This is a genomic window from Cohnella hongkongensis, assembly GCF_042654645.1.
Taxonomy (GTDB): Bacteria; Bacillota; Bacilli; order Paenibacillales; family Paenibacillaceae; genus Cohnella; species Cohnella hongkongensis.
The window spans coordinates 57,672-112,501 of sequence record NZ_JBHSEP010000022.1 but is presented as its reverse complement, the minus strand read 5'-3'; the positions used below and the strand labels follow the sequence as shown (position 1 = coordinate 112,501).

Genomic DNA, 54,830 nt, shown 5'->3' with positions numbered 1-54,830 from the left:
GTCCTCCTTGATTCGATGGTGCGGTTGGCAGACCGGCTACCATCTTATCATAAAGGTCAAGGGATTTTTACTCATAGCTATAAGCTTTCCTGAACCCCCAGTCGAACTGGGGGTTTTCTTAGACAAAAACGACCGTTCCGGCTCATCGCCGCAACGGTCGTCTCTAGCTGTCCGGATTACGCCTCGGAACGGCGCAGAGCCGCTTTCACGAATTCCCGGAACAACGGCTGCGGACGGTTCGGACGGGAGGTAAACTCCGGATGGAACTGAACGGCCAGAAACCACGGGTGATCCGGAAGCTCGACCATCTCGACGAGACGTCCGTCGGGAGAAGTTCCGGATATGCGCAGGCCCGCCGATTCGATGCGCTCGCGGTATTCGTTGTTGAACTCGTACCGGTGACGGTGCCGTTCGTAGACCAGCTCGTCTCCGTAGCACCTCGCCGCCAGGCTTCCCGGCGTCAGCTTGCAGGGATAGAGACCGAGGCGCATCGTGCCGCCGAGATCTTCGATATCCTTCTGCTCCGGCAGCAGATCGATGACCGGATACGGCGTCGCCGGGTGGATTTCGGAGCTGTTGGCGCCGTCCAGGCCGGCCTTGTGGCGAGCGTATTCGACGACCGCCACCTGCATGCCCAGGCATATGCCGAAGAACGGCGTTCCGCTCTCCCGGGCGTACCGGATTGCGGTAATTTTCCCTTCGATGCCCCGATCTCCGAAGCCGCCGGGCACCAGAATGCCGTGTACGCCGCCAAGCAGCTTCCCGACATTGTCCGGCTCGACCTCCTCGGCGTTGACCCAGCGGATGTTCACCTCCGAGTCGGCGTCGATGCCCGCATGACCGAGCGATTCCACAATGCTCAAGTAAGCGTCGTGAAGCGCAACGTATTTGCCCACGATCGCAATCTCGGTCGTCTTCTTCAGCGATTTCACCCGGTTGACGAGCGCTTCCCATTCCGTCATGTCCGGAGCGCCGGCCTCCAGGTTCAGATGCTTGACGACGTAATCGTCCAGCCCCTGCTCCCGCAAATTCAGCGGCACCTCGTACAGCGTCGAAGCGTCGCGGCATTCGACGACCGCGTTGACGTCGATGTCGCAGAGGGAGGCGATCTTGCGCTTCAGTTCGTCCGCCAGCGGGTACTCCGTGCGGCAGACGATGACGTTCGGCTGGATGCCGATGCTGCGCAGCTCCTTCACGCTGTGCTGCGTCGGCTTCGTCTTCACCTCGCCGGCGGCTTTTATATAAGGAATTAGCGTAACATGAATATACATCACGTTATCGCGTCCGATATCGCTCTTGATTTGGCGGATCGCTTCGAGGAACGGCAGGCTCTCGATATCCCCGACCGTGCCGCCGATCTCCGTGATGACGACGTCGGAGCCCGCTTCCCTGCCCGCGCGGAAGACGCGGTCCTTAATCTCGTTCGTAATGTGCGGAATGACCTGTACCGTACCGCCGAGATATTCGCCGCGGCGTTCCTTGCTGATGACCGTAGAATAAATTTTGCCCGTCGTCACGTTGCTGTTCTTCGACAGATTAATATCGATAAACCGTTCGTAGTGGCCGAGATCCAGGTCGGTCTCCGCCCCGTCGTCGGTCACGAACACTTCCCCGTGCTGATAAGGACTCATCGTTCCCGGATCGACGTTAATATAGGGATCGAACTTCTGAATGGTCACCTTAAGCCCGCGATTCTTAAGCAACCTGCCCAGCGATGCGGCGGTAATGCCCTTGCCGAGCGAAGAAACGACGCCCCCCGTTACGAAAATATATTTGGTCACCCTGTACGAAACCTCCCGCTGCCTGCTGATGCGGCATTTCTCGATTATCATTGCCTGAAACAGTTTTCTCCTTGCAAACCGGGGAAAAAATAAAAAAGTGTCACCCAATAAATGGGGGCACTTTTCACTCATCCAACTCTATGGAAAACCGCGCTTCTAAAGCCCAAGCCTAAGTTTAACTTCTGAAATGGGCGGTGTCAAGTAGAACGGCCTCCCCGTCTTCAGACGGGGAAGCCGCCCGCGCCGGGCGCTTCGGCTGGTCGCTGCGGTCCATTATAGATCGTCGTCGTTATCGAGTTCGTCGTCCGCGAGCTCATCGTCCTCGAACTCGTCATCCTCGTCCTCCGGATCGAGCTCCTCGTCGATCTCGGCCTCTTCATCGTCCTCGATCACGACTTCGTCGTCGGCGTCGGCCGCTTCCTCGCCTTCTTCGAACACGCCCTCCTGATCCTCGTCGAACAGATCGTAGCTTTCCTCGTCTGCCGCTACGACGTCCTCGTCTTCGCCGAACAGATCGTCTTCGTCCTCATCGTCGTCGTCGTTGATGATGCGAGGACGCTTCGTTCCTCCCATCTGCTCGTCGGAGCGCTCGACCGGATACCAGCGCTTCAGTCCCCAGACATTGCCGCCTACGCAAGCGAATCTTCCGTCGATATTGATCTCGGTATACAACTGGGCAATGACTTCCGTAATTTGCTCCTGGGACAATCCGCGCATCTTGGCGATTTCCATCATCAGATCGCGATAGTACAACGGGGTGTTCGCTGTCTTCAACAGCTCGTAAGCCAGATCGACCATCGGCATCTCGCGGATTTTCTCGGAGTCGATTTTCAGCACGTAATCGGCGCTCACGCGACTTCCATCCTCTCTGTATGTGAACCGGCATAAACCTTCACGTTAATTTGTCAACCTTTAGTAAACCGTATTTCTTATAAAATTGCAAGTCGCAAACCAAAACACCCGGGGCGCTTCTCCGGACAAGCCAGTCTTGTGAAGGCAAGCGAAAAAGCGAAGGCGTGTCCCAAGCGGACGGCGCCTTCGCTTTTCGACTGTATCCTTCCCGGCCGCTCCGCGGGCGGAGGAACCGGCATGACCAAGAGTCTCACCGGGAAACTCTCTATTCATCCTATGTCGCAGGCGCGAAAATGACACGGGACAGCGCCTATTTCCTGCGAAAAAGGCCACATTCCCAAGCTTTTGCCGCCGGACGTTCATACAGTAGAGGACACGACAGAGAAGCGCGTCTTTGCGTCTTCTTGTCCAGCACTTTCGTCCGGGAGGGAAGCCGCATTGGATGCAAGCGAAGCCGCGGGCCTGCCCCGCGAATCCCCCGACCTGCCGAATAGGCCCGCCCCAAGGCGGATTGTCCGCTTCCTGGATTCCCGCGATTACGAACGATTCCTTCTGGAGCGTCAGCCCGGCAGCTCCCGCTTCGGAGAGTCGGCTCCAAGCCTGCGCCATCTCCCGCTGATTCAGGCGGTCTCCTTCCCTGAGGAGGAGACGGAGAGCCTGCTTTCCCGCGCAAGGGGAGAAATCGTCTGCGAGGAGGACGAACCCGTGGCGGTCCATGCGCTGCCCAAGGGCGCAATCGTATCCGACAAGGGGATTCCCTGGGGAGTTCGCCACATTCAAGCCCCTCAAGCGTGGGGAAGAACGACCGGCTATCGGGTTAACATCGGAGTGATCGATACCGGAGTAGACTACGGCCACCCGGATTTGCGGCATTCGCTCGAGAGAGGCATCAATCTGCTGAATCGAATGGCGCTGCCCCAGGACGACAACGGCCACGGCACGCATATTGCCGGAACGATCGCCGCCGCCAACGAGCTGCAGGGCATGATCGGGGTCGCTCCCAGATCGAGAATCTATCCGGTTAAAGCCTTCGACCACAACGGAACCGCCTATGTCTCCGACATCATCCTCGGCATTGAGTGGTGCGTCCGCAACCGGATGAACGTCGTCAACATGAGCTTCGGCATGCGCAGAAAAAGCCGCTCCCTGCTCAGCGCCGTCACTCAAGCCTACCATTCGGGCGTGCTGATCGTCGCTTCTTCCGGCAACGAAGGCCGGATCGGAGACATCGATTACCCGGCCGGCTTCGGGCAGACGATCGCCGTCGGGGCGACCAACCGTGCAGGCCGCATCGCCAAATTCACGAATCGCAGCCCGCTGATCGACATTTACGCTCCGGGCGATCGGATCATGTCCACCTGGCTGAGAGGCAAGCATCGCGAGATGAGCGGGACGTCGATGGCGACGTCCCATGTGACGGGAGCGATCGCCCTGCTGCTGGCGCTCCGGCCGAACCTCACTGCGCCGCAGATCAAAGCGATTGTGAAGGCCTCCGCCGTCCCCCTCAGAAACGGCAAAGCTCCCCGGACGGCCGGGGAGCTGAACGTGACCCGCATTCTAAGCTCGGCGGATCGGTTATAATCGCTACATCTTGTCCGGGGCCGATACGCCGACGAGAGCCAGCGCGTTCGCGATCGCAATTCGAATCGCGTCGAGCAGCTGCAGGCGGGCCTGACTCTGCTGCGCATCGTCGGTAATGACGCGTTCCGCCTTGTAGTAGCTGTGGAACTGGGAAGCCAGCTCGTAGACGTAGCGGATGATCGCATGAGGCGCGTAGATCCGCGCCGCTTCCGCGATCGTCTCCGACAGCTCCCCGACCTTCCGCAGCAGATCGAGCTCCTGCTCGGCGGCCAGCCGGGTCAAGTCGGCCTCCTGCCACGGCCGAAGCGCAATTCCCTGCTCCTGGGCCTGGCGGAAGATGCTGCAGATTCTCGCATGCGCATATTGGACGTAGAATACGGGATTCTCGTTGGATTTCGACACGGCGAGATCCATGTCGAAATCCAAGTGGGAGTCCATGCTTCTCATCGTAAAGAAGTAGCGAATGGCGTCGACGCCGACCTCGTCCATCAGATCTTCCATCGTGATCGCCTTGCCGGTCCGCTTCGACATTTTTACCTTCTCGCCGTTCTGGAACAGGCTGACCATCTGGGCGATCAGCACGGTAAGCTTGTCGGGATCGTTGCCCATCGCCGCCATCGCCGCCTTCATTCGCGGAATATAGCCGTGATGGTCCGCTCCCCAGATGTTGATCAGTTGATCGTAGCCCCGTTTGTACTTATCCATATGGTACGCCGCGTCCGGCGTCAAATACGTGTAGCTTCCGTCGTTCTTCACCAGCACGCGGTCCTTGTCGTCGCCGAACGTCGTGGAGGCCAGCCATACCGCCCCGTCCTGTTCGTATACGTGCCCCTTCGCCCGCAGCGCCTCCAGCACCTCGACCACTTTGCCCGATTCGTAGAGGGAGGTTTCGCTGTACCATTCGTCGAACCGCACGCCGAACCTCGCCAGATCGCGCTTGATTTTAGCCAGCTCCTTGTCCAGACCGTAACGGCGGAAAAAGGCGAACCTTTCCTCGTCGGGCAACGCTAGCAGCCGATCCCCTTCTTCGTCCGCCAACTCCTTGGCGAAGCCGACGATATCCTCTCCGTAATAGCCGTCCTCCGGCATATCCGCATTCTGACCGAGCGCCTGACGGTAGCGGGCCTCCAAGGACTTGGCCAGATTGTTCACCTGGTTGCCGGCATCGTTAATGTAGTACTCCCGCGTCACCTCGAAGCCTGCAGCCGCCAGCACGTTGCAGAGCGCGTCGCCCACCGCGGCTCCCCGCGCGTGCCCAAGGTGGAGGCTTCCCGTCGGGTTGGCGCTGACGAATTCCACTTGAATTTTCCGGCCCCGGCCCGCGTCGACATGACCGTATTTCTCGCCCTGAACGCGCGCTTCGCCGATTACCGGATACAGGAAGCTCTTCTCCAGTCGAAAATTGATGAAGCCCGGCCCGGCAATCTCCGCAGACTGAATATGCGCGCGACCCGCTTCCAGGTTGCCGATGATCGCCTCGGCGATCTGACGCGGATTCTTCTTGGCGATCTTCGTCAGCTGCATCGCCAGATTCGTGGCCAGATCCCCGTGCGCCTTGTCCTTCGGCACCTCCAGCACGATAGCCGGAAGCTCGTCCTTGGCCGCGACCAGCCCTGCCGCCAATGCGGCGTCGGCCAGCGCTTCTTTAACCGATAATTGCAATTGTTCCAATACGCCCATCTGGCTTATTCCTCCCGAATGTCCAGCCGGATGCGGAAGCTTCCGACCTTCTGATCTTGCATGAGCAGGTCGTACGACCACTCTACTCGTCCGCCGGTCTCCGACAGCCTGCTGTCCAGCGCCGAAGTGAGCGCTTGGACCGCATGAAGGCCGTAAGGCGTCTCCATCTTGCCCGATTCAAGCTCGCCCCGTCGAAACCTCTGCTCCAGGAAAATCGAGCCCCGGCGCCTGAGCTGCAGCTCGTCCTCGCGGATAAACAGCGTATTGCTCGCCACCGTTCCGTTCTCGTCGGGCGCTTCCGCATACGTCAGCGCCCAGCCCGTCTTCAGACGGAACAGCTCTCCGGGCGCCTTGAACCGCTGCACGCCGCCGTCCTCCTGCCAGCTCCGGAACTCGACCTGCACCTTCCGCTTGTCCGGCATTGCCGCTCTCTCCTACATTCTCATACTCTTGTTACTACTATATACAGAACCCTTCCCCAATTCAAATGGAACGTCCGGCGACCGCGCGCCCCAGCGCCTCGGCCAGCTTGCCGGGAGGATAGGGCTTCACCAGATATGACGCGACTCCGAGACGCCGCGCCCGCTCCTGCTCCTCGAAGGCGCTTGAGACGACGATCGGCACGCTCCGCAGAACCTCGTCCCGCTTCATCCGTTCCGCGACGTTCCATCCGTCCGTCCCCCTCTCCAGCACGAGATCCAGCACGACGGCGGCGGGAACGAACGCTTCCAGCGCCCTCATCGCCGCCTCCTCGTTCGAGAAGCGACTCACCCCGTATCCGGAGGCCTCCAGTTCGTCCGCCAACAGATCGGCCAAGTCCGGGTCGTCCTCGACCAGGTACACCTCCATCGCGCGACCGTCCCGCTCGGCGCCGGCGGCCGCTTCGTCTCTCCACTCCAGCGTCCCGGCGTACAGAGGCAGCAGCAAGGAGAACGTGCTGCCTTGTCCGTAGACGGAGGCGGCGAACGCTTTGCCCTTGTGCACGTCCATAATCTCCTTGACGATGGCCAGCCCCAGTCCGGTGCCCCCAATCTCGCGGCGATCCGAATTGTCGACCCGGTAGAACCTGGAGAACAAGCCGGGCAGAGCTTCCTGAGGAATGCCCAGCCCTTCGTCGGTCACATCGATTCGAAGCTGCCGGTCCTCCTCGCTACAGACGACCGTTACGGTTCCTCCGTCGGGAGAGTATTTGACGGCATTGCCGATCAGGTTCATGAACACCTGTCTCAGTCTGTCCGCATCCGCATAGACTTCCGTCTCGTCCGTCTTCCGAATCCACTCGAACCGATGAAGGCTCGACGCCACCTGCTGAATTTCCAGCACCTCCTGTAGGAGCGGCGCGACGTCGACTTTCCGGAAATCGTACGACTGCCCGCCCGATTCCATCCTTTGCAAGTCCAGAAAATCGTTGATCAGAGCCGTCAGCCGCGACGCTTCCCGGTGAATCGTCCGGATGTATTTCTTCTGCCTATCCGGGGTCAGCTCCTTGTGAAGAAGCAGCTCTGCGAAGCCGAGCACGCTGGCCAGCGGCGTTCTCAGCTCGTGGCTGACGGTGCTGACGAACTCCGACTTCACGCGGTCGATCTCGTACTGCTTCGTCACGTCGCGATGGACGAACAGCGTTCCTATTCGATCGCATCCGCGATACAGCGGCTCGCAATACATCTGAACGTGCCGCTGCACGGGCCCTTCCCACTCGTAATCGATGCTCTTCGCCTCGGTCCCCTGGCCTTCCACGATGTCGGCGATGAATTTCTCGAACGGAGCGGGATCCTTCAAGAAGGGCTGGATGTAAGCGCCGTATTCCTCAATCGTCGGATTCCAGCTGCGACCGACTTCGTCGCCCATCATCTCGATCCAGCGCGAATTCACGAGCACCGTCGTCCCTTCCTTGTCGATCAACTGCACCCCTTCGTGGAGCGCGTCCAACGTATTCTGCACCATACGGCGCTGCCGTTCGGCTCTCTCATACAGCTCCAGCTTGTCGAGGGAGATCGAGATCTGCTTGGCGAAGGCGGACGCTTCCGCCTCCTCCTTGCCGGTCAGAGGCAGCCCGATCCGGGTCAGCGCGATGCAGGCCGTCACCTCGTTATCCGAATTCAGTACGGGCACGTAGAAGTCGTACGCCTTCAGGCCGTAGGATTCCTCGTGATACCCGAGCTCGGCGGCCGACACCGGCCGCTCGAGCGAATACGGCGCCCTGCTTTCCCTGACGCGCGCCAGCGGTCCCTCGTCCGCATTCGCCGCGAACCTGCGGATCGCCTCCTCGGACAGGCCGAATGCGGCGTGATCCCGGTCGGCGTTCAGCTGCAGAATCATTCCTTTATCCGCTTTCAGGATGTGAACCAGATTGCGAATGATGCTCTTCAGCAGCTCGGGCCGGTCCAGCGTATTCGCCAGCGACTGCACGAACTCGTTGTGCCGTTTCAGCCTCAGCTCGTTCTCTTCGGTGCGGGCGAGCGCCTTCGTCAGCTCCTCCTGCTGGGCCTGGAGCTCCTCCTGCTGGGCCAGAAGCTCCTCGTTCTGGGCCAGCAGCTCCTCCGCCTTGGTCTGAATCTCGGACATCATCGCCTCCAGCGCCCGGGCGAGGCCCCCGATCTCGTCCTGCCGGTTCGTATACCGGATCACCTGCGGACGGCCGGTGGCGAACTGCTTGGCGTTCGCGGCCAGCCTGCTGATCGGCAGGCCGAAATCTCTCGCCGCCAGGAAAATGACCACGGCAGATAGAGCGACGATGCCCGTTATGTAGACGATAAATTGGACGCTGCTCTGCGTCACGGACCTCGCCAGAAGCGAACTGGTGTCATCCAATCCTTGCTGATAACCCGCATGAAGCTCCTTCGCTTCGCCCACCAGACGCTCCAGCGTCCGCCCTTCCTCCGAGGAGAGCGCCTCCCGCAGAGACGTTCTGTCGCCCATGCTCGCCAGCAGCGCCGCCTCGGGCAGCCAGTCTTCGAAATAATGCTCCAGATACCGTTCCAGCCTCTCGGCGAAGTCCGCTTCCGCCGCATCCAGCTTCAGCTTGACGTATTCAGCAACGACAGCCTGAAGCTCCTCTCCTTCGCGGACGGCGGATTCGTACTCCTTGTCGTCTAACGCGGCCAAGTAAGCGTAAGTGTAGCTGGTCATATCGCCCAGGTTCAGCACGGTCTCCTGCATTAATTGCTGCTTATGCTTGTCGCGGTCGTAAGCCTCGCGGTACTTCGTCTCCATCTGGCGATCGCTCCAATAGATCAGTCCGCCGCCGATAAATACGAGCAGGAGCAGAATGAGCATCAGACTTGCGAATCGGGTTGTGATGCTCCTCTTGTAGTAATGGCCCATCAGCCTACGCATCGAGCATATCCCCGATCTTCCTCGCCAATGCGAGCGGGCTGAACGGCTTGGACATGAAGTCGTCGGCCCCGGCCAGCAGCATGCGATCCCGCTCCGCCTGCTGGCTCTTGGCCGTCAGCATCAGAATCTTTACCCGTCTGCCTTCCGGCTGCCGCCGTACTTTCTCGATCACCTCGTAGCCGGTCAATCTCGGCATCATATTGTCCAGAACGACCAGATCGTACGAACCGGCGGCGATTTTCTCAAACGCCTCTTCACCGTCGCACGCCAGATCGACTTCATAGCCTTCATCCTCAAGCGTATCGGCCAGCAGCATGCGCAAAGCCGATTCGTCTTCCGCCACCAACAATCTGTACAAGGGTTCCACCACGCTTCCTAGTTGAATTCCATTCGCTGCATGAGCCTTACGATTCGAGTCTGCAGATCCTCCAGACGGAACGGCTTCGTGACATAGTCGTCCGCTCCGAGCTTCAGGGCGTTGACGATGTCGTGATTCCCGGACCGTCCGGTCAGCATGATCGCGGAATACCGGTCGGTTTCCGGCAGGGAGCGCAGATGCCGCAGCACCTCCAGTCCGTCCATCCCCGGAAGCATGCCGTCCAGAATGACGATATAGGAGGCTTTCTCCCGATGCCAGGCGTCCGCCAGAAAATCTTCCCCGGATCGGTAGGCGCGAATTTCCCCGCCCCGGCCCGTACCGATCACCTCGCGCAAATGCTCCATCAGCAGCGCCCGGACGATCGGGTCGTCATCCACGATTGCAATGCGCGCTTTTCTGGAGGTCGGCTTGGCCTCCGTCTCCCGGTTGACGGCTTCGATCCGGTTGCGGCCAAGCTCCTTGGCCAGATAGAGCGCCTGATCCGCCAGCTCCAGCCACACGCGGCAGCGGGCCGGATCCGGCTCGACGATCTCGATGACGCCCGCCGAGAACGTGACGCGCAGCTCCCCCTCGCCATCGACGAAATCGACCCTGGCAAACTCCTCCCCAAGCCGCGCAAGCAGCGAGCGCGCTTCCTCTTCGCGCGTTCGCGGAAGCAGCAGCACGAACTCCTCCCCGCCGTACCGAAGGAAAATATCCGTGGCGCGAATGCGAGTCTTCATGAACGCCGCGAATTCCGCCAGCACGCGGTCGCCGACCAGATGTCCGTAGCGGTCGTTGACCGCCTTGAAATGATCCAGATCGAGGATCGCCAGCGAGAAATTCTCGTGAATTCTTTGCGCGTCCAAACAGAGTGTCCGATACGCGTCCTCCATATATTTGCGGTTGTAGGCTCCCGTCAATTCGTCTATGAACAGGAGGTCGTCCAACTGCTTTTTCCGGGCCAACTGCCTTTGGATCCGAACGAGCAGCTCCTCGATGTCCAGAGGCTTGTTCAGAAAATCGTCGGCGCCCATCCGGAACGCCCGCAGGCGCGTTTCCCGGGCCGTATCCACGCTGATGATCGTCGTCGGAATGTACCGCTTGCGAATTTGCTCCTTAATGGCATCCATCACTTCGAAGCCGTCCTGCTCGGGAATGAGCAGGTCGAGGATCAAGCAGTCCGGCGCCCGATCGTGAAAATAATGGATCGCCAGCGCAGGATTCACAGTCGCGATGACGTAATAGCCGCTGTTCTCCAGCTCCTCCTTCAAGAAGTGAAGCAATGCCGCGTCGTCGTCGAGAATAAGGACAAGGGGCTGGTCCCCGGTCTCGCCTTGTTTGTCGAAAAAGGACGTAGGATAAACCGCCTCCTGCTGCTGAATCTCGTAACAGGCGGCGATCAGTTCGATCATGAACGTCCTCAGCTTCTCCGGTTCCCAGAACTCTTCCGGAGAAGCGTGCTGAATCCGCTCCATCAGCTCTCCCGAAACCCCGTATAGCCGGGTCAGCCCAATCGTCCCGGACGTTCCCTTCACGGAATGCAAAAATCGCTCCGCTTCCACGCGGGGAATAGCGGAGTCCGACTCGAACCATATTTCCAGTTGCCTGCGAATGTTGCTCAGCAACGCGTCCTGGTATTTCTGCACGGGGTATCCTCCTGATGAGAAAACGAGTAACTATCCTATTATATCGGATAATTCGGGAGGATGGATAAAGTCCTTCGAAAAAGTCGAGACGCAGAACGTCGCCAATGAAGACGATCGGCCCGAGCTCCTGTTGCCGGGAGCCCGGGCCGATCGGTTATTGATTTCGCTGAAATTCGCCAAGCAAGGCCAAATCGATTTTCACGACCGCTTTTTTAATGCTCTCGGGAGCGCCGACGCATACGCACGGTCGATGCAGGTCCGAGGGGAAGAAGATCGCGAAGCTGCCCGGACTCATGACCAGTCCGATCTCGTCCTCCGGGTCCTCGTACAAGGCGTAATCCTTCGTCTCCAATTCGTCCTCAACGACCGCGCTTCGATCCGTCCGCCGCGCGCAGCCGATCCATTCCCGCCCCTCGATCAGAAGCTGGATGTCGGCATAGCGCCGATGGGCTTCCGGCTTTCTTTCGGCTTTGGGAGCCGTCTGCGGCTCTTGAATGAGGAGGAACATGCGCTCGCCGTCCCACTCGTACTTGCCGGGATCGAGCGCTTGCAAATCCGTCTGCCTCAGGCGGTCCAACGCTGCCCTCAATACCGGATGAAACGCGCTCCATTCCGTGGCTTCCCGGCTCCCGATGTCTCCCCAGATCATTCCGACCTCCCCTTTCGTATTGGATGCTTGAGCCGGCTTTCCTACCAGGAGGTCAACCCTCCGTCGATCACCAGATTGTGCCCGACCGTATAGTCGGACGCCCCCGAGGCGAGATACGCGACGGACCCTTTCAAATCGATTCGATCGCGTCCCATCCGTCCAAGCGGCACAAGCTTCGTATAGTTCTCGACGAAGGCTTCCGGCTGAGCCCGGTAGAAGCCGCCCGGCGAGATCGCATTGACATAGATGCCGAACGGAGCCAGCGACACGCCGATTCCCCTGGTCAGGTTAATGACGCCGGCTTTGCTGGCCAAGTAGTCGGGAACGGTCGGGGACAGTCCCGAGCCCGGATAGATGCGCAAATCCCGTCCGACGATGCCGTCGATCGAAGCCATATTAATGATTTTACCAGAACGCGCCTTCTTCATATAGGGCGCAACCGTCCGGCAGCCGAGAAACACGCTGGTCAGATTGGCGTCCATCGTGTACTTCCAATCCTCCAGCAGCCGCGTTTCCAGAAACTCGAAGGACGGATCGTCCTCCACCGATTCCGGCACGACCGACACTTTGCGGCCGCCCGCATTGTTGATCAGAATGTCGATTTTGCCGTACCGCTCGACCACGTCCGCGACCGCTCTTCTCCAGTTCGCTTCATCGGTCGCTTCGAGCGCCATCCCGATCGCCTCGGCCCCCGTATCCGCAGCGAGGCGGGCGGCCGTCTCCTCCGCTTCCGCTAGTCTCCGCCGCGTCAGAACTACGGTCGCCCCAAGCTCCGCCAGCGCCTCGGCCGCGTCGTAGCCCAGATTGCTGCCGCCGGTCACCAGGGCAACCTTCCCGGTTAGATCAAACAACGTTTTTACGTTCACTCTATTGCTCACCGCGCCTCGCCTCCTTATCCGCTTGCCTAGCGCACGTTCAAGAACGGGAACCGTTTTGCCGTCTCGTAGATGTCCGCGCGCTGAGCGTCGTTGAGCTGTTGAATCGGCTTGCGAGGCAGCCCCGTCTCCAAGCCCTGCAGGCGCAGAATCTCGCGCTCGAACGCAATGAAGTCGTATTTCAGCAGCTCCTGAATGACCTGGTTGACTTCATACTGGATGGCGCGCGCCTCGTCGATCCGTCCGGAGCGGAACAACCGGTGAAGCTCCGCGAACTTGGCCGGCATGATGTTGTAGGTCGAGCCGATCGCTCCGAACGCCCCCATCGACAGACCGGCCAGGCAGCTCTCGTCCGGACCGTTAAAGACGAGGAAATCGTCTCCGCACACGTCCATAATCTGCTGCATCTCGTAAGTGTTCATCGACGTGAACTTCAAACCGATGATATGATCCACGCCGGCCAGCTCCCGATAGAAGTCGGCCGACTGCTTGGAGCCCGTCATGTCGGGAAAATGATAGCAGATAAGCGGAATGTCTGCCGCCTTGGCGATGTCGATATAGTGGCGCTTAATCTGCTCCGAGCCGTGCTTGTAGTAGAACGGCGTGACGGCCGACACCGCCGTCGCTCCGGCTCTGTAGGCATGCTTCGTCAATTGCACGGCAGTCGCCGTATCCATCGTCCCGACATGGGCAATTACAGGCACCTCCCGCTTCACCTCGTCCATGACGATCTCGAGGAAGATCTGCCGTTCCTCGGCGCTCTGCAGGAAGCCTTCTCCCGTGCTGCCGCTTAAGTAGAAGCCGCTCACGCCCTGCTTCATCAGATGGCGAACGAGCTTCCGGGTTCTGGAGTCGCTGATCGCGCCGTCCTCTTCGTAGGGCGTGATCAGAGCGGGAATGATGCCTTGCATTTGCGCGTACTTCGTGCGGTTCGAACTCATCGTGCATGTCTCCTGTCTTCAGTGGAATATGTGGTTTGCGGCAGTGCGCGAGATGCGTTACCCTTTAATGCCGCCGGCCGTCAAGCCTTCGATCAGCAGCCTTTGAATTAGCGAGAAGATGAGGATGATCGGCAGAATGACGATGACGCCGCTGGCCAGAATACCGCCCCAGTTGGCGGCTCCCATGCTTTCCATCACTTCCGCGATGCCTACCTGTACCGTTTTCGCCGCCAGGGAGTTCGTCAGAATGAGCGCGTACTGGTAATCGTTCCAGCCTAGAATAAAGGAGTACAGGCTGACCGACACGAGCCCCGGAAGCGCCATCGGCACCATAATTTTGAACAGCGTCTTCAGCTTGCCGGCCCCGTCCATATAAGCCGCTTCTTCCAGCTCCTTGGGCACGCTCTTGAAAAACCCGCTCATGATCCAGACGGCGACCGGAATCGTCATCGTGTTGTAGATCAGCACCAGCACCGTCTTCGTGTTGAGAATCGAGAAGGCGGAAGCGAGCTTGTACCACGGAATCATGATCAGCGGCCCTTGGATCATCTGGGCCAGGACGAACAGCACGATCACCAGGCTGATCCCGGGAACCTTAAACCGTCCCAGCCCGTAACCGCTAAGGCAGGCGATCAGCCCGGTGCAAAGCGCCGTCAGCGTACATACGACGATGGAGTTGGACAGCAGCTTGCCGATATTCATCCCCTGCTCTCCCGTCGCCCAGGCGTAATGCTCGAACGTAAAGTTCGAGATCCACCATGTCGGCGTCGAAGCGAACATCTCTTCGGTGCTCTTGAACGTCGTGTCCACCAGCCACAGGAACGGGAATAGGGTGAACAGCATCAGAAGCGCCAGACTGGCGTATTTCAATATGCGAAATGAAAGCGTCTCTCTCATGACCTCACCCCTTCTAGTCCTTATCCCGTCCGAACAGCTTCGCGTAGACGCCTACGAGCACCAGCACGAACACCATCGACAGAGCCGCGATCGCCGAGCCTCTGCCCAGATCGTAATAGACGAACGCGTTCGTATATACGTAGGTCGGCAGAATGCTGGTCTCGAAGCCCGGACCCCCGTTCGTCAATGCCCAGATCATCTCGAACTTCGTCCACGAGGAGACGATCGAAACCATGCCGGTGACGTACATAATCGGCTTCAGAAGAGGCAGAACGATGCGGAAGAACCGCTGGCCTGCCGTGGCGCCGTCCATCTCCGCCGCTTCCAGCATCTCCTTGGATATGCCCGTCAGACCGGACAGCAGCATCAAGGCGATGTACGGGAAGCCCTTCCAGATGGAGGTCAGCAGCAGCGCCGGCCATACCCAGAACTCGTCTCCCAGCCAGACGATGTTCTCCCGGATGAGGTGCCACTCCGTCAAATAATGATTGGCGATTCCGTTATGCCCGTCGTAAATCCACTTCCATACGATGCCGATGATGACGACGGGGGAAACCCAAGGCACCATCATCAGTCCCCGCCACAAGCCGCGGGAGCGAATCTTCGCATTTAATATGAGAGCCGCGGGAATCGCGACTGCGAATTGGAACACCGTCGAGCCGATCACCCACACGAGACTGTTCCGCATAATTTTCCAAAACTTATCGTCCTCCGTAAGGAAGTACGCATAGTTGTCGAGTCCGATGAAGGACATTCCCCGGCTGGAGATCAAGGAGTAGTCGTACAGACTGAGCCTGACGGTCTCGAACAGCGGATAAAACTGAAATGCGACCAAATAAATGACGGCGGGTGCCAGCAATAAGTAACCAAAGCCGTATGATCTGATGAAACCACGGGTTAACACGGCATCCTCTCCTCTCCTCGCCCTGTCCATCGTGCGCGTATAAGAAAGGGGGCTCCGGATGTTCGAACCTTGGAGCCCCCAGCCTTTCATTTTTCTCTAATTGGCGTATTTGGCCGAAACGGTGTCGATGCTCTTCTTAATGTCGTTGTACGCCTCTTCCACGCTCATTTTGTCCGTCAGCAGCTTGACCATAATCTCTTGAACTGCCGTCTCCATCTCGGGCTGACCTACGATTTTGTCCATCGGAACGCCTGTGTTGTCGACCATGGCCAGGAAGTCCTCAATGACGCGCTTGTGTCCGTCGATCGCTTTCGGATAGACGTCCTGGGCTTTCTTGATTACCTCGTCCAGGCTCGTCGCCTTCTCTGCCGAGATGTTCAGAATGGCCGCTTGCGTGCTGTTGAACTCCGGAGAGAGCAATTCCTCGATCAGTCTCCAGGAGACTTCCTTGTTTTTGCTGCCCTTGTAGATGCCGAAGCCGGAGTTGGCTACCGGCGTCTTGGCGGCGGAGCCGGAAGGCCCTTTCGGATACGGAATCGCGCGGGACACGTTGATAATGTCCGGGTTGATGCTGTATACGTTGGCCGAGAAGAACGTGCCCGCCGGAATGATGCCGACCTCGCCGTTGCTGTAGGCGCGGAACATTTCCGGATAGCCCCACGTCAGGTGGGCCTTCGGCTGGAACGGCTCCAGGTTCTTGAAGTGATTCAGCAGCTCGATATACTTCGCCTTGCTCTGCTCCGACGTGTCGGAAATGACCAGATCGTTGCTGTAGCCGGCCGTGAACGGCACGCGGAACGCGAAGCGAGCGACGCCAAGCGGATAGCCGAACCCGTACTTGCCGTCCTGGGTCATCAGCTCGGCGGCTTTCTCGAGATCCTCCCACGTCTGCAGATCTTCCAGCTTCATGCCGACGTCGTTCAGCATCTTCTCGTTGACCATCAGGTTAAACGCGTTAGCCGTTGCCGGCGCCGCATAGATTTTACCGTCGATCGTGGAGTAATCCAGCGTTCCCGGAAGGAAATTATCCGTCTTCACGGTCGAGTCCTCGCGCTCCATGTAAGGCCTCAAATCCTCCAGGCCGTCCATCTGCACGAAGTTGGTGACGTCTTGGGTCGTCGCGATGTCCGGCACGTCGCCGGTGCTGATCATAACGGAGATTTTCTTCTCCATGTCGGCCCAGGACAAGTACATGAATTCGATGTTAACGTTCGGATACTTTTCCTTCATGGCCGATTTGAAGTTCTCGGCGAACAGCTTCTCGGACTCGGAAGTCCCTGGATAAACGAAGCGGATGTCGGCCTTCACCGTTTTCCAGTCGATCTCTTCCGAGGAGCCGCCGCCGGCTCCCTCCGAGCTGCTTCCCGACGAAGCCGCAGGAGAAGGCTCCGGAGAAGACGAGCTGTTCCCGTTCGAGCAGCCTGCCAGGATCATGCTGATCGCCAGAAGAATCCCCAGCCATTTTACGGCGATTGCCTTGTGAGTTCTCATTGATTCGCCCCCATTGTCGATAGTTGTCGTGCTTGCCTATTCATCATAGTCCCCGGCAGCGCCGCCGCACAATGTGACGACTTCAAGATTTGGTGGACTCTTTCTGGAAGTCTTCCGGAGAAGGGGCTGCGGAGATTGTCACCCTTTTTTATTTCTGATAAGCTTGCCACCATAAGCACCGTACGAGTCTCCCGGGAGTGGAAGCCAGCATGAAGCCGTTTCAGAGGCTGCAAACCAAAATCTTCTTTTATTTTATCCTTGTCGTTCTCATCCCCCTGGTCAGTCTCGGCCTCTTCTCCTATTGGAACTCGACGAGACTGCTGGAAAAGCAAGTGCTCGGGCACCAGAATCAGACGATCGGACTGATCGAGAACAACATCAAAATGATGCTGGACGACGCCGAGGACATCTCCTCGTATATCATGAACAACGAGACGTTCCAGAACCTGCTGAATCAGCCCCGTCAGCTGGGGGAATACAACCGGGCCCAGCAGACGATGCTTGCCTACCTGTCCAACCTGAAGACGGCCAAAAACTACATTTCCTTCATTATCGTCTACGGAGAGAACGGATTCGTCTTCCGGGACTTCAAAGACTTCTATCGGGAGGTCGTTCCGTACGAGCAGCTGATCGAGTCTCCTACCTACATCGCCACCGCAGCCAAGGAGGGCAAAGCGAACTGGCTGTTCTCCAGCGACCCTCTGTTCCCGTATTTGCAGCAATATAACGAAGTGATGGTGGGCAGGCGGGTGACGAACATGTACGACGCCGACCAGAAACTGGGCATGCTGTTTATGGGCATTCGCCGGGAAGCGTTCCTGGATTCCATCCAGAGCGTCGAGCTGGGCTCGTCGACGCAGCTGCTGCTGATCGACGACAACTACAACCTCGTCGCGAGCAACCAGAAAAGCCGGGACGTCGATTATTACCGTGAAAGCGATCTGGAGTTCAAGAAGAAGCTTCTTCATTCGGAGGAGAATCCCATTCTGGAAGTGAACGGCCAGAAAGCCTATATCTCGACCTCCCAAGTCGAGCCGTACGGTTGGAGCGTCGTCAGTCTGACCCCGCTCAAGGACATTCGCGAGCAGCACGAGGTGCTGCTGAAGTTCACGCTGGTCGCCTCGGCCTCCCTGCTGCTGATCGTCGCTCTGCTCTCGATTTTCCTGTCGAGAAACGTAACCTCTCCGATTCGCAAGCTGCTGCGGTCGATGAACGATTTCAAGCGCGGCGACTTCAACCAGAAGGTGCCGGTCGAATCGAAGGACGAGGTCGGGATGCTGACGCAAAAGTACAATCAGATGGTGTCCGAGCTGAACGAGCTTATCCAGAAGGTGTACATCAGCCAAACCCATCAAAAGATGATCGAGCTGAAAACGCTGCAGGCTCAGATCGAGCCTCATTTTCTGTACAACACCTTGGATTATATTTTCCTGAATTCCAAAATCAACGGAGACGACGAGACGGCCGAGGTCGTTCGTTCGCTCAGCCAGCTGTTCCGTATCTCTTTGAATCGGGGAAGCGACTATTACAGTCTAAGCAACGAAATCAACCAAATTCAGGCGTATGTCCGAATTCAGCAAGCCCGTTTTCCCAACCGGTTCAAGACCGAGTACGACATCGATCCGGCGGTGGAGCCTTATCTGACCTCCAAGCTGCTGCTGCAGCCGATTGTGGAGAACGCCATCATTCATTCTTTCGACCACATGAACAAGGGCGAAGGGCTGCTGCGCATTACCGGCAAAATGTCGGACGATTGCCTGACATTCGTCGTACAGGACAACGGCAAGGGCATGACGGAGGAGCAGATCGCTTCGCTGCTGCGCGTCTCTCCGCACGGCAGCGGAGGCTACGGCATCAAAAATGTGAACGAGCGATTGACGATGCTGTTCGGGGACGCCTACCGGCTTCGTATCGAAAGCGAAGTCGGCAAAGGCACCAGCGTCACGATACGGCTGCCGATTATTCACAACGAAGAGGAATGGGTGAGATTATATGAAAGTCATGGTCATCGATGACGAGCCCATCGTATGCGTCGGCTTGCGCAAGCTGGTGCCTTGGGAGCAGCACGGCTTCGAGTGGCTGGGGACGGCCGAGAACGGGCTGGATGCGCTGCGGCAGATGGAGAGCCGCCGTCCCGATCTCATCATCGTCGACTGCCGGATGCCCTTAATGGACGGTCTGCAGCTGCTGCGCGAAGTGAGCGAGCGCCAGATTCCGCTCAAGTCCGTCATTCTGAGCAGCCACGACGAGTTTATGTACGCTCAGCAGGCGCTCCAGCTCGGCGCTTCGGACTATCTGCTCAAGCCGCCCGATCTGGAGCGATTTCTGGAGGTGGTGCTGCGCGTCAAGAAGGAGTGGGAGGCGGAGAAGGCGCTGAAGCAGCAAATGCAGGATCACTTCCCTGTCATGGTGGAGCGCTTCCTGCACAGCCTTGTGGACGGCGCTAAGCAGAAGATGAGCTTATTCCGGGAGAAGACGAAGTTTTTCGGCCTGGCCCTTCATCCCGGAGCGTTCCGCGTCTGCTTGCTTGAAATCGAGGACGAGACGGGCAGGCTCGATCATTACTCGGTCGAGGACCAGCACCTGATTCATTTCGCCGTGGCGAATATTATCGAGGAAACGTTCGAGGAATGGACGGAAAAGGCGCTGCTGCAGAAGCAGTCTCGCCGCTTCGTGCTGCTGTTGAACGAGGCCGAGGAAGGCGAAGATCGGCAGAAGCCGCTTCTCCCGCAATTGCGGCAGCTCATCGCCAATGTTCGGAATACGCTGCGGCTGGGAATGACGATCGGAGTCTCCCAACGCTATTCGTCCTTGCTGAACGATTGCAAGTCGGCCTATGACAACGCCAAAACGGCGCTTCGTTACAAATATTACACCGGAGCGAACGAAGCGATCTGCATGGACGACCTGGGGAACGAGCAAGCGCTGGCCGGCAGCGGGCGGGACGCCTCCGCCTTCAGCGAGGAGGAGCTGCTGCTGTCCTTGCGCGTCTGCGACGAGAACGGGTTGGAGACTTGGCTGGCGGCATTCTCGGCGTACTTGAAGAGCCGCTCGTTCACCCAGCACGAGACGAAGACCTTAAGCCTTCAGCAGATGATCGCCGCCACCCATGTTCTTGTCGAAATGCACCCTCAGCTGCAATTGGACGAGCTGATGTCGACGCGCGACATGGAACGAATTTTTCAGGCCGGAACGATCGACGAGCTGCTTCGCCTGCTGAGGTCATTCCTGCAAGATCTGCTGGCGACGACGCAAAGCTTGCGCAGGTCGGGCAAAAATGCGGTCATCGAGAAGGCGAAGGCCTATATACAGGAAAATTACGCGAGCAACCTGACGCTGGAGACGATTGCCTCCGAGGTGTTCCTGTCTCCGGTGTATCTGAGCTTCCTGTTCAAGCAGGTCGAGGCGGTGAACATTACGGACTACATTACGCAGGTTCGCATCGATCGCGCCAAGACGCTGCTGCGGACGACCAACGGCAAAACGTATGAAATCGCCGGGCGGGTAGGCTATCAGGACGACAAATATTTCGCCCGCATCTTCAAGAAGAAGGTCGGAATGACCCCTTCGGAGTTCCGGTCGCAGCAGTGACCTCGGCGACCCGGCCTGCTGGCCGCACGCACCGATTCGTCGGGGTTTTTACAACTTGGGGAAAATAGGGGGCGAGGGAGGGACGAGGCCGAGGTCGTCTCCAAATCGAGCCTGTCCTCGGCCGTCGCCGGCGTTCTCCGCAGCGGGCTTCATCGGCCCGGAATCCGGGCCCTTTCGTGAAATGCAGCGAATGCAACGAGCGTCACTCGAACGAAATCTGTACTTTCATGTCCGACTGTCGGCGATCGCCCCGGAAAAACTCGAGGGCTTCCTCCAGGCTCAGCACCCGGGTGACGAGATGTCCCACCGAGAGGCGGCCGGCCTCCAGCCAGGCGAGCGCCGGGGCCAGCGTATGGTTCAGCGCCATGGAGCCTATCAGCGTCCACTCCATCTGGTAGAGCCCGAACGTCCGCAGCGCCACCGCCGCCTCCTCGGTCGTCACGCCGAATTGCACGTAGCGGCCGCAGGGGCCGAGATACTGGAAGCTGTCCTCGATCACGCGGGGAATGCCCGTCGTATCGACGACGATGTCGAAGCCGTTCTTGCCCCGTCGATCTTCAAGCTCCCCGGCAGCCCGGCCTCCCGGGACGGTTCTTGTCGCTCCCCACTTGGCGGCCATCTCCAGCTTCTCTTCCGCAAGGTCGACGACGACAAGCTCGGATACGCCGGACATGGCCAGCGCCTGAACCCATTGCTGCCCCATCGCCCCGGCGCCGAACAGCAGCGCGCGGTCGCCCGTCTCGGGCTTCAGCCTCCGGAGCCCCTGCACGACGCAGGCGACCGGCTCGGCTAGCGCCCCTTCCGCGAAGCTCAGCCGATCGGACAAACGCATCGCCAGCTCCGCGGGCACCGCCACGTACTCCGCCATCGCGCCCGGGAGCGTCACTCCGATCGCCGCCCAGCGTTCGCAATGGTTGGCGCGGCCGGACAAGCAGAAGCGGCAGCGGCCGCACGACAGGTTCGGATCCGCGCTGACGCGGTCGCCCGTCCGGAATCCCTCGACTCCTTCCCCGACTTCGCTGACGACGCCCGAAAACTCGTGTCCCGGAACGATCGGGTAGGGAGACAAATATTCTCCGTTATAAATGTGGATATCCGTCCCGCATACCCCCGCACGCTTCACGCGGACGACGATTTCGCCCGGCTTCGCCCGCGGAACCGGAATCTCGCAGACGACCGCCTGGCGCGGATGGTCAATGACAAGAGCCTTCATCTTCATTGGTCTACACCTCGAATTTATGATCCGCCATCCCGTTCGGATAGACAAGCACTTTGAGCGAGCCGCTTTTGTTCGTTCTCGCCCTCTCCAGAGCCGCGGCGGTCTCCTCGAGCGGATAAGCGTCGGTGAAGAGCGCCTCGACGTTCTTCGCCGAAGAGGCCAGAAGGGACAGGCCAAGCGGATACGTATTGGCGTAGCGGAACACGCCGCGAACGTCGATCTCGTTATCCACAAGATCGGAGATGCTCAATTCCGCGCGCCCCTCCGGCGGCAGCCCGACGACCGCCGCGACGCCCCCGCGCTTCGTCGCCAGCAGCGCGGACCGCAGCGCCTGCGAATTGCCGGCGGTCTCGATCGCGACGTCCGCTCCTTCGCCGCCCGTCGCCCCGCGAATCGCGGCAGCCGCATCCTCCCGGCCGGCGTGAACCGCGAGATCCGCGCCGAGCTTCAGCGCGGCTTCCAGGCGAAGCGGCTCGACGTCGGAGACGAACACCTGCGCCGCGCCGCAAGCTTTGGCGGCGACAACCGTCAGCAGGCCGACCGGCCCCATGCCCATGATCGCGACCGTATCGCCCGTCCTTACGCCCGCCCTGCGAACGGCGTGCAGGCCAACCGAGAACGGTTCGTTCATCGCCGCCCGTTCGAAGCTGAGCCCCTCCGGGATCGGGAAGACGAAGTCTTCCCGGATCGCGACGAACTGGGCGAACGCGCCGTCGATCGGGGGCGTCGCCAGAAAGCGGACGTCCGGACACAGGTTGTATTTGCCGGATTTGCAGCTGCCGCAACGTCCGCAGGCGATGCCCGGCTCGACGGCAACCCGGTCTCCCGGCGCGAAACGCGTCACGGCCGCTCCGACCGCGGCGACGACGCCCGAGCATTCGTGGCCGAGCACAAGCGGGCGGTCGACGACGTAGCGCCCGATTTTTCCGTGCTCGTAATAGTGAACGTCCGAGCCGCAGACGCCTACGGCCTTCACTTGAATCAGCACCTCGTCCTCCTGCGGATCGGGCGTAGGCCGGCGCTCCAGCCGGACCTCGAAAGGCCGGAGGAGCACCGCGGCAGCCATCTCCCGCGGAACGACGGGAATCGCCCGCGATCCGTTCGCGTTCGTCATGTCAGACCACGCCTTCCGGCAGCACGACGTCTTGCGCCCGCAGCGTCCGCTGAAGCTCCTGCACGTTCACGCCGCGCGGCTCCGTCCCTTGCGCGACGGCCAGCGCGGCCGCGGCTCCCGCCGCCTGGCCGAGGGCGAACGCGCACGGCATGACGCGGATCGCTCCGAGCGCCTCGTGCGTCGCGGATACGCAGCGGCCCGCAACCAGCAGTCCCTCCGTCTTCCGGGGCACGAGAATCCGGTACGGAAGCTGATAAATGTTCGCGGTATGATACTCTTTGCTGAACTCTGTCGTCACTTCGTTCGGACTGTGAATGTCGATCGGATACCCGTACAGGGCGATGACGTCGTCGAAGGAACGGCCGCTAATCAAATCTTCCGCAGTGAGCATATATTCCCCGACGATTCTCCTCGTTTCGCGGACTCCGATCTGCGTCGCCGTATCGACAAGCACCGCGTTCCGGAAGCCCGGGAAGTACTTGCGGAAGAAATCCAGCAGCTCGAACACTTGCCTGCGGCCCTCCAGCTCGGCCTTCGCCAGATCCTCCGCGCTCGTGCCGCTCAGCCCCTGCACCCGGCTCGTGTTGACCCGCCATACGCCGGCCTGGGTCGTCCGGTAGATGCCCAAGTGATTTTTGTTCACCTTCCACTCGCCGGTAGCCCGTTTCTCTTCGATCAGGCTGCCGAACAGCAGGTCCCGTTCTTCGGGATGCTCCTCGACGTATTTCAGAATCTCTTCGTCGTCGACGCCCGCGACGCGGAAGAACATCGTCATCGGCTGGGTCAATCCGTCCGACTTCCGGCCCGTCTCGAGCTCCGCGCCGGCGCGGGAAGCCACGTCGGCGTCTGCGCTGCAGTCGACCGTCGTCTTGGCCCGTACCGCCTGCAGGCCGGACTTATTCACGAGAATCGCCCCGTTCACGCGGCCGTCCTCTACGATCGCGTCCACGAAGAACGTGTGCATGAAGGTCCGGACCCCCGCTTCCTCCATCATCTCCGCGGCGGCCAGCTTCACCGCCTCCGGATCGAACGGCGTCACGTGATCGTGCCCCTTGCTGAAGAAGCCGGAATACGGGCTGCCCGTTCGAACCTTCTCCGGGTGAACGGCTCCCCCGAACGATTCCATCCGGCGAACCAGCTCGTCGAACACGCCTTTGACGAGCTGCGTCTGTCCGTCGTCGCTGTAAGAGGTCATGAACGGACCGACCAGCCCTGCGGTGGCGTTGCCTCCCAGGAAGCCGTAACGCTCGACCAGCGCCGTCCGCGCTCCTGCCCTTGCGGAGGCAAGGGCCGCCGCGATGCCGGCGGGCCCTCCTCCGATGACGAGTACGTCGGTGTCCAGTACGACCGGAATTTCAGTAGCGTAAGCGATGCTGTTATTCGTCATAGAGGTTGTCTTCCTTTCCCAGATTCGTTTATTGGGAGCCGAGCAGCAGCTTGTCCGCCCGTTCCTTCATCGATTTCACCGCATCCTCCGTCGGCTTCTCCCCGATGAGGACGCGTTCGCCCTCTTCTTCGACGATCTTCTGGATTTCCGCCAGATGATCGAACTTCGTATCGCGGACGTACTCGACGTCGGCGAAAACGACCTGCTTAAACGATTCCACGTCGAACAGCTTTTCCGGATTTTCGCCAAGAATCAGCGAAGCGACCTTGTCCTGGTCCGCCTTCTTCCAAGCCGGAACGCGCCCGCCGGCGATGAGCGGCTCGTTGCCTTCCGTCACGTACCACTGCATGAATTTCCATGCGGCGTCCTTGTGCTGCGACTTGGCGTTGATCGTCGTGAAATCCAGATACCCGGTTCCGCCGCCGAGATACTTGCTGTTCTCGGTCAGCTTCGGAGGAGGCGCGAACGCCGTAATGAAATCGTGCGGATAGTCCGTCGTGTTTTTGATGTTGCGCAGGCTTGCCGTGCCGATCCAGTGCATGGCGACCTTGTTCGTAAGGAACAATTGAATGCCTTCCATCTTCGTCGCCTTCGCTTCCGCGATCGGCGGCTGCGCCTTCAGCGTTTTCTCCAGGTTGTACATGATGTCGAAATAACGCTTGAACGCCGGATCGTCGAAGTTGCTCGAGCCGTCCTCCTTATAGAAAGCGTCCGGGCCGAGCTCGGTCTTGACCGCCTTGTCCAAATACTCGAAAATCTTCGGCTGCAGCAGATCGGTATAGGAGCCCCAGCGCTTGTCCGCTCCTTCTCCCTGAGTAAGCTTCGCGGCGTAGTCCATATACTCGTCCCAAGTCCATTCTTGAGGAATCGGGAGATTGGCTTCGTCCAGGAAGGTTTTGTTCAGCGAGACGAAGTCGTTCAATATAATGGCCGGGATATAGTAAGTCTTGTCTTCGAATTTCGTGATCGAGTTCTCTCCGAAATTGTCCGCGAGGTCGAAGCCGCTTTGCTCGATATAGCTGTCCAGCGGTTCGACCATCCCCGCTTCTATGCGCTTGGCCAGCTTGTCCATCCGGTAATTGATGAACAAGTCCACCTGGTCGCCGGCGAGCAGCGCCGTCTCCAGCTTCGTATTGCCGCTCTCGTCGTTGACGAAGCGGACGTATTCCACCTGAATGTCCGGGTTGGCCTTGTTCCAATTGTCCACGGCCTGCTTCGGCCCGGACTCCTCCGGCACGGCGCCCCAGAATTTGAGCTTGACAACATTGCCGGTTCCTCCGGTCTCCGAGGAGCCGGACGGAGCGGAATGGCTGTTCCCGCCGGAACAGCCCGCCAGCGCCATAGTCAGGGCCAGGCCTAACGCGAACAACGAGATCGTAAACTTTTTCATTCGACATCTCCCTTTTCATGTGAATGGAATTGCTTTTGCCCATCAACCTTTAACGCCGCTGGACACCACCCCCTCGATAAACCACTTCTGGCAAGCCAGGAAGAGGGCGATGACCGGAAGGATCGAACTGACCGCTGCGGCCATCATCAATGTGTAATCGGTTCCCGATTCGTCGATAAAGTTCGTCAAACCGAGCGGAATCGTGTACAGCTCCTTCGAGGCCAGGAAGACGAGCGGATTAACGAACTCGTTCCAGTTCCAGGTGAAGCTTAGAATGACGAGAGACACGAGCGCGGGCTTCGACAGCGGCAGGATGATGCGCAGCCACGTCTGGAAGTGCCCCGCTCCCTCGATTTTGGCCGCCTCCGAGAAGTCCTCCGGGATGCCGACGTAGAACTGCCGGAGCAGGAACACCCCGAAGGCCGTGAACATCCCCGGCAAAATCAGCGCGAAATGCGTATCGTATATGCCCAGGTAATTGAAAATGATAAAACGCGGCACGAGCGTGACCTGGTCCGGAATCATCAGCGTCGCCAGAAAGACGAAGAACACTGCGTCCCGGCCCTTGAACCGGATTCGGGAGAAGCCGTAGGCCGCCGCCGAACAGACCAGCACGGTGCCGACGACCGTAATCGCCGTCACCTTCACGGAATTATAATAAAACAAATCGAAAGGCTGCGTTCCGTTCCAGACGCGTTCGTAGTTGTTCCAATTGAAGCGCTTCGGTATCCATTCGATAGGATAATTGAACACGTCGATCGGAATTTTGAACGAGGTGGACAGCATCCATGCGAATGGCAGCACCATCAGCAGACCGAACGCGGCCAGCAGCGCGGTCAGCGCCAGCTTCGGCAGGGACAGGCGCTTGCCCGCCAGTATCAACTCCATACGGTTTCCTCCTCTTAGCTGCGGCTCAATAGTGCACCCATCTTTTCTGTCCCTGCCACTGCAGGAACGTAATCAGGAAAATAATCAGGAACAAAATCCAGGCCATGGCCGACGAATAGCCCATTTTGTAGAAATCGAAGCCCGTGCGGTACGAATAGTACGTCAGCACCGTCGTGGACGAGCCGGGCCCGCCCTTCGTCATGACGAACACCGCGATGAACACCTGGAACGAATGAATGATGCTGGTGATCATGACGAAGAAGGTTGTCGGCGACAGCATCGGCAGCGTGATGCGGAAGAAGCTGCGCACCGGCCCCGCCCCGTCGATCTTCGCGGCCTCGTACAGATCCTTGGATATCCCCTGCAGGCCCGCCAAATAAATAATCATGTTGTAGCCGACGTTGGCCCATATCGTCATGATCATGATCGCGGGCAGCGCCCAGGCGCTGCTCGCCAGCCAGCCCGGCGGATCGGTTACGCCGACGCTCCGGAGAAACGAATTGATCGGCCCCATCGACGGATTGTACAGCGTTCCCCAGACGATCGAGATAGCGACGATGTTGGAGACGTAAGGCATGAAGATCATGAGCCGGATCGGCGATTTCAGATAGACGCCCTTGTTCAGGCCAATCGCCGCCAGCAGGGACAATACGATCGTGGCCGGCACGGTCACCGCGGCGAACACCAGGTTGTTCCGCAGACTGTCCACGAACCACTTGTCCGACCACATTTCCACAAAGTTGCGCAGTCCGATAAACCTCAGTCCTTTTAACCCATCGAGAAAGTTCCAGTCGGTGAAGCTGATCACCAGCGACAAAACGATTGGAACGATCGTCAATATTCCGAAGCCTGCAATGGCGGGCAGGATGAACATCCACCCGGCCAGCGTATCGGATTGCTTTTGCGTGCGAATAACGATCTCTCCTTTCCAACTGCCGAAGTCTAACGCCCATGTTAGCGCTTCCCGACGCAGGCCCGATACACCCATTCCCGCTGAAAACGGATACAATTCTATGATCATCGGCTCAGCCGGAAGACGTTCTCGGGCGTTGGGCTACGATTTTAAGAAAAAGAGCGACGATTCTCCGAATTCGGGCCAATTCGTTTACATGAAGGGCTAAGCCTGCCTATACTGATGAAATGAAAGCGCTATATTGCAAGAAAGTCCTCGCATCGCTTCGAGCCGCTCTGCGCGGAGGATTCGGATGCGCCAAGCGGGGCACACTTGCTGCAAACGGAAGGTTGAATACCCGACACTAAGGAGACCGGCAGCCATGGCCTTGCCCTTCACCAGTCTGCGCACGAAATGGATTGCCGCTTTCGTCGCGTTCGTGCTCGTCCCGATTCTCGGAGCCAGCCTATATACGTATAAGGAAATCGAAAATATTTTGCGCCACCAGGTCGAGTCTTCGGCCGAGGAGCGGCTGCACCAGATCAACCTGAATATTGAACGCAAGCTGCAGACGATGATGCACGCGACCGCCTCCCTGGTCATCGACGAGAACGTGAAGCGCGCGCTGCTGCGCCCGCCGGTCACGGAGCGCGATATGCTGGACAACACCCACGTGATGGACAAGAAGTTTCTGGAAATGTCGACGGCGACCGCCAGCGACAGCTTCTATTTCTCTGTCTTCGACAACTACGGCTCGCTGTACACCAATTGGGGCCGGACGCCGCAAGCGATGAGCGCCATAAAGGAAAGCGAGTGGTTCCGGCACACGCTGGAGGAGAACGGCTATATGGTGTGGACGTTGAATCACGCCAGCTACGCCGCTCCGGACAAGCAGACGCTGCTGACCGTATCGATGGTTTTTCGCGACGAGAGCAACCGGGGAATCGGTCAATTGGTCATTAGCGAGCCGACGCAATCGTATCTCGATATTCTGCAGGCCGGCCATCCCGCCACGCCCGGCTTCGGGCTGCTGGTCGGGCCGGGCGACCAGGCGCTGACCCCGCTTCCGGAGGAGGCCCTTCCGTTGTACGAAGCTCTGCGCCCCGTGATCGAGAGCTCCGGGGACGGCACCGTCAGCACGCAGGCGAACGGAGCCAAATTCGTGCTGAGTACGTATTCGCTGCCGATGACGGGCTGGAAAATCGTGCAGATCGTGCCGCACGGCGCCGTCTTTCGCGAGATCGACCGGATCCGCAACGTATCCATTACGATCTTCTCGGTCAGCATGGTCGTGTTTCTCGGCGTCATCGTCTTTTTCTCGAACATGCTTACCCGTCCTTTGCGCCGGTTAAGAAACGTCATGAAGCAGGTGGAGAAAGGGCGGCTCGACGTCACCGTGGAGATCGCGACGAGAGACGAGGCCGGGCTGCTCGGCCAAGCCTTCAACAAAATGCTCGACCGCCTGCGGGGCCATATCGACCGCGAGATCGTGCTGGAGAGACACCACGAGCAGGCCAAGCTGGAGGCGCTGCAGGCCCAGATCAATCCGCATTTTTTGCACAATACGCTGAATACGATCCGCTGGATGTCCATCATGGCCGGAACGAAGCCGATTACCGAGATGCTCATGTCTCTGGGCCATCTTCTCGACATGAGCATCCATCGCGGGCAGGAGCTCATCAGCCTGCGGGAGGAAATGGACAACGTCCGTTATTTCATGACGATTCAGCGCTATCGGTTCGGAGACCATGTTTCCGTATCGGAGCAGCTCGAAGAAGAGACGCTGGACGCGCTTGTTCCGAAGCTGTCGCTTCAGCCGCTCGTCGAGAACGTGTATCGGCACGCCTCCTTCCAGGAGGGACAGGGAGAGATGCTAATCCGCTCGCGGGTCGTCGCTCCCGGCGAGCTCCTGCTGGAAATCGTGGACAACGGCCTGGAGGTCAACAAGGAACGGCTGCGCGACATCGCCGAACGGATCGGCGACGACGAGCGGCCGGCCGGCTTCACCAGCGTCGGGCTGCGCAACGTGCACAAGAGAGTTCGCATGATGTACGGCGAGGGCTACGGAGTCGCCATTCGCAGAGCGGAAGAGGAAGGCAGAACGTACGTATCGATCCGGCTGCCGCTAGAGCGGCAACCGGAGCCGGAGGCGGAGGTGAAGGAAGACGATGAGAATCGTCGTCGTGGAAGATGAAGTGCTCGTGCGCAAAGGAATTTTGTCGGGCATTCCCTGGGGGGAGCACGGCATTCAGGTCGTCGGCGACGCCGCGGACGGACGGACCGGCCTGGAGCTGATCCGCCGGCTGAAGCCCGATATGGTTATCACGGACATTCAGATGCCGATTATGGACGGGCTGGAAATGATTCGTCAGGTGCGCAAGGAGCTTCCGGATACGGCGATCCTGATTCTAAGCGTGCGCGAAGACTTCGGCGCGGTCCGGGAAGCGATCCGGCTCGGCGTGATCGATTACGTGCACAAGCTGACGATGAGTCCGGAGGAGCTTCTGGAATCGGTGCTTCAGGCGAAAAACGCCAAGGAGGGAGCTTCGGGCGAACTGCTAAAGCGGTCGGGAAGCGATTCGGGGCCGGCTTCCGGGCTCGGCTTGCCGGAATGGCTGGCCGGCGCCCGGACGGGCGGCGAAGGTCGCCCATTCGTTCCGGAAGGGCGGCTGTTCGCCGTAGGGATCGTGCGCCTGCCTCCGGACGCCGCCGGCGGGACGGCGGGGCGCCTGCTCGCCGCGGCTTCGGAGCCCGGCTTGCGGGAAGCGATCGTGCACGCCGCCGCGCCGGACTCCGTATTCGTCTCCTCCGCCGAACCTGCGGACTCAGAGAGCGACGAAGCGCTGGCCGAACGCTGGCGAGACGATCTCCAAGCCGCGCTGCGGAAGCTGGGCCCCGAGGGGGCCCGGCTGTCAGTCGGCCTCGGCTCCGTTCGGCGCAGGACGGAGGAGCGGGCCGAAGCTTACCGGGAAGCGCAAGAGGCGCTCTCCGGACGATTCTATGCCGGTCCCGGCGCGGTTCATCTCTATTCGCCGGAGGAGGAGCGGGGCGAGAGCTCCGAAGAGTCCGCCCGCTTCGCTGAGACCGCGGTGCTGAAAGCCTATTTGGCCGCGCTCGAGCAATCGGACGGCGGTCTGGCGGCCCGAAGATTCGAGGAGCTGTTTCCCGCGGTTCCGCCGACGCGGGTCGCCCCGCGCCTCGTTCGAGACCGGATGCTGCAATGGCAGTCGGCGGTCGCGCTCCTATTGGGGGAGTGGGGCTATCCGCTGCAGGGCTTCTGGGAGCAGTCCTCGCCCTTCGAGCAGCTCAACCAGCTGGACACCTACGAGGAATTGCGGGAGTGGTGCTGGCGGTTCCATACGGTGGCGCGGGAGCTGCTGGAGGATTGCTCGCAGAACGGAAGGAGGAGCGAGATCGAACAAGCGATCCGGTACATGAAGGAGAATTACCGCAATCCGCTGCGGGTGCAGGAAGTCGCCGCTCACGTGAATCTGAGCGACAACTACTTCAGCTTTCTGTTTTCCAAGAGCACCGGACAGTCCTTCGTTCATTATTTGCACAACCTCCGCGTCGACAGGGCGAAAGAGCTGCTCCGCGAAGGCTTGCTGCCCTGGTACGAGATCGGGGAACGAGTAGGCTTCGACAACCCCAAATATTTCGCGAAAATATTCAAGCGAGTCGCCGGAACGACGCCGGCTCAGTTTCAGAAAAATAAATAAGGCCGCGCCCGGGCATTTGGTGTCCCGGAGCGGCCTCCGTATATCGGGCTTTTCCTGCTGGCGCGTGTTACGGCGACGGTCGATTCGCGGAATCCAGATGAGCCCGAACCTGCTCATAAAGCTGTCTGCCGGCAGGCGACCCGTTCCACAGCTCGTACAATCCGGACTGCAGCAGATCGGAGTCCGGTTCAAGCCGCGTACCGACACGGATCAAGTGAGCGAGAAACGCCGCCCCCTGATCGATATCGATACCGCGCTCCTGCAGCTTGAGCAAGGGCCAGACAAAACGTTCTCCCGGAGCAAGCTTCGCCTTCAGATTTCTTGCCACCGTGCCGAGTTCTCTTGGTATTCCGTCATTGCCGAGCCGCTGCTTGTATTTTTCTCTCCACGAGCGAAGCATAGCCTCGTCGCAGCCGAACTCCAGCTTAAGCACTTCCTGAAGCAGCGCCATATAGGGCTCGATTCGGCGGTTGATCTCCTCGCTGCGCGCCGCTTCGTACAGATAGGTCAGATCCTCGGCCTTGGCCAGAAAAGAGATGGCGTCGGCATAGGTGTTGAGCAGCAGCCGCTTCCTGGAAAAATGCTGCTCGATCCGTTCTACGGACGGTATAAGAGCAATGCCGGTATCGGCCAGCGTCGCCGCATCAACGGAGCATTCGTGATAAACCTCGCTGACCACATCGGTATTTTCCGGCCAATTCGCCGCGCAAATCCGATCCACGATCGTGTCGGGAACGGCAACACGCCTCAAGCGGGCATGCTGCCCCTCGTCCTCGGCTGCCTGTTCAAGCAGACCGCTGAAATACCGCCCGACATGTTCAATGTTTTCGCAACAAATGATTCGGCGCCCTTCACCGTCCTGATGCCCCCATGTCTCCGCCACCGTCCGGGCCACATGAATCAGATTTTCTCTTCGCACCGAGGTTGTGATCACGTTGGCCTGCTTCATATACGCCGCTAACTTGTCCCCTTCCGTAATCGGCGATACCGCCTCCACGATGCCGATCTTGCGCTCGACCGAATCGCCGTCGGAAATCGCCAGCCGGTATCCGCGCTCCCGGTTGAGCGCCGCGTTCAACTCGGCGTTCGTATCGGCGAGCACGACGTTATACCCGCTCTCATGGAGCAGCGGCACGACCATGCCCCGGCCGAGCGCGCCCGCCCCGAAATGAACAACCGTCCTATCTCCCATCCCGTTCATCCTCCCTGTTCCGTACGACCGGAGCTCCGTTCTCCTCCACGATCCGAACCGGGAATCCCCGCTCGGCTATGGCATCGTAATCATGGCCGGCATCGGCCGGCCAGCAGGCTCCGACGACAAGCGGAACGTTTCCGGTATTCGCTATTCGATGCGCCGTATTCCCCGGAACATAGTGAAGAGAGCCCGGCTCGATGACCGCGACGGTCGCCTCCCGCCGCTCGTTCATCGTCACCAGTGCGCCCCGTCCCTCTATCCCCCAGTAATATTCTCCCCGGTTGCGCCGCTCGTGAATATGTCCCTTGGTCATGAAATATTCCTGGCCGACCTTGCCCGGGAATAGGGTGCTTACGCCGAAAAATAAACCGCCCTCAACAGGCCCGCAAGCATCGTGCGCATGCACCTCGTAGACGATTTGCTCGGGGTCCATGGCAAGGAACGCGGCCTCGTCGGCAAATAGGCCTCTCAGGTCCTTAAGCCTGCGTACCGCACGGTTGACCTGTTCCCCGCTCAATCGGCCGTTCGACGGGGAGAAGCTGGCTTGGGAAGGTAAGATCATCATGTTGCTGCACCGCCTTTGCGCTTTATGGGGTAAACGAGATCCAGCTTTTCCCTTTCAGCCCCGGTTTGGATACAAACTGAAACCGATCGGGGTTCTCGGCAAACTGCTCGTAGATCGGCTGATTGCTCGTAATGCCCAAACGGGAATAATCCCCCGGCTTTTTGACCACCAGCTCCGATTGCTCGTAACGCTCGTTTCTTACCCACTTGATTCGTCCATCCTTCTCGACAATCGGATACCAGGCCAGTCCGTTGCGCGCCTTGATCTCGTCGTATTCGAAGCCGTATTCCCTGTCGCACCACGCACCGAACGTCAGCGCCTGGTTCGGATCGGCGCTGATCGTGGCATGCGCCCAGAAAGGAGGGACGACAACGACGTCGCCCGGCTCCGCGTACACGGCAAAGCATCTTCCCGGATGGTCCTCGGCTTTTTCCTGCATGTAAATGTAGGCCTTGCCCGACCAAATTTCATAGATTTCGGGCGGCGACCAGCCGCTGTGCTCCGATACGCGGTGAATATGGCCTTGGCTGCGGATCGGCTCGTCTCCGAGCCTTCCCGAGGCGTACGTGACAACGCCGAACAGCAGCATGCGATCCAGCAGATTTTGCCGATGCTCCTTCTTGGATACGTCCATCGCAATCGCATATACGATCTCGGGCCCGCTGGCGTTCGCGTCGCGCAGGCTGCCGCGAATCTGGCTCAGCGTGCGCTGCTCCGGCGCAGGGCCGCATACTCCGTCTCCATAAGCGAAGCCGAGCGGATCTTGTCGAATATACACATCCAGCCCCGGATAAAAAGTTGTCTTTTCCCCCATCATGGTTGTCCCCTTTCCGATCCCCCCGATGAATTATTTAATAAAGGCTTTGATCGTGGCGATTCGCCGGCCTTCGCTCTCGCCGTATGGGCGAATCGTGTAAGGACCGACGCTGGCCGGGATAATGAACGTCTCCGCATAGTGGACGACAAAGGGCTCGAACGCTCCCGCAGGGCTCTCTACAATTGCCTCCCTGCCCTCGATCAGGTTCAGCATGTTCACCTTGCCCTGCGTGTCGTGCTGAACCGGCGAATCGAACCAGTGACGGCGCGTTTCGATGAACTCGAACTCATGCAGGCCCGTTCTTTCTTCCACCCAACCGTCGCCTTCCGCTATCTTCTCTACGCGGTTCAACAGATTTTTTCGCACCCATTCCTCGGAGCGATCCCACTGCACGTTGGCTTTGCCGTGACGCAGATGAACCGGTCTCGGCTTGCCGTCCAGACCTACGCGGTCCCAATCCCACAGCTTGAAAGTAAATATATAAGGCGTAGCGCTGATCTCCAGCACCATCGAACCAGTAGTCGAACAGTGGACCGTGCCGGACGGAATCAGAACGTGGTCGTGCTTCTTGACCGGGTACGTTTGAACAAAACGTTCCGAAGGGAACGATATTTCCCCTTTTTCCGCGCGTTCGAGCTGCTCGAACATTTCCTCCGGATCGACCCCGTCCTTCACGCCCAAATAGACGATCGCATCCGGGACCGCGTCGAGAAAATAGTAGCTTTCGTCCTGCGTGTAGCTCATCCCGAAATGCTCGCGAATGTACTCGCTCATCGGATGAACCTGAAGGCTCAGATTGCCGCCTTCCATCGTGTCCAGAAAGTCGAAGCGAATCGGGAATTCCGCTCCGAAACGGGCGTAGACGTATTCCCCAAGCAGCTCCTTCGGGCGATAGAAGATCGCATTAACAGCCGGCGTTTCTATGCGGACTCCGCCGTAGGTCAAATACAGGCTGTTCTCCTCGGGCACCCCGTCGAAGCTCCAGGCGTAATTTTTGTCGCTCTGCGGCAGATCGCATACCTTCTCCATCCAGGTGCCGCCCCACACTCCGGGGTCGAAATAAGGCACGAGCCGGAACGGACGGCGGGCCACCTGATCCAACCCTTCGAGCAGCGCCGCTCCCGTAATCATGTTTGGAGCATCCTGAATATGGGTGTCGAGATAATAATCGATTCGTTCGAACAATCCGCGCTTCAACCGGTCCGCCATTCTCCACTCGAAGAAGAAGCCCCGCTTGTACTTTTTAAGGATGTCCTCCTCGCGATTGTCCGTCATCCAGTTGCCGAATTCCTTGCTGCGGTATCTCTGCTGGATTTCCCAACGAGCCAGATCCGCATAGACCAACAGATCCGGTTCGGCCACGAGCGAAGCCCCGAAGCCGATGATCACGACTACACCGTCGGCGGCTTCTTCAATCGATCGCCGCAGCCGCTCGATTTTGCCTGCGTCATAGAAATCTTCCAGACGATGAGGGTACATGTATCCGAAGACCCTGTCGTCCGTCAGGTATTTCCCCACCTTCTCCTCGAAGAGGCCGCTATCGATTACCGCATCCTTGGCGAACAAGACGACGCTTGGGCGAAGATGGGCGGACAAGCCGGCCGCAATCTCCGTTTCCCTGACCGACGGATAGCATTCGACCGTCAGAATCCGCTTTTTCTTATCCGATCGGGAAGCCGCTTCAGCCAGCTCGCGCGCGATTCGTTCATAGCCTTGCCACGCCTGTCCTTCATTGCGATGAATGCAAATTTCTGGGAACTTGTTATAATTGGATGTGCTCATGAGGTCTCTTCTCCTTTTCTATCTATAAGCTTGTTTTAGTCGCCGTCGCATATCAGATCGACATATCGCAAAAATCGGGCGTACCGATCCGAGACGATCCCGTCCCGGTCTTGGCCTGACACGAGATGGCTGCCGGGCGCAGCGGCCAGCCGCAGCGGGTCCTTGCCCTCAATCCCCGCCTTGGCACAGAAAAATGCGCCGAGACTCGTCGACGATACGGGGTCGTCCGCAACTCTGACGGACTCGCCCAACAGGGTTGCCAGCCGTTCGGGCATATCCGGGGCCCGTAACAGACCCCCGGATACGAGCAGCGGCTGGTCGGGAGCCAGCAGGCCCCGCTTTCGGAAAATATCCTTGATCATGCGAAGCTGAAACGCAACTCCCTCGAATACGGACGTGTAGATTTCCGTTTTGCCGTGCCAGGAAGCCAGTTGGAAAAAAGTGCCGCGAGGCTCGCTGAACCAATGCGGAGATCGCTCTCCGAACATATAAGGAAGATGATAGGGCAGCTTGCTGTCCGGATAGCTGCCCAGCTTCGCGCCGTCCAGCCATTCTTCGGCCCATGCCAGCGCTTGACCGGCCGCCTGCATCGAGCCTGTCGGCACGTAGCCATGTCCGTAGGCATAAGCCATCAGCCCTTGGTCTCCGCGCTCCGGCGGACGGTTGCTGTATGTGCTGATCCAGGCCGAGGTGCCGATCTGGCAATATCCTTGGCCGAATTCCGCGATGCCCAGTCCGAGACAGGACGAGGGGCCGTCGCCCATCCCGATGATGACCGGAATGCCCGATGCAAGCCCGAGCTTGGCTGCCGGCGCCTGCAGCAGCCTGCCCGCGATAGCGCTGGAAGGCACGATCCGGGGCAGCACGTCAGCCGGAAGCTTCAGCGCCCGGCACACCTCGTCCGACCATTCCCGCGTACGAATATTCATCATGCCTGTGCCGGAAGCATTGGAAATGTCGGTGACCCTTGCGCCCGTCAGACGGAACGCCAGCCAGTTCTGGGCATCGAACATCGTGCTTCCGGCAATCAGCTCCGGATAGCGGGTCTGAATCCACATCAGCTTGGCAAAAGGCAAACCGGCGTCAAACCGCTGACCTGTCCATTCATAGAATTGTCCTTCCGCAAACGCCGGAGAGAGCGGCTGAATGACGGATGCGGATCTCCTGTCCTGCCAGGTCATGGCGGGCAGCCTCGCTCGCCCTTCCGAGTCGGCCAGCACGCAGCCGCTCATCTGGCCGGTAAGGCCGATCGCCGCCACCTCGTAGGCGGCACCGAACCTCTCCATCAACGACGCAGAGGTATCGAAGGCCGCCCGAAGCCAATCCTCCGGATTCTGTTCGGCTTCCCCGCCAGGCCCCAGCTCGACATCGTACCCCGCCTGCTCGGTCGCCACAACGCCGCCTTCATCATTCCACAAACACGCCTTAAGCGAGCTGGTTCCAATATCAAATGTCAGAATCGCTTCTTTCCTTACCATTCGATCACGACCTTCAAGCTTTTTTGCGGTTGAGCGGCGCACTGGAACGCTTCTTGAACGTCGTCCAGCCGAAAGCGCTGCGTAATCAGCCTGGACGAGCGCATCCGTTCGCGCGCCGCAAGCTCGATCAGCTTCGGGTACGTATGCGCGTAACGGTACGCTCCCCTGACGGTCGCCCCCTTGTACACCAGCTCCAGCACACGGAGGTCGAGAGGCTGGTTCGAGAGGCCGATCAGCAGAAGCTCTCCCCCTTTTCTCATGGCATGGAAAGCCTCCGATATTGCCGCCGGATGCCCGGTCGTATCGATGACCAGATCGGCTTCGGGAAGCCTCTCTCCTTCGCGGCCGGATAAGATCCGCCTATCGAGCTCGAAGCCCTGCCGCTCGGCCAGCTCGAACCGTTCCTTTAACTTGTCCGACACGCTGCAAACGATGTGCGGGTACAGCCGACGAAGCAGTTCGTAGGTCAGCAGTCCAATCGAGCCCGCACCGATTACGAGCGCCGACGACACTTTGCTCATATCGGTCTGCTCCATCGCGGCAAAGGCGACGGAGAGCGGCTCCAGCAGCGCCCCCTCATCCAACGACATCGTGTCCGGCAGCTTCCATACCGCATACTCGGGCCACAGCACCTGATCCTGCAGCGCCCCCGGATAACCCTTCGAAGCCATGAAGCGCATATTCTCGCAATATTGATAACGGGACTGACGGCAATAGGAGCAGCTGCCGCACCAGCGTCCCGGTTCGATAGCCACGCAATCGCCGGGCTTCACGCTCGTGACCCGTTCTCCCGTTGCCAACACGATGCCGGAAGCCTCGTGGCCGATAATAATGGGGAGCTCCACTTGCGTCGACACGGCCCCATGCAGGAAATAATGAATATCGGAGCCGCATAGCGTAACGCGCCGAATTTGAACGAGCACCTGATCTCCCGTCGCCCGTCCCGGCTCTTCTATCTGGCGAACGATCATTTGTCCCGGCGCCGTCAGTAGTGCTGCTTTCACCGCATATCCCCCCTTCTCTTATTTCAGCCCCATGGAGAACCCGCGAACGAGATACTTCTGCAAAAAGATCAGCAGCAGGATTTGCGGCAGCATAGCCAACACGGAGGCAGCCGTGATTTGTCCCCACAGCGTGCCTGTCGGGGTAATAAACTGCGCGATCTGCACAGGCAGAGTCTTGTTTCCTTCCTCGGTCAACAGAAAAGAGAACGTAAATTCGTTCCAGCATTGAATGAAAATAAAGCCTCCGGCAGCCACGAGCCCCGTAAGGTTAAGCGGCAGCGCAATCCGAAAAAAAACCGTGACCCGATTCAAGCCGTCCAGCATGCCCGATTCGTCGAAATCATTCGGAATATCGTCGAAGAAGCCCTTCACGATCCAAACGCACAATGGAAGATTGGCAAGGATCAGCATGACGACAAGAGGAACGTGGGTGCTCGTCAAATCCAGTGTCGTCCAGAACAGAAAAAACGGAACCATCACGACAATAGGCGGTATCATCTGGGGCGACAGCACCCAAAGCTGCGTATTTTTAAGCGGTCTTCCTTCCCAGCGGGAGAAGGCGTAAGCGGCCGGCGCGCCGAGCAGCAGCGTGCCGAAGGTCGCCAGAAGCGACGTCTTCAGACTATTCATGAAAGGACCGAAAAAATCGCTTTCGAGAATGGTGCGAAAGTTATCCAGCGTCGGCGTAAAGATGAGCTTGGGCGGCATCGATAGCGCATCTACGGGATATTTGACGGAAATAGAATAGATCCAATAAATCGGCAGAACGCAAAAGACGAGCATCGCCGCAAGAAATAAGAAATATACGAAATTCCACGGATCGCGTCCGGTTCTCATTTAGCAATCGCCACCTGTCATTATGAAGCATTTTTCGGAAAGAGCACCTTGAAGAAGGCAAACAAAATCACGTTCAGCGCGATCAAATAAATAAACGACAGCGCTCCGCCATAGCCGAAATCGTTATTCACAAAAGCGACGTTGAAAATATGAATGTTCAGCGTCTCGGTCAAATTGCCCGGACCGCCTCTAGTCGTCATATAAATCTCAGCCCAAACCTTGAAGCTGAAAATGATTTTCAAAATGATCGTAATCAGAAAGTTCCGCTTCAGCAGCGGGATCGTAATGGACCAGAACGTTCTCGCTCTGCCTGCGCCGTCAATGGCGGCCGCTTCGTACGGCTCAGGCGGGAGCGATTCCAGCCCGGCCAATACCATCAAAAAAATGAAAGGCGTCCACTGCCACACGTCGATAACCACGAGCGAGGAAAATGCCGTAGAAGCGTCGCCGAGAAAACCGACGGAGTAAAATCCCAGCTTGGAGGCCAGATAAGAGAAAAATCCGTTCGTGGGACTGAACAGCTGCGCCCAAGTGATCCCGGTGACCACCGAGGGAACCATCAAAGGAAGCAGGATAAACGTGCGCATCCAGCGCGAATACCATTTGTTCAGCAGCCGGTAAGCCGCGACAGCCGTTAGCGTTCCAAGAATCAGCTCCACAGACAGCGTAACGACCACATGCTTCATGGAAATCCAGAAGGCGTGCCATGCGCTCGAATCGCTCACGAAAGCAATAAAATTGTCAAGCCCGACAAACCGCATGGAGCCCTGCTCCATCGTGTTATAAGAGGTTAGGGAAACGTAAAGCAAATAAACCGTCGGATATATAGTCAGCACAAAGATAAATACCAAAGCCGGCATCAGCATCTAGAACAATACTTTGTTCCGCTGGGATAAGCGCCTAAACGGATTCAACAAATGGCCATTCAATATTTTCTCCCACCTTCTGACTCCTTGGAGAAACACGCCGGGCTTTCGCACGATTCGACGTAGTCGACGAATGTGCCAAACCCCGGCATGCGTTCGGTATGACTATGGAGTGATTTTAATTTCGTTTTGCGCTTTTTTCATTGCCGCTTCAGCCGTTAGCGTGCCTGAAGTGACGCCGGATACGAGCGTGCCGAGCTCATCTCCCACCTGCGTCCAGTTTTTGATCATCGGTCGATAATCGGGAGCCGCGACGTTAATGTTGTTGAAGGTGACGTCCGACCATTCCCCCCACGCGCTGAACAAGCTGCGGTATTCGTCAGCCTGCCATACCGACTGGCGCGCAACGTCGGAGCGTGAATGCTCGACGGCGGATTTCAGCTGCACCTCGGGGCTGAGCGCCCACTGAATAAACTTCCAAGCCGCTTCTTTTTTAGTCGAGTTTTCAGGAATAAACATTCCCCAAGCCGCAAGCGCGGGGAAGGTGCCGTTAGGGCCTTCCGGAAGCGGCGCGTAGCCGACCTTGCCGGCTACCGCGGACTTGGTCTTATCCTCAAGCGTGCCCGCAAAGGTGGAAGCGTCTATCATGAATGCCGCTTTTCCTTGCGCGAACGTGTCCAGCGCCTCCTGCCAACCGATGCTCGACGCTCCGGGAGGACCGTACTTGGTCAAAATATCGCCGTACCACTTCGTCGCTTGAATTCCCGCCGGCGTATCGAAATCGTTGGCGTCTCCCGCAAGGAATTGACCGCCGAAGGAACGGTATATGCCGGTCCAGATAAAAATGTTCAGTCCGTTTCCTCTCTGGCCGCGCATCACGATGCCGTATTGACCGTTTTTCGGATCATGCAGCTTCTCGGCGGCAAGCATTAATTCGTCAAGCGTTTGGGGAACCTCGACTCCGGCCTTGTCCAGCATCTCTTTGTTATAGAATAACTCTGTCGTTTCGGCGTACAGCGGCAAAGCAAACTGCACCCCGCCGTTAGCCATCTGCTTAAGCGCCTGCGGCATAAAGTCGTCCAGAGCAAGCCGGTCGTCGTTCGTGACGTTCTTGTCGGCGATCAGTTCGCCGAGGTCGGTCAGCATTCCGCCATTGTTCCACTGGCTCAAATACATCGGATCCGCCATACCGACGTCGATCGCGTCGCTGCCCGACGTCAGCGCAACCTGCTGCTTATCCAAAATTTGCGGATAAGGCAGCACGTTCAATTCCACCGTTATCCCCGCTTCTTTCTCAAACTCCGGTATAAGCGGTTTCAATGCGTCGATCGATGGATGATACTGTGCGTAAAACGTAATTTTTTCTCCTTTGCCGGCCGACTCCGTCTCCTTCTCCGTATTCGAGGTCGATTCGGGCTTTTCTGAAGAGCAAGCGGTTAAAGCCAAAGTCGATGCCAAAGATATCGCTAGCGCAGAACGGATCCATTTTTCCATGATGATCAAGCACCCCTTTATTTTATAGACTTGCCAAAACTTTTCGCTGATATTATCTTTCTACCAATCACCCCTTTTTGTTATCTTATATCATTTTTAGCCATATATTCGAATTCATTTGTTATTTTATATCGTTAAAATATATATGTCAACGATTACATTCTATATTTTTCGTTTTGAATTCATTCATTCACCTTTTGATGATATAATATATCACGAAAGGAGAGGGATCGTAGGGTGAACTCCGATGAGCGCAAGATTCGCATGGAAAAATACATTGAGCAGCATTCCGACGTGTCCGTAGCAGAGCTGTGCGAGCACTTCAACATCTCCTCCATGACGGTATGGAGAGATCTTAATTCTTTGGAGGAACGGGGCATCATTATTCGCAAGCATGGACGCGTCATGCACGTCAACGCTTTGACCAATTTTCTCGAGCCCAAATTCGCAAGCAAGCAGTCGGTGTATAACGCGGAGAAAGAAACGATCGCCAAATACGCGGCCAAACAGTTCGTAAAGGACAATCAAATTCTCGTGCTGGAGGGAGGAACAACGGTTTCCTACCTCGTTCCTCATTTGAAAGACCGCAAAGTGACCCTCTTGACCAACGGTCTCGATGTGATGAATCTTGCGGCCGAGCACTGCCCCAAGGCAAGCTTGATGGCCTCCGGAGGCTTGTTCCGGCAAACCTCCCGCACCTTCGTCAGCTCACAAGCCGAAAGCTTCTTCCAGAAAAACAATTCCAACATCTTCTTTTTCAGCGCCACGGGCATCACGCTTGAATCCGGCATTACCGACCCGAATCCGTTGGAAATCGAAGTGAAAAAAAGAATGGCGAAAAATTCAAACCAGAAGATTCTGCTGATCACCTCCGATAAGTTCGGGGTCAGCTCCTTGACGGAGATTTTTCCGCTTGGGGAAATCGATCATCTGGTAACGGACGCTAACGCGCCGAAGGATGTGCTCCAAAAGCTGGACCAGCTGGGCATTCGCATTCATATCGCCGAATAGCGAACGAGCTTCCGCGATAATCAGAAAGATTATCCAAGCATGCAAAATGCTCCCCTTACAGCAGACAGGTGAACCTGTTACTGTGGGGGAGCATTTTTGAGATTCGCATATCTTTATTTTACGAAGCCAAGCAGCATCTCGCGGATCATCTTCGAGGCGACGATCGGCGTCATCTCCGTCGGATCGTAGATCGGAGCGACCTCGACGAGGTCGAAGCCGACGACGTTGACGCCTGAGCGGGCGATCGCGTGGATCGCTTCCAGCAGCTCCTTCGACGTAATGCCTCCCGCTTCGGTCGTTCCCGTGCCGGGGGCGGCCGACGGATCGAGCACGTCGATGTCGATCGTCACGTAGACCGGACGGCCGGCCAGGAAAGGAAGCTCCTTCTTAAGCGGCTCGGCCACCTCGAAAGGATGGAAGTGGATCCCGGACTCCAGCGCATAGATCCAATCGTCCTTGGAGCCGGAGCGAATGCCGAACTGGTAGATGTTGGACGGTCCCATCAGCTCCGCCGCCTTGCGAAGCGGAGTGGAGTGGGACAGCGGCTCGCCCTCGTATTCCTCGCGCAGATCGGTATGCGCGTCGAAGTGCAGAATCGCAAGGTCCGGGTACTTCTTGTAGACCTCCCGAATGACCGGCCAGCTGACGAGATGCTCGCCGCCGAGGCCGACCGGAATTTTGCCGTCGGCCAGCACGCCTCGCACGTAGTCGCCGATGATGTCCAGACTCTTCGCCGCGTTGCCGAACGGAAGCAGCAAGTCGCCCGCATCGAAATAAGCCAGATCGTACAGGCTGCGATCCAGATACGGGCTGTATTCCTCCAAACCGACGGAAGCTTCGCGAATGCGGCCGGGACCGAAGCGAGAGCCGGGACGGAAGGAGACGGTGTAGTCCATCGGCATTCCGTAGATGACCGCTCGGGAAGCCGCGTAATCGTCGGAGCTGCAGATGAACACGTTGCCGGAATAGGCTTGGTTTAAGCGCATAGCGTTAGCGGGTCTCCTTTTATTTCGTCAGATCCTCGACGAACTTCGGAAGCGCGAACGCCGCCTTGTGCAGCCGAGGCGAGTAATATTGGGTGTCGAGCTCGGGAAGCCTGCTCTCGTCCACGGACAGCGGATCGTATTTCTTGCTGCCCATCGTGAACGTCCACAGGCCGCTCGGATAGGTCGGGATGTTCGCTACATAGACGCGCACGATGTCGAACACTTCCTTGACGTCGCGATTGACGCTGCGGATCAGATCGGCCTTGAACCAAGGATTGTCCGTCTGCGCCACGAATATGCCGTCTTCCTTCAGCGCGTCGTGAATGCCTTGATAGAAGCCCTTCGTGAACAGGTTCACGGCCGGGCCGACCGGCTCCGTGGAATCGACCATGATCACGTCGTAGGTATTTTTATGATCGTGAATATGCATGTAGCCGTCGTTTACGATCACTTCGACGCGAGGGTCGTCCAGCTTGCCCGCGATGGAAGGCAAGTATTTCTTCGAATATTCGATCACTTTGCCGTCGATGTCGACGAGCACCGCTTTTTTCACTTCGGGATGCTTCAGCACTTCGCGGATCACGCCGCCGTCTCCGCCTCCGACCACGAGCACGTTCTCCGGATTCGGATGCGTGAACAGCGCCGGGTGCGCCACCATCTCATGGTAGACGAATTCGTCCTTCTCCGTCGTCATGACCATGCCGTCGAGCACGAGCATGTTGCCGTACTCTTCCGTCTCGATCATGGCGAGCTCCTGAAAATCCGTCTTTTCGTGGACCATCGTTTGTTTAATTTTCATCGTGATGCCGAAATTCTCGGTTTGCTTCTCCGTATACCACAGTTCCATGGAGGACATGCGCGATCCCTACTTTCTATGAGCTGAATGCTGCCCGCTTATTGTACCAAACTAGAAGTATTATATAAGATCGACGCCAAAAATCAACAATTCGATGCGGAATTTAATCTTCCCTTGACGATTATCGGTTCGGCCCGCAACGACGCTGCCGGGAATAGCCTTCCCCTTCCTTCTCCATACTACGGAGGAAGCGATTTCCACCCACGCTCCGAAGGAGGCCTTAGGATGGAACGTCAAGCCGACAAAAGCAAACAGGCCGACCGCCGAGCCCCCGTATGGATCAAGCTTCGGCGCAGAATCGGCTGGATGACGCTGTTCACGCTGACGGCTATGGCCGCCGCCGGCTTCCTGCTGCTGAAATACGCGCCGCTCCCCGCAGGAGCGACAATGCAGACGACCCGGATCGTCGACGCGAACGGACAGACGATCGCCAGCCTCAAGGGCGGCGTTAACCGGCCGACCGCCAGGCTGGCCGATATCTCTCCGTGGCTGATCAAAGCGACCCTCGCCGTCGAGGATCGGCGCTTCTACGAGCACGCGGGCGTCGACTGGCGCGGTCTGGCGAGGGCGGCCTGGATCGACTTGCGGCACATGTCCAAGGAGCAGGGCGCAAGCACGCTCACGCAGCAGCTTGCCCGCAATCTGTATCTGTCGCACGAGCGCACGTGGACCCGCAAGCTGAAGGAAGCCTGGTACGCGGCCCGGCTGGAGCAAACCTTCGACAAGGAAGAAATTCTGGAGCTGTACTTAAACCAGATCTACTACGGACACGGAGCTTACGGCGCGGAGGCCGCGGCCCGGCTTTACTTCGGCAAGTCCGCGAAGGAGCTGACCGTCGCCGAGAGCGCCCTGCTCGCCGGCATTCCCAAGGGGCCGCGCTACTACTCCCCGCATCTGAATCCGAAGAGCTCCCGGGCGCGCTCGCGCAAGGTGCTGCACGCGATGCTCGACACCGGCCAGATCACGAAGCTGCAGGCCGACCGGGCCCTCCGCGATAACGTCGCCGTTCGGCCTCTGCCTCAAGAGGAAGAGCGCGCCGCCCCCTATTTCGCGGAATACGTCAAGAAGGTCGCGGTCGAACAGCTTGGCATCGACGAGAGGCTGATGAACGAAGGGGGACTGACGATCCGGACGACGCTCGACCTTCGCGTGCAGCAGATGGCAGAAGCTGCCGTTAAGAAAGGATTGAAGGGGGCGAACGAGGAGCTGCAGACGGCGCTGATCGCCGTCGATCCCCGCAACGGCTATATCAAGGCGATGGTCGGAGGTCGGAATTTCCGCGCGAACCAGTACAACCGGGTGTTCGCAACGACGCGGCAGCCGGGCTCCTCCTTCAAGCCGATCGTGTACGCGGCGGCTCTGGAGAGCCGGACGATTACGCCCGCGACGCGCTTTCGCAGCGAGCCCACGCTGTTCTACTTCGATCACGATCGCCAGATCTACCGGCCGAGCAACTACAACGGGCGCTATTTCCACGGAGATATCGGGCTTCGTCAAGCGATCGCCGCCTCCGACAACATCTACGCCGTTCATACGATCATGCAGACCGGACCGGAAGCGGTCATCGCCATGGCGCGCAAAGTCGGCATCTCCTCGCGGCTCAAAGCGGTGCCTTCCCTCGCCCTCGGCACGTTCCCGGTCAGCCCGTTCGAGATGGCTTATGCTTTCTCCGTCTTCGCGAGCGGAGGCTACCGGGTCGAGCCGGTGGCGATTACGCTCGTTCAGGATCGCCGGGGCAAAATTTTGTACGAAAGCCATCCGAAGCGGGATCCGGCCATCGAGCCCGCCCTCGCTTACGTGACGACCCATCTCCTGAAAAGCGTACTCGACAGGGGCGGAACCGCGCGGAGAATATCGAAAATGCTGAATCGACCTGTCGCAGGCAAGACGGGCACGACCGACTCGGACGCCTGGTTCGTCGGCTATACGCCGGAGCTGGCGACCGCCGTATGGGTCGGCTACGACCGGGGACGGCCGATTACGTCGGGAGAGGCGCACCGGGCCGCGCCGATCTTCGCCCAGTTCACGGAGTCGGCGCTGGCGGGATCTCCTCCGCAGGGCTTTCCCGTGCCGGAAGGCGTCGTTCATGCCTATATCGATCCGACGACCGGACTTCTCGCCTCTCCCGCTTGTCCCGGAGAAGGAGCGGTCGAGGTGTTCCTGCAAGGCACCGAGCCGGCTCTGCCGTGCGGGCCCCTCGGACCGGCCGCCGAGCCGAATCCGCTCCGGCCCGATCAGCCAAGCCGGCCCTGGTGGAGCAAGCTGCGCCGCTGGTGGCGTTCCTGAGGCGCCCCGCCTCCGCAAGCTTCAGGCTTCTCCGCCCTTGGCCGCCTGATCTTGCAGCTTGCGGAACTCGCCCGGCGTCACGCCCTCGTACTTGCGGAAAAAACGAATAAAGCTGTTCGCGTTGTTATAGCCGATCTGCTGGGCAATCTCGCTCAGATTGAACGACGTCTCGCGCAGCAGCGTTTTGCTTCGGGCGAGGCGGACGAGCGTCAGATGCTCGAGCACCGTCTTGCCCGTGGACTGCTTGAAGATTCGGCTGAGGTAGGCCGGGTTCAGCTGCACGGCGTCAGCGATATGCTCGACGGAGATGTCCTCGCGATAATGCTCCGCGATATACGCGACAGCTGCATCGACCTTCGAAGGGCTGCGCTGATGGTTTCTGAGCTGAACGATCGTCTCCAGAAACAGCTTGTCCAGCCAGAGATGGATGCTCTCGATCGTCTCGTGTCTGGCCAGCTCCCGGTAGACGTTCCCTTCACCGAAGACGTTCTCCCACGGCAGACCCGCATCGACGGCCAGATCGATCGCCCCGTCGATCAGACGGTGGTACACGCGATAGACCATCTCGTGGGACAGCCCCGGCTGGCTCTTGAGCTCCGCCTTGAGCTGCTCCAGGCAAGCTCGCGTCTGCTGCTCGTTGCCGGCCCGAATATGGTTCATGAGCAGCTTCTCCAGCCGGACGGGGTAGAAATATTGGAAGGCCGGCGCATATTCTTCGTCTTCGTGAAACAGCGTCTTGCGATCGTCCGTCAGCAGCTTCCGGCGAATAACGTCGGAAGCCTGCTGGAAGGACATATGCGCGTCCGCCAGCGCGTCGACGGGCTGGCCGAAGCCGATCGTCGCCGACAGATTCAAATACGAGCGCACGGCCTGAATGATCTCCCCCGCCATCTCCGCCAGGCGGACGCGGTCGAATTCGGCCGCCGACTCGAGATTCGCCAGCACCGCAATCTGATTGTCCGCAATCTCCGTCCCCAGACAGACGTAGTGGCCCGAAACGACCTCCTGCACGATATTGTGCGTCGCATAGCGGAGCAGGTTCAGGTCGCTCGCGCTGTATCGTTTCCTCAAGTCCGCATACCCGTCGAGCTCGACGATCATGACGATGAAGCCTTGCGGCGTGATCGGCAGCCTCATATCGTCCACCTTTTGCTCCAAATCCCCGCTGACCCGGTTATAGAACAATTGGTAGAGAAAGCGGTCGACGATCGCCGAGTGGCCGACCTCGTTTGCGGCCTCCAGCTCCTTGTGCCTGTGAATGAGCTGATCCACCATGCCCGCCACGTAGACGAGAGAGTCCGGCTTCCCCGACGAGGGGGGCAGCGCCAGCTCCTTCTGAACGCGCTTCGTTTTCTCGAACAGGCGTTTAATCGGATTATACATCGACCGGGACAGGAAGAAGGAGATGACCGCGCCCAGCGCCACCAACAGGAAGCCCGTCAGCACGATGACCCTGCGGATGTATTCCAGCCGGTTCTCCAAGTAGCCCAGCGAATCGACGGAGACGATCGTCCACCCGTTCTGCAGCGGTGACCCGATCGAGATCAGCGCCTCCTGCCCGCCGAACCTTCCGACCCAGGAACGCCGCTCCTCCGACGGAGCCAGCGCGGCCGCCCGCTCCGCCATCCGAAGCTCCTCCTCGTTGGCCGGTCGGGGGAACGCCGAGAGGACGGCTCCCCCGGAGTCGGCCAGATAGATCCGGTTGTCGCGGTCGGCTCCCATCACCTCGAGCAGCTCGTAAAACCGGTCCTCGAACATATGAATCGCCACATATCCCGTATTGCTGGGGAAAGCGACCGGAAATTTGCGCACAAGCGTCATGACGCGCTGCACATTGCCGTCCTGATCCACGAACGAGCGGGTAGGCAGCCACAGCTGCTCCTTGCCGCTGGCCGAAAACTCGCGAATCCAGCCGTCGTTCGCCTGATTCGTATAGTGTCGGTTCGGAGCGTCCGAGGAGAGAATCAGATTGTTTTTGCGAAAATAAATTTGCACCGCCTGCACATACCCGCTTTCGGAAGCGAGCGTGGAGATGCGGTCCCGAATCTCGTTCAGCAGATACGGGTCGTCCACGTTCGTCGAGGACGTATAGATTTTGCCGTCCAGGCCCAGCTGCACCGATAACGTCGTCACGTCCAGCAGCAGCCGGTCGGCCGACAAGCCCGTTTGCCTCATCGCGTTGGACGTGCCTTGGCGAATCTCGTCCAGAATGGTAGAATACATCAGTTTATAGGAAGAGAGGCTTAGCAGAATAACGGGCAGCAAAATGACCAGGAAGAAGGAAAGAAAATAAAGCACGAATTGCTTGTTTGGTTTGCGCGGAGTCCAGCGCTGCTTCACGGCCATTACAGCCCCTCGCTTCCATGTTGTCTCGCTCAAGTCGCATCTACGATTATGGCACAGCCGAATCGGAATTGGGAACCGCAACCCCTGCCGCAGCGGTCAAATATCAGGAATTGAACATCGATGTCAAAAAGTTGATACCGCCAAATGTGCTGATTCGGGATACGGACGTCAGAAATGTGTGATTTACCGCAGGCCGCGGCCGTTCTATGATAAACCGAGCAAGGCAACCCCCTGCGAATATCGATTATAAAATTGGAGGTCACACCTAACATGAGAAAAAAATGGACGCTGCCTCTGGCCGCGATCATGGTCTTCGGGACGCTTGCGGCGTGCAGCTCGAACAAAGAAAACGCGCCTGCCGCTTCCTCCCCGTCGCCTGCCGCCGCTTCGTCAGCGGGCTCGCCGGCTGACGGCGAACCGATCACGCTGACATTCGCTTCGTGGAGCATCAGCGAAGAAGCGACCAAGGGAGCGCTGGAACAGATGGCGCAGAAGTTCACGGAGCTTCACCCGAACGTCAAGATCGAATATATCGGCATCCCGTTCGGGGATATCAAGCAGCAGACGTTCGTCATGGCATCCTCCGGCAATACGCCGGACATGATCCAAACCTTCACGGCCACGTTCCCGACCTATGCGGCTTCCGACATCATCGTCCCGCTGGACGATCTGCTCGGTCAGGAATATATCGACGACCTGTTTCCCAGCTACAAGGAGGATTACACCTATAACGGCAAGCTGATGGGCGTGCCGTGGGCTCCGTCGCCTTACGTGCTTTACTGGAACAAGGAGCTGTTCCAGCAAGCGGGACTGCCCGACCGCGCGCCGGAAACGTATGACGAAATGCTGCAGTTCGCCGAAGAGATCTCCAAGCTCAAGACGGACAGCGGCGAGCAAATCTACGGACTCGGGGAAGCGACGGAGAAGCTGCCGATCAACGGCATGATCGCCCTGCGCAACATCTACAGCTTTAACGGCAGTCTGTTCGGAGAAGACGGCCAAGTGAACGTCAATACGCCGGAAGTCGTCGAAACGCTGGCCTATTACCAATCGCTGGTGAAGAACAATCTGTCTCCGCAGGGCGCCAAGCTGAAGGATCTGCGCAACCTGTTCAGCATCGGACGGCTCGGCATGTATTCGGACGGCTACTACGGACGGAAGGTGTTCCAGAACTTGAGCGGCCAAGGCGAAGCGTTCGACGAGAAATGGGGAGCGGCCTTGATTCCGGTCAATAAGACGGGCGACAACGTCTCCATCGGCGAAGCTCACGGCCTGGTCATCAGCAGGGATTCCAAGCATCCGGAGATGGCCGCGGAATTCATCAAGTTCCTGACCGACGCGGAGATGATCTCGCTCTATCACCAGAACAGCGACGTCATGAGCGCGCGCCAATCGATCAGCATTTTACCGGAGTTCAACTCCACCGACTTCGACAAGACGCTGGTCGACCAGATGACGAAGATCAAGCCGCTTCCGGCCAACAACCCGGGACTCGAGCAGGCGTATCTGGAAATCGCCGAAGCGGTGCAGAAGGTAGCCGTCGCGAACGAAAGCCCGGAGAAAGTTGCGGCCGAGCTGGATGCGAAGCTGAAGCAAATCATGAAATAACAGGCCGGGCCTAGCCCGACCCGTATCGCTCCCGCATGGGGCCGCCCGATAACCTGCTGGCTAAAGCGGCCCCATGCTTATTTCGTCATGCCCGCATCCGGCAACCAAACCGCCACAAGGAAGTGAAATTCCGTGCAAAAACCGCTTCAACTCGAACGAAGAAACGCCCGCTTGAGCGAAAAAGCGAAGGACGCCGTCTTCCTGGCCGTCATCATCTGTCCCGCTTTCATTCTGCTGCTGTCCACGATCGGCATTCCGATCGTCAAGTCGCTCTATATGAGCTTCTTCCAGGTGTCTCTACTGAGCATGAAGACGCAGGTCTGGAACTCGTTCGACAATTATAAGCAGCTGTTCGCGGACGGCAGCTTCGTCCACTCGATCGGGGTCACATTCCGCTACGTCTTCTCGGTCGTGGCCGTCCAATTCGTGCTGGGCATGGCCCTGGCCCTTATTCTGAACGGGAAAATTCCGTTCCGGAGAGCCCTCCGGACCGTTATTCTGATTCCTTGGGTCGTTCCGACCATTATCGGCGCGCTCCTCTGGATGTGGCTGTTCCAGCCGCAGTACGGTGTTCTGAACTATATTCTGCAAACGCTGCATCTGATCGATCAGCCGCTCCAATGGCTTTCCGACATGCAGCTCGCGCTGTGGGCTGTCATGATCGCCGCCCTGTGGAAGCAGCTTCCTTTCATGGTGACGATGCTGCTCGCCGGCATGCAGGGCATACCCAGCGACATGTACGAAGCGGCGACAATCGACGGCGCCTCCAAGCGCCAGCAGTTTCTGTACATTACGCTGCCCATGCTGAAAAATACGATCAAAACCGTCACGCTGATCGCCTGCATCGAGAACTTCAAGATGTTCCCGCTGTTCTGGATCATGACGAGCGGCGGCCCCGTCAACGCGACGACGACGCTGGCGATTTTCAGCTACAAGACGGCGTTCATCGATCTGGATCTTGGCAAGGGAGCCGCAATCGGGGCGATCTGGCTGGTCATTATGCTGCTGTTCTCCTGGATCTACAACAGACTGTTCGCAATCGGGGAAGACAAAGGAGGCGCGGTGCATTGAGACTCCGAAAAACGCTCGCGGCCGGGCCGACGCTGTTGGTCGCCGCCGCATTCCTGCTGTTTCTCGTATTCCCGCTATATTGGATGCTGCTGACGTCGTTCAAGGACAATTCGGCGCTGTTCCGCATTCCGCCGGAGTGGTTTCCGTCCGAGCCGGTGCTCTCGCACTACAAGAAGCTGTTCGCGGACAGCGTGTTCATCACGTATTACCGCAACAGCCTGCTGGTCGGCTTCGGCTCGACGGCCATTACGCTGATCGCCGCGATGTTCGCGGGATACGGCTTCTCCCGCTTCGAGTTCCGCTTCAAATCGCTGGCGATGTTCTCGATTCTCTCGACCCAGATGCTGCCCGTCGTCTCGCTGCTGATCGCGCTCTATACGATCTACAACGGCTACGGCCTGCTGAATACGAGAACGGGGCTCGTCATCGCCTTGACGACGGCCAGCCTGCCGTTCTCCATCTGGATGATCAAGGTGTTCTTCGACAACATTCCGATCGCGCTCGAGGAGTCCGCGAAGATCGACGGGGCCAGCCGGTTCGGCATCCTGTTCCGGATCGTCATGCCGCTGACCAAGCCGGGCATTTTCTCCATCGGCATCTACTCGTTTATTCTGTCGTGGGACGACTTTCTGTACTCGCTCACGCTGATCAATAAAGACGAGCTGCGCACGCTGAACGCCGGCATCTCGATTCGCTATATCGGGGAGCTGTCGTACGATTGGGCCAGCATCATGACCGTGTGCGTCACGTCGATCGTGCCGATCTCGCTGCTGTTCCTCTTTTTCCAGAAGTATATGGTGTCCGGCCTGACCGCCGGCGCTGTAAAAGGGTAGGCGAGCGGCCTCCCGAATCGCCGACAGGCTGTCTCCTGAGCCGGGGTTAACCCGCTTTGAGACAGCCTGTTAGGAGTAATAAGGGTGCACTGCGGAAAAATGGCGGCGTGGAGGAGACGACCTCTGCGCCCCTTTGCGCTTCCTCGCTCTGCTGCCGCCCAAGTCGCCTCACGTCTAGGCCGCCGAACGGGAATAGGGCTCGGGGGCGAGCTCGAAGCGGGCGTTGCCCGAACAGAGAGCCGCGACGATGCCGAGCGCGGCGGCCAGCGCCAGAAACCAGAAGCCCAGCTGGACCGAATCCCCGAGCGCCTGCCGCAGCAATGCCGCAGCCGGCTCAGGCAGCGAGGAATCGGCGGCCAGCAGCTGCTGCGGATTCGCGAGGTCCGAAGGCTCCGCCCCTGCCCCGCCGAACTCCGCCGCATGACGCCGGACGGCCGCCGCCAGGCTGCCGTTCACGATCGCCGCCAGCACGGCCGAGCCGAATACGCCGCCGACCGAGCGGCTGAAGCCGACCGTCGACGTCGCCACGCCTTTGAAGCGATCGTCCGCTCCGTAAGTGACGGCCATCTGGGCCAGCGGCATCAAGATGCCGATTCCGAAGCCGATGACGAGCATGATCAGAGCGACGATCCACTGCTGCGCGTCGAGAGGCATGTAGGCCATTCCAAGCATGCCGAGGCCCGCCAGCGACATCGAGAGAATCATCCCCGCCCGGTAGGTCCACCTTTTCAACAAAAACTGACTCGCCGTCGCGCCGAGCATCATGGAAAACATCATCGGGGTTAGCGTATTGCCTGCATCTCCGACGTCTCCCCCCATGCTCCCCTGCACGAACAGCGGAATAAACAGCAGCGCGCCGTACAGAATGGCGCCTTGCAGGAACGTGGCCGCCAGCGTTCCCGAGATCGTCCGGACGCGGAACAGCTGCAGCGGCAGGATCGGCTCGCGCACGCGCCTCTCGACGATGACGAACAGGGCCAGCCCCGCCGCCCCCAGCAGCAGCAGGCCGATCACCGGCACGGACAGCCAGGGGAATGGCTCTCCGCCGATCTTAAGCGCGAGCAGAATCGACAGCGTCGTCGCCGCCAGCAGCGCGGCGCCCATGACGTCGAGAGAAGGCCGCTCGCCGGCGGCCGGCCGCTCCTTCAGCGTCCGGTTCAGTACGACAAACACGTACAGCCCGATCGGCAGATTGATGTAGAAATTCCAGCGCCAGTCCAACAGCTGGGTGATGACGGCTCCGAGCGAGGGACCGACGATGGAAGACAGGGCGAAGACGCTCATGTAGAACGCCTGATATTTCCCCGCCTTCTCCTTCGGCATGATCGTGAAGACGAGGGTGAACGTGATCGGAATGATAAAGCCCGCGCCGAGCCCCTGAATGCCCCGGTAGACGATCAGTTCCGTCATGCTGCCCGCGAGCCCGCACAAGGCCGAGCCCAGCAGGAACAGCGCCAGACCGAGCATATAGAAGCTTTTTCTGCCGAACAGGTCGGACAGCTTGCCCGCGATCGGCATCATCACCGTCGAGCATAGCATGTAAATCGTAAATACCCAGGACATCTGCTCCAGGCCGTTCAGTTCGGACACGATCGTCGGCAGCGCCGTGGAGACGATCGTCTGATCGACTTGCGTCAGAAAAATGCTGACCAGCAGCGCCGACATGAGCCAGTTCAACCGGGTTTTCGAGCCTTGCGCCGTATCCGAATTCACCTCAACCACCTAGTTTCTTGCGAGTTTGGCGCAGCGTTCCGCATATTCGCGGCCGTTCTGACCGGGGATGCGGGACACCGCAAAGGCTCCGAAGCGGTTAAACGCCTCCTCCAGCGTTCGCTGCAGGTGCTCGCCGCCGCCCTGCCGCCCGCTCGTCGTCCACACGGCGACGAAGCGGTCGGTTATCCGGCCCGGCTCGGCTTCCAGTTCGACCAGCAGCTCGCGAACGGAGGACGGAACCTCGCCGAACTCCGTCGCCGCCAGAACGACCACGAGTCGCGAAGGGTCCGCTTTGATCGTCTCGATCAGCTCCTCCGCTCGCTCGGCGAACGTCAGATCCATCCCGTGCAGAATGCGCAGCGAGTTCAGCAGCTCGTCGACGTCCGAGGCATCGCTCTCCCGAATTTCCGGAGAGAGCAGCACGCACGCGCTCCGGGGGGCGGCAGCGCCGCCCTCCCTGCCCGGCCCTTCGTCTCGCGGCAGCACTCCATACAGCGTGATCCGGATAATCTGATCGGCCAACAGCTCTTTCATTTCCTCATAGGAACCCTGCAGCTGCATCTCTTCCCGCAGGTTGTCCGCGCTGCGGTAGTAAAACTGGTTCATCATGCCCCAGACGAGCTGCAGAAGCACCCGCTCGTGCAGCTGTCCCTGAATGAGCCCGTCGTTCTTCCATTGCGCGAGCAGCTTCATCTTCTCTTCGGTATCCCCGGTCCATTTGGCCGAGGCGTACTTCTGGAACAGATCTCCGCCCTCCAGCGATTCGCGATGGTAGAGCATATGCAGATTGGGCAGCTTGCACTTCAGCTCGAAGTGCTCCTTGATATATTTTCGCAGCAGCGCCTGGGGCTCCTCGTCTTCCAGAAGGATCTCGTTCACGTGCAGCTC

43 protein-coding genes (1 of these 43 only partly in view) are annotated in these 54,830 nt (G+C 58.8%); 10 read left to right on the top strand and 33 right to left on the bottom strand.

What is annotated here, in order from left to right; translation table 11 throughout:
- Positions 1-176: 176 nt before the first annotated feature.
- Both ACFO3S_RS22965 and rpoE read right to left on the bottom strand, forming a co-directional pair.
- Entirely contained in the window at positions 177-1,781 is a 1,605-nt protein-coding gene (locus ACFO3S_RS22965) for a CTP synthase (RefSeq protein WP_378100810.1), read from the bottom strand.
- A 273-nt stretch (positions 1,782-2,054) separates the two neighbouring features.
- Positions 2,055-2,633 carry a DNA-directed RNA polymerase subunit delta gene (rpoE, locus tag ACFO3S_RS22960; protein ID WP_378100808.1) on the bottom strand — a complete coding sequence of 193 codons (579 nt, stop codon included), beginning with the start codon at positions 2,631-2,633 and terminating at the stop codon, positions 2,055-2,057.
- A gap of 438 nt (positions 2,634-3,071) precedes the next feature.
- Between rpoE and ACFO3S_RS22955 the strand changes: the two genes are divergently transcribed.
- Positions 3,072-4,214 carry a S8 family peptidase gene (locus ACFO3S_RS22955; protein ID WP_378100806.1) on the top strand — a complete coding sequence of 381 codons (1,143 nt, stop codon included), beginning with the start codon at positions 3,072-3,074 and terminating at the stop codon, positions 4,212-4,214.
- A gap of 3 nt (positions 4,215-4,217) precedes the next feature.
- Here the strand turns inward: ACFO3S_RS22955 and argS are convergent, their stop codons facing one another.
- From argS to ACFO3S_RS22900, 11 genes are all read right to left on the bottom strand, one after another.
- Positions 4,218-5,894: an arginine--tRNA ligase gene (gene argS, locus ACFO3S_RS22950; protein ID WP_378100804.1), complete on the bottom strand. Its 1,677-nt coding sequence runs from the start codon at positions 5,892-5,894 to the stop codon at positions 4,218-4,220.
- A 5-nt stretch (positions 5,895-5,899) separates the two neighbouring features.
- The gene (locus tag ACFO3S_RS22945) at positions 5,900-6,316 is read right to left on the bottom strand and encodes a YwiB family protein (protein WP_378100803.1); all 417 of its coding nucleotides are present in this window, start codon (positions 6,314-6,316) and stop codon (positions 5,900-5,902) included.
- A gap of 61 nt (positions 6,317-6,377) precedes the next feature.
- A complete protein-coding gene (locus ACFO3S_RS22940; RefSeq protein WP_378100801.1) occupies positions 6,378-9,230 on the bottom strand; it encodes an ATP-binding protein in 2,853 nt (950 codons plus the stop codon).
- A complete protein-coding gene (locus ACFO3S_RS22935; RefSeq protein ID WP_378100799.1) occupies positions 9,223-9,588 on the bottom strand; it encodes a response regulator transcription factor in 366 nt (121 codons plus the stop codon). The genes ACFO3S_RS22940 and ACFO3S_RS22935 overlap by 8 nt, the downstream gene beginning before the upstream one ends.
- Before the next feature lie 17 nt (positions 9,589-9,605).
- Complete coding sequence (locus tag ACFO3S_RS22930; protein WP_378100797.1) at positions 9,606-11,237, bottom strand: GGDEF domain-containing response regulator; 1,632 nt, start codon at positions 11,235-11,237, stop codon at positions 9,606-9,608.
- Positions 11,238-11,391: 154 nt separating this feature from the next.
- Positions 11,392-11,886: a NanQ anomerase/TabA/YiaL family protein gene (locus ACFO3S_RS22925; RefSeq protein WP_378100795.1), complete on the bottom strand. Its 495-nt coding sequence runs from the start codon at positions 11,884-11,886 to the stop codon at positions 11,392-11,394.
- Positions 11,887-11,927: 41 nt separating this feature from the next.
- Positions 11,928-12,764 (bottom strand): SDR family NAD(P)-dependent oxidoreductase, encoded by an 837-nt coding sequence (locus tag ACFO3S_RS22920; RefSeq protein ID WP_378100793.1) that lies wholly within the window; start codon positions 12,762-12,764, stop codon positions 11,928-11,930.
- Between the two features lie 26 nt (positions 12,765-12,790).
- A complete protein-coding gene (locus tag ACFO3S_RS22915) occupies positions 12,791-13,702 on the bottom strand; it encodes an N-acetylneuraminate lyase (RefSeq protein ID WP_378100791.1) in 912 nt (303 codons plus the stop codon).
- A gap of 57 nt (positions 13,703-13,759) precedes the next feature.
- Positions 13,760-14,599, bottom strand: a complete 840-nt coding sequence (locus tag ACFO3S_RS22910) for a carbohydrate ABC transporter permease (RefSeq protein WP_378100790.1) — start codon at positions 14,597-14,599, stop codon at positions 13,760-13,762.
- A 13-nt stretch (positions 14,600-14,612) separates the two neighbouring features.
- A complete protein-coding gene (locus tag ACFO3S_RS22905; protein WP_378100788.1) occupies positions 14,613-15,503 on the bottom strand; it encodes a carbohydrate ABC transporter permease in 891 nt (296 codons plus the stop codon).
- Positions 15,504-15,599: 96 nt separating this feature from the next.
- Complete coding sequence (locus tag ACFO3S_RS22900) at positions 15,600-16,994, bottom strand: ABC transporter substrate-binding protein (RefSeq protein WP_378100786.1); 1,395 nt, start codon at positions 16,992-16,994, stop codon at positions 15,600-15,602.
- A gap of 209 nt (positions 16,995-17,203) precedes the next feature.
- Here ACFO3S_RS22900 and ACFO3S_RS22895 point away from each other — a divergent pair, with 209 nt between their 5' ends.
- Entirely contained in the window at positions 17,204-19,009 is a 1,806-nt protein-coding gene (locus tag ACFO3S_RS22895; RefSeq protein WP_378100784.1) for a histidine kinase, read from the top strand.
- Positions 18,987-20,585: a response regulator gene (locus ACFO3S_RS22890; protein WP_378100782.1), complete on the top strand. Its 1,599-nt coding sequence runs from the start codon at positions 18,987-18,989 to the stop codon at positions 20,583-20,585. Before ACFO3S_RS22895 ends, ACFO3S_RS22890 begins: the two co-directional genes overlap by 23 nt.
- 202 nt (positions 20,586-20,787) lie before the next feature.
- On the opposite strand, the gene ACFO3S_RS22885 is transcribed toward ACFO3S_RS22890, so the two are convergent.
- From ACFO3S_RS22885 to ACFO3S_RS22860, 6 genes are read right to left on the bottom strand one after another with little or no spacing between them, the layout of a single operon-like run.
- A complete protein-coding gene (locus ACFO3S_RS22885; RefSeq protein WP_378100781.1) occupies positions 20,788-21,804 on the bottom strand; it encodes a zinc-dependent alcohol dehydrogenase family protein in 1,017 nt (338 codons plus the stop codon).
- Positions 21,805-21,808: 4 nt separating this feature from the next.
- Positions 21,809-22,918: an NAD(P)-dependent alcohol dehydrogenase gene (locus tag ACFO3S_RS22880; RefSeq protein ID WP_378100779.1), complete on the bottom strand. Its 1,110-nt coding sequence runs from the start codon at positions 22,916-22,918 to the stop codon at positions 21,809-21,811.
- A gap of 1 nt (position 22,919) precedes the next feature.
- A complete protein-coding gene (locus ACFO3S_RS22875) occupies positions 22,920-24,305 on the bottom strand; it encodes an FAD-dependent oxidoreductase (RefSeq protein WP_378100777.1) in 1,386 nt (461 codons plus the stop codon).
- A 28-nt stretch (positions 24,306-24,333) separates the two neighbouring features.
- Positions 24,334-25,695: an ABC transporter substrate-binding protein gene (locus tag ACFO3S_RS22870; RefSeq protein ID WP_378100775.1), complete on the bottom strand. Its 1,362-nt coding sequence runs from the start codon at positions 25,693-25,695 to the stop codon at positions 24,334-24,336.
- Between the two features lie 42 nt (positions 25,696-25,737).
- A complete protein-coding gene (locus tag ACFO3S_RS22865; protein WP_378100773.1) occupies positions 25,738-26,583 on the bottom strand; it encodes a carbohydrate ABC transporter permease in 846 nt (281 codons plus the stop codon).
- Between the two features lie 25 nt (positions 26,584-26,608).
- Positions 26,609-27,571, bottom strand: a complete 963-nt coding sequence (locus tag ACFO3S_RS22860) for a carbohydrate ABC transporter permease (protein ID WP_378100771.1) — start codon at positions 27,569-27,571, stop codon at positions 26,609-26,611.
- A gap of 286 nt (positions 27,572-27,857) precedes the next feature.
- Here ACFO3S_RS22860 and ACFO3S_RS22855 point away from each other — a divergent pair, with 286 nt between their 5' ends.
- Both ACFO3S_RS22855 and ACFO3S_RS22850 read left to right on the top strand, forming a co-directional pair.
- Positions 27,858-29,669 (top strand): cache domain-containing sensor histidine kinase, encoded by a 1,812-nt coding sequence (locus ACFO3S_RS22855; protein WP_378100769.1) that lies wholly within the window; start codon positions 27,858-27,860, stop codon positions 29,667-29,669.
- Entirely contained in the window at positions 29,644-31,194 is a 1,551-nt protein-coding gene (locus ACFO3S_RS22850) for a response regulator (RefSeq protein WP_378100767.1), read from the top strand. Before ACFO3S_RS22855 ends, ACFO3S_RS22850 begins: the two co-directional genes overlap by 26 nt.
- A gap of 67 nt (positions 31,195-31,261) precedes the next feature.
- Here ACFO3S_RS22850 and ACFO3S_RS22845 read toward each other — a convergent pair whose 3' ends face one another.
- From ACFO3S_RS22845 to ACFO3S_RS22805, 9 genes are all read right to left on the bottom strand, one after another.
- On the bottom strand, positions 31,262-32,386 hold the full coding sequence (locus tag ACFO3S_RS22845; RefSeq protein WP_378100765.1) for a mannitol dehydrogenase family protein: 1,125 nt from the start codon (positions 32,384-32,386) through the stop codon (positions 31,262-31,264).
- Positions 32,376-32,954: a glucose-6-phosphate isomerase family protein gene (locus ACFO3S_RS22840; protein ID WP_378100763.1), complete on the bottom strand. Its 579-nt coding sequence runs from the start codon at positions 32,952-32,954 to the stop codon at positions 32,376-32,378. The genes ACFO3S_RS22845 and ACFO3S_RS22840 overlap by 11 nt, the downstream gene beginning before the upstream one ends.
- 22 nt (positions 32,955-32,976) lie before the next feature.
- Complete coding sequence (locus ACFO3S_RS22835; protein ID WP_378100761.1) at positions 32,977-33,768, bottom strand: glucose-6-phosphate isomerase family protein; 792 nt, start codon at positions 33,766-33,768, stop codon at positions 32,977-32,979.
- A gap of 33 nt (positions 33,769-33,801) precedes the next feature.
- On the bottom strand, positions 33,802-35,553 hold the full coding sequence (locus ACFO3S_RS22830) for a class I mannose-6-phosphate isomerase (protein ID WP_378100759.1): 1,752 nt from the start codon (positions 35,551-35,553) through the stop codon (positions 33,802-33,804).
- A gap of 35 nt (positions 35,554-35,588) precedes the next feature.
- The gene (locus ACFO3S_RS22825; RefSeq protein WP_378100757.1) at positions 35,589-37,031 is read right to left on the bottom strand and encodes a xylulokinase; all 1,443 of its coding nucleotides are present in this window, start codon (positions 37,029-37,031) and stop codon (positions 35,589-35,591) included.
- Positions 37,025-38,035 carry a zinc-dependent alcohol dehydrogenase gene (locus ACFO3S_RS22820; protein WP_378100755.1) on the bottom strand — a complete coding sequence of 337 codons (1,011 nt, stop codon included), beginning with the start codon at positions 38,033-38,035 and terminating at the stop codon, positions 37,025-37,027. The genes ACFO3S_RS22825 and ACFO3S_RS22820 overlap by 7 nt, the downstream gene beginning before the upstream one ends.
- Before the next feature lie 18 nt (positions 38,036-38,053).
- Entirely contained in the window at positions 38,054-38,872 is an 819-nt protein-coding gene (locus tag ACFO3S_RS22815) for a carbohydrate ABC transporter permease (protein ID WP_378100753.1), read from the bottom strand.
- 20 nt (positions 38,873-38,892) lie between these two features.
- Positions 38,893-39,633: a carbohydrate ABC transporter permease gene (locus ACFO3S_RS22810; RefSeq protein ID WP_378100751.1), complete on the bottom strand. Its 741-nt coding sequence runs from the start codon at positions 39,631-39,633 to the stop codon at positions 38,893-38,895.
- Positions 39,634-39,903: 270 nt separating this feature from the next.
- Positions 39,904-41,232: an ABC transporter substrate-binding protein gene (locus ACFO3S_RS22805; RefSeq protein ID WP_378100750.1), complete on the bottom strand. Its 1,329-nt coding sequence runs from the start codon at positions 41,230-41,232 to the stop codon at positions 39,904-39,906.
- Between the two features lie 237 nt (positions 41,233-41,469).
- Here ACFO3S_RS22805 and ACFO3S_RS22800 point away from each other — a divergent pair, with 237 nt between their 5' ends.
- A complete protein-coding gene (locus ACFO3S_RS22800; RefSeq protein ID WP_378100749.1) occupies positions 41,470-42,243 on the top strand; it encodes a DeoR/GlpR family DNA-binding transcription regulator in 774 nt (257 codons plus the stop codon).
- Between the two features lie 113 nt (positions 42,244-42,356).
- Here the strand turns inward: ACFO3S_RS22800 and speB are convergent, their stop codons facing one another.
- Together speB and speE are read right to left on the bottom strand one after the other, a co-directional pair.
- Entirely contained in the window at positions 42,357-43,229 is an 873-nt protein-coding gene (gene speB, locus ACFO3S_RS22795) for an agmatinase (RefSeq protein ID WP_378100748.1), read from the bottom strand.
- A gap of 19 nt (positions 43,230-43,248) precedes the next feature.
- Complete coding sequence (speE, locus tag ACFO3S_RS22790) at positions 43,249-44,076, bottom strand: polyamine aminopropyltransferase (protein WP_378100822.1); 828 nt, start codon at positions 44,074-44,076, stop codon at positions 43,249-43,251.
- Between the two features lie 234 nt (positions 44,077-44,310).
- Here speE and ACFO3S_RS22785 point away from each other — a divergent pair, with 234 nt between their 5' ends.
- The gene (locus ACFO3S_RS22785; RefSeq protein WP_378100747.1) at positions 44,311-46,371 is read left to right on the top strand and encodes a transglycosylase domain-containing protein; all 2,061 of its coding nucleotides are present in this window, start codon (positions 44,311-44,313) and stop codon (positions 46,369-46,371) included.
- A gap of 21 nt (positions 46,372-46,392) precedes the next feature.
- On the opposite strand, the gene ACFO3S_RS22780 is transcribed toward ACFO3S_RS22785, so the two are convergent.
- Entirely contained in the window at positions 46,393-48,711 is a 2,319-nt protein-coding gene (locus ACFO3S_RS22780; protein WP_378100746.1) for a helix-turn-helix domain-containing protein, read from the bottom strand.
- A gap of 276 nt (positions 48,712-48,987) precedes the next feature.
- Here ACFO3S_RS22780 and ACFO3S_RS22775 point away from each other — a divergent pair, with 276 nt between their 5' ends.
- The 3 genes from ACFO3S_RS22775 (at position 48,988) to ACFO3S_RS22765 (ending at position 52,229) form a co-directional block, all read left to right on the top strand.
- Positions 48,988-50,325: an ABC transporter substrate-binding protein gene (locus ACFO3S_RS22775; RefSeq protein WP_378100745.1), complete on the top strand. Its 1,338-nt coding sequence runs from the start codon at positions 48,988-48,990 to the stop codon at positions 50,323-50,325.
- 132 nt (positions 50,326-50,457) lie between these two features.
- Entirely contained in the window at positions 50,458-51,396 is a 939-nt protein-coding gene (locus tag ACFO3S_RS22770; protein ID WP_378100744.1) for a carbohydrate ABC transporter permease, read from the top strand.
- The gene (locus ACFO3S_RS22765) at positions 51,393-52,229 is read left to right on the top strand and encodes a carbohydrate ABC transporter permease (RefSeq protein ID WP_378100743.1); all 837 of its coding nucleotides are present in this window, start codon (positions 51,393-51,395) and stop codon (positions 52,227-52,229) included. Before ACFO3S_RS22770 ends, ACFO3S_RS22765 begins: the two co-directional genes overlap by 4 nt.
- Positions 52,230-52,403: 174 nt before the next feature.
- Here ACFO3S_RS22765 and ACFO3S_RS22760 read toward each other — a convergent pair whose 3' ends face one another.
- A complete protein-coding gene (locus ACFO3S_RS22760; protein WP_378100742.1) occupies positions 52,404-53,942 on the bottom strand; it encodes an MDR family MFS transporter in 1,539 nt (512 codons plus the stop codon).
- Positions 53,943-53,951: 9 nt separating this feature from the next.
- A protein-coding gene (locus ACFO3S_RS22755) for a TetR/AcrR family transcriptional regulator (protein WP_378100820.1) crosses the window boundary here: on the bottom strand, positions 53,952-54,830 show its 3' portion. The gene runs 207 nt beyond the window's last position; only the last 879 of its 1,086 coding nucleotides appear in the window; the start codon falls outside the window, past its right edge; it ends in the stop codon at positions 53,952-53,954.

What these genes read in the sequence shown, in the direction of transcription:
- ACFO3S_RS22890 (WP_378100782.1), top strand. Translation starts at nt 18,987, where the DNA reads ATGAAAGTCATGGTCATCGATGACGAGCCCATCGTATGCGTCGGCTTG.
- ACFO3S_RS22910 (WP_378100790.1), bottom strand. Translation starts at nt 14,599, where the DNA reads ATGAGAGAGACGCTTTCATTTCGCATATTGAAATACGCCAGTCTGGCG.
- ACFO3S_RS22840 (WP_378100763.1), bottom strand. Translation starts at nt 32,954, where the DNA reads ATGATGATCTTACCTTCCCAAGCCAGCTTCTCCCCGTCGAACGGCCGA.
- ACFO3S_RS22895 (WP_378100784.1), top strand. Translation starts at nt 17,204, where the DNA reads ATGAAGCCGTTTCAGAGGCTGCAAACCAAAATCTTCTTTTATTTTATC.
- ACFO3S_RS22830 (WP_378100759.1), bottom strand. Translation starts at nt 35,553, where the DNA reads ATGAGCACATCCAATTATAACAAGTTCCCAGAAATTTGCATTCATCGC.
- speE (WP_378100822.1), bottom strand. Translation starts at nt 44,076, where the DNA reads ATGGAACTGTGGTATACGGAGAAGCAAACCGAGAATTTCGGCATCACG.
- ACFO3S_RS22885 (WP_378100781.1), bottom strand. Translation starts at nt 21,804, where the DNA reads ATGAAGATGAAGGCTCTTGTCATTGACCATCCGCGCCAGGCGGTCGTC.
- ACFO3S_RS22915 (WP_378100791.1), bottom strand. Translation starts at nt 13,702, where the DNA reads ATGAGTTCGAACCGCACGAAGTACGCGCAAATGCAAGGCATCATTCCC.
- ACFO3S_RS22870 (WP_378100775.1), bottom strand. Translation starts at nt 25,695, where the DNA reads ATGAAAAAGTTTACGATCTCGTTGTTCGCGTTAGGCCTGGCCCTGACT.
- ACFO3S_RS22850 (WP_378100767.1), top strand. Translation starts at nt 29,644, where the DNA reads ATGAGAATCGTCGTCGTGGAAGATGAAGTGCTCGTGCGCAAAGGAATT.
- ACFO3S_RS22805 (WP_378100750.1), bottom strand. Translation starts at nt 41,232, where the DNA reads ATGGAAAAATGGATCCGTTCTGCGCTAGCGATATCTTTGGCATCGACT.
- ACFO3S_RS22945 (WP_378100803.1), bottom strand. Translation starts at nt 6,316, where the DNA reads ATGCCGGACAAGCGGAAGGTGCAGGTCGAGTTCCGGAGCTGGCAGGAG.
- ACFO3S_RS22940 (WP_378100801.1), bottom strand. Translation starts at nt 9,230, where the DNA reads ATGCGTAGGCTGATGGGCCATTACTACAAGAGGAGCATCACAACCCGA.
- ACFO3S_RS22785 (WP_378100747.1), top strand. Translation starts at nt 44,311, where the DNA reads ATGGAACGTCAAGCCGACAAAAGCAAACAGGCCGACCGCCGAGCCCCC.
- ACFO3S_RS22810 (WP_378100751.1), bottom strand. Translation starts at nt 39,633, where the DNA reads ATGCGGTTTGTCGGGCTTGACAATTTTATTGCTTTCGTGAGCGATTCG.
- ACFO3S_RS22875 (WP_378100777.1), bottom strand. Translation starts at nt 24,305, where the DNA reads ATGACGAATAACAGCATCGCTTACGCTACTGAAATTCCGGTCGTACTG.
- ACFO3S_RS22860 (WP_378100771.1), bottom strand. Translation starts at nt 27,571, where the DNA reads ATGGGTGTATCGGGCCTGCGTCGGGAAGCGCTAACATGGGCGTTAGAC.
- speB (WP_378100748.1), bottom strand. Translation starts at nt 43,229, where the DNA reads ATGCGCTTAAACCAAGCCTATTCCGGCAACGTGTTCATCTGCAGCTCC.
- ACFO3S_RS22865 (WP_378100773.1), bottom strand. Translation starts at nt 26,583, where the DNA reads ATGGAGTTGATACTGGCGGGCAAGCGCCTGTCCCTGCCGAAGCTGGCG.
- ACFO3S_RS22880 (WP_378100779.1), bottom strand. Translation starts at nt 22,918, where the DNA reads ATGACGAACGCGAACGGATCGCGGGCGATTCCCGTCGTTCCGCGGGAG.
- ACFO3S_RS22845 (WP_378100765.1), bottom strand. Translation starts at nt 32,386, where the DNA reads ATGGGAGATAGGACGGTTGTTCATTTCGGGGCGGGCGCGCTCGGCCGG.
- ACFO3S_RS22815 (WP_378100753.1), bottom strand. Translation starts at nt 38,872, where the DNA reads ATGAGAACCGGACGCGATCCGTGGAATTTCGTATATTTCTTATTTCTT.
- ACFO3S_RS22825 (WP_378100757.1), bottom strand. Translation starts at nt 37,031, where the DNA reads ATGGTAAGGAAAGAAGCGATTCTGACATTTGATATTGGAACCAGCTCG.
- ACFO3S_RS22855 (WP_378100769.1), top strand. Translation starts at nt 27,858, where the DNA reads ATGGCCTTGCCCTTCACCAGTCTGCGCACGAAATGGATTGCCGCTTTC.
- ACFO3S_RS22900 (WP_378100786.1), bottom strand. Translation starts at nt 16,994, where the DNA reads ATGAGAACTCACAAGGCAATCGCCGTAAAATGGCTGGGGATTCTTCTG.
- ACFO3S_RS22925 (WP_378100795.1), bottom strand. Translation starts at nt 11,886, where the DNA reads ATGATCTGGGGAGACATCGGGAGCCGGGAAGCCACGGAATGGAGCGCG.
- ACFO3S_RS22775 (WP_378100745.1), top strand. Translation starts at nt 48,988, where the DNA reads ATGAGAAAAAAATGGACGCTGCCTCTGGCCGCGATCATGGTCTTCGGG.
- argS (WP_378100804.1), bottom strand. Translation starts at nt 5,894, where the DNA reads ATGGGCGTATTGGAACAATTGCAATTATCGGTTAAAGAAGCGCTGGCC.
- ACFO3S_RS22835 (WP_378100761.1), bottom strand. Translation starts at nt 33,768, where the DNA reads ATGGGGGAAAAGACAACTTTTTATCCGGGGCTGGATGTGTATATTCGA.